The organism is Paenibacillus sp. J22P90, assembly GCF_059692195.1.
Genome location: NZ_JCAUAY010000004.1, coordinates 173,015 through 230,685, shown reverse-complemented (window position 1 = coordinate 230,685; position 57,671 = coordinate 173,015). Strand labels below are relative to the sequence as shown.

Annotated in this window: 55 protein-coding genes and 1 riboswitch (2 of these 56 running past the window's edge); of the genes, 40 read left to right on the top strand and 15 right to left on the bottom strand. The window is 43.2% G+C overall.

Features of this window, described 5'->3' with window-relative positions; all coding sequences use genetic code 11:
• On the top strand, positions 1-758 hold the 3' portion of the coding sequence (locus AC58UX_RS15300) for an HD-GYP domain-containing protein (RefSeq protein WP_497254100.1). 358 nt of this gene lie to the left of the window's left edge; 758 of the gene's 1,116 nt are visible here — the last part of the coding sequence; its start codon lies beyond the left edge, outside the window; the stop codon is at positions 756-758.
• Between the two features lie 73 nt (positions 759-831).
• Here AC58UX_RS15300 and AC58UX_RS15295 read toward each other — a convergent pair whose 3' ends face one another.
• Positions 832-1,236, bottom strand: coding sequence for a CBS domain-containing protein (locus tag AC58UX_RS15295; RefSeq protein ID WP_497254098.1), 405 nt, complete (start codon positions 1,234-1,236; stop codon positions 832-834).
• Positions 1,237-1,404: 168 nt separating this feature from the next.
• Positions 1,405-1,974, bottom strand: a complete 570-nt coding sequence (locus AC58UX_RS15290) for a hypothetical protein (protein ID WP_497254096.1) — start codon at positions 1,972-1,974, stop codon at positions 1,405-1,407.
• 289 nt (positions 1,975-2,263) lie between these two features.
• Here AC58UX_RS15290 and AC58UX_RS15285 point away from each other — a divergent pair, with 289 nt between their 5' ends.
• Both AC58UX_RS15285 and AC58UX_RS15280 read left to right on the top strand, forming a co-directional pair.
• A complete protein-coding gene (locus AC58UX_RS15285; protein ID WP_497254094.1) occupies positions 2,264-3,523 on the top strand; it encodes a DUF4309 domain-containing protein in 1,260 nt (419 codons plus the stop codon).
• A gap of 84 nt (positions 3,524-3,607) precedes the next feature.
• Positions 3,608-4,240, top strand: a complete 633-nt coding sequence (locus AC58UX_RS15280) for a DUF2238 domain-containing protein (RefSeq protein WP_497254092.1) — start codon at positions 3,608-3,610, stop codon at positions 4,238-4,240.
• A 33-nt stretch (positions 4,241-4,273) separates the two neighbouring features.
• On the opposite strand, the gene AC58UX_RS15275 is transcribed toward AC58UX_RS15280, so the two are convergent.
• Complete coding sequence (locus AC58UX_RS15275; protein WP_497254090.1) at positions 4,274-5,086, bottom strand: ABC transporter permease; 813 nt, start codon at positions 5,084-5,086, stop codon at positions 4,274-4,276.
• Positions 5,083-6,099: an ATP-binding cassette domain-containing protein gene (locus tag AC58UX_RS15270; protein ID WP_497254088.1), complete on the bottom strand. Its 1,017-nt coding sequence runs from the start codon at positions 6,097-6,099 to the stop codon at positions 5,083-5,085. Before AC58UX_RS15270 ends, AC58UX_RS15275 begins: the two co-directional genes overlap by 4 nt.
• 178 nt (positions 6,100-6,277) lie before the next feature.
• Here AC58UX_RS15270 and AC58UX_RS15265 point away from each other — a divergent pair, with 178 nt between their 5' ends.
• From AC58UX_RS15265 to AC58UX_RS15250, 4 genes are all read left to right on the top strand, one after another.
• Positions 6,278-7,744 (top strand): Lsa family ABC-F type ribosomal protection protein, encoded by a 1,467-nt coding sequence (locus AC58UX_RS15265; protein WP_497254086.1) that lies wholly within the window; start codon positions 6,278-6,280, stop codon positions 7,742-7,744.
• 182 nt (positions 7,745-7,926) lie between these two features.
• A complete protein-coding gene (locus tag AC58UX_RS15260; protein WP_497254084.1) occupies positions 7,927-8,637 on the top strand; it encodes an AAA family ATPase in 711 nt (236 codons plus the stop codon).
• A 48-nt stretch (positions 8,638-8,685) separates the two neighbouring features.
• Positions 8,686-9,537, top strand: a complete 852-nt coding sequence (locus AC58UX_RS15255; protein WP_497254082.1) for a P-loop NTPase family protein — start codon at positions 8,686-8,688, stop codon at positions 9,535-9,537.
• 150 nt (positions 9,538-9,687) lie between these two features.
• The gene (locus tag AC58UX_RS15250; RefSeq protein ID WP_497254080.1) at positions 9,688-9,918 is read left to right on the top strand and encodes a hypothetical protein; all 231 of its coding nucleotides are present in this window, start codon (positions 9,688-9,690) and stop codon (positions 9,916-9,918) included.
• 165 nt (positions 9,919-10,083) lie between these two features.
• On the opposite strand, the gene AC58UX_RS15245 is transcribed toward AC58UX_RS15250, so the two are convergent.
• Complete coding sequence (locus AC58UX_RS15245; protein ID WP_497254078.1) at positions 10,084-10,245, bottom strand: hypothetical protein; 162 nt, start codon at positions 10,243-10,245, stop codon at positions 10,084-10,086.
• Between the two features lie 167 nt (positions 10,246-10,412).
• Between AC58UX_RS15245 and AC58UX_RS15240 the strand changes: the two genes are divergently transcribed.
• From AC58UX_RS15240 to AC58UX_RS15210, 7 genes are all read left to right on the top strand, one after another.
• Positions 10,413-10,898 carry a DinB family protein gene (locus AC58UX_RS15240; protein WP_497254076.1) on the top strand — a complete coding sequence of 162 codons (486 nt, stop codon included), beginning with the start codon at positions 10,413-10,415 and terminating at the stop codon, positions 10,896-10,898.
• Positions 10,899-10,985: 87 nt separating this feature from the next.
• Entirely contained in the window at positions 10,986-11,549 is a 564-nt protein-coding gene (locus tag AC58UX_RS15235) for a GNAT family N-acetyltransferase (protein WP_497254074.1), read from the top strand.
• 108 nt (positions 11,550-11,657) lie between these two features.
• Positions 11,658-12,833 (top strand): winged helix-turn-helix domain-containing protein, encoded by a 1,176-nt coding sequence (locus tag AC58UX_RS15230; protein ID WP_497254072.1) that lies wholly within the window; start codon positions 11,658-11,660, stop codon positions 12,831-12,833.
• Positions 12,834-13,715: 882 nt separating this feature from the next.
• Complete coding sequence (locus AC58UX_RS15225; protein ID WP_497254070.1) at positions 13,716-14,060, top strand: GntR family transcriptional regulator; 345 nt, start codon at positions 13,716-13,718, stop codon at positions 14,058-14,060.
• A gap of 2 nt (positions 14,061-14,062) precedes the next feature.
• On the top strand, positions 14,063-14,917 hold the full coding sequence (locus AC58UX_RS15220) for an ATP-binding cassette domain-containing protein (protein ID WP_497254068.1): 855 nt from the start codon (positions 14,063-14,065) through the stop codon (positions 14,915-14,917).
• Entirely contained in the window at positions 14,914-15,588 is a 675-nt protein-coding gene (locus AC58UX_RS15215; RefSeq protein ID WP_497254066.1) for an ABC-2 transporter permease, read from the top strand. The genes AC58UX_RS15220 and AC58UX_RS15215 overlap by 4 nt, the downstream gene beginning before the upstream one ends.
• A gap of 276 nt (positions 15,589-15,864) precedes the next feature.
• Positions 15,865-16,140, top strand: coding sequence for a hypothetical protein (locus tag AC58UX_RS15210; protein WP_497254064.1), 276 nt, complete (start codon positions 15,865-15,867; stop codon positions 16,138-16,140).
• On the opposite strand, the gene AC58UX_RS15205 is transcribed toward AC58UX_RS15210, so the two are convergent.
• Positions 16,130-16,495 (bottom strand): hypothetical protein, encoded by a 366-nt coding sequence (locus AC58UX_RS15205; protein WP_497254062.1) that lies wholly within the window; start codon positions 16,493-16,495, stop codon positions 16,130-16,132. The two genes, AC58UX_RS15210 and AC58UX_RS15205, sit on opposite strands and share 11 nt — an antisense overlap.
• Positions 16,496-16,737: 242 nt before the next feature.
• Here AC58UX_RS15205 and AC58UX_RS15200 point away from each other — a divergent pair, with 242 nt between their 5' ends.
• The 3 genes from AC58UX_RS15200 to AC58UX_RS15190 all read left to right on the top strand — a co-directional run bounded on the left by AC58UX_RS15200 (position 16,738) and on the right by AC58UX_RS15190 (position 18,648).
• Complete coding sequence (locus AC58UX_RS15200) at positions 16,738-17,157, top strand: hypothetical protein (RefSeq protein WP_497254060.1); 420 nt, start codon at positions 16,738-16,740, stop codon at positions 17,155-17,157.
• A gap of 76 nt (positions 17,158-17,233) precedes the next feature.
• Complete coding sequence (locus AC58UX_RS15195) at positions 17,234-17,803, top strand: SF0329 family protein (RefSeq protein WP_497254058.1); 570 nt, start codon at positions 17,234-17,236, stop codon at positions 17,801-17,803.
• 470 nt (positions 17,804-18,273) lie between these two features.
• A complete protein-coding gene (locus tag AC58UX_RS15190; RefSeq protein ID WP_497254056.1) occupies positions 18,274-18,648 on the top strand; it encodes a nuclear transport factor 2 family protein in 375 nt (124 codons plus the stop codon).
• A gap of 40 nt (positions 18,649-18,688) precedes the next feature.
• Here AC58UX_RS15190 and AC58UX_RS15185 read toward each other — a convergent pair whose 3' ends face one another.
• Entirely contained in the window at positions 18,689-19,726 is a 1,038-nt protein-coding gene (locus AC58UX_RS15185; RefSeq protein ID WP_497254054.1) for a stalk domain-containing protein, read from the bottom strand.
• A gap of 431 nt (positions 19,727-20,157) precedes the next feature.
• On the opposite strand from AC58UX_RS15185, the gene rpoN reads away from it, so the two are divergent.
• The gene (gene rpoN, locus AC58UX_RS15180) at positions 20,158-21,480 is read left to right on the top strand and encodes an RNA polymerase factor sigma-54 (RefSeq protein ID WP_497254052.1); all 1,323 of its coding nucleotides are present in this window, start codon (positions 20,158-20,160) and stop codon (positions 21,478-21,480) included.
• 15 nt (positions 21,481-21,495) lie between these two features.
• Here the strand turns inward: rpoN and ablB are convergent, their stop codons facing one another.
• Entirely contained in the window at positions 21,496-22,353 is an 858-nt protein-coding gene (ablB, locus tag AC58UX_RS15175) for a putative beta-lysine N-acetyltransferase (protein WP_497254050.1), read from the bottom strand.
• Between the two features lie 186 nt (positions 22,354-22,539).
• On the opposite strand from ablB, the gene AC58UX_RS15170 reads away from it, so the two are divergent.
• Genes AC58UX_RS15170 through AC58UX_RS15140 form a run of 7 tightly spaced genes read left to right on the top strand, consistent with a single transcriptional unit; the run spans position 22,540 to position 29,690 of the window.
• Positions 22,540-22,803 carry a YokU family protein gene (locus tag AC58UX_RS15170; protein ID WP_497254048.1) on the top strand — a complete coding sequence of 88 codons (264 nt, stop codon included), beginning with the start codon at positions 22,540-22,542 and terminating at the stop codon, positions 22,801-22,803.
• A 33-nt stretch (positions 22,804-22,836) separates the two neighbouring features.
• Positions 22,837-24,189, top strand: a complete 1,353-nt coding sequence (locus AC58UX_RS15165; protein WP_497254046.1) for an aspartate aminotransferase family protein — start codon at positions 22,837-22,839, stop codon at positions 24,187-24,189.
• Positions 24,189-24,917, top strand: coding sequence for a CoA transferase subunit A (locus AC58UX_RS15160; protein WP_497254044.1), 729 nt, complete (start codon positions 24,189-24,191; stop codon positions 24,915-24,917). The genes AC58UX_RS15165 and AC58UX_RS15160 overlap by 1 nt, the downstream gene beginning before the upstream one ends.
• Positions 24,884-25,546 carry a 3-oxoacid CoA-transferase subunit B gene (locus tag AC58UX_RS15155; protein WP_497254042.1) on the top strand — a complete coding sequence of 221 codons (663 nt, stop codon included), beginning with the start codon at positions 24,884-24,886 and terminating at the stop codon, positions 25,544-25,546. Before AC58UX_RS15160 ends, AC58UX_RS15155 begins: the two co-directional genes overlap by 34 nt.
• Before the next feature lie 37 nt (positions 25,547-25,583).
• Positions 25,584-26,876, top strand: coding sequence for a peptidase (locus tag AC58UX_RS15150; RefSeq protein ID WP_497254040.1), 1,293 nt, complete (start codon positions 25,584-25,586; stop codon positions 26,874-26,876).
• A 1-nt stretch (position 26,877) separates the two neighbouring features.
• Positions 26,878-28,248 (top strand): 4-aminobutyrate--2-oxoglutarate transaminase, encoded by a 1,371-nt coding sequence (gabT, locus tag AC58UX_RS15145; protein ID WP_497254038.1) that lies wholly within the window; start codon positions 26,878-26,880, stop codon positions 28,246-28,248.
• Positions 28,249-28,271: 23 nt separating this feature from the next.
• Positions 28,272-29,690, top strand: a complete 1,419-nt coding sequence (locus AC58UX_RS15140) for an aldehyde dehydrogenase family protein (RefSeq protein WP_497254036.1) — start codon at positions 28,272-28,274, stop codon at positions 29,688-29,690.
• Between the two features lie 282 nt (positions 29,691-29,972).
• Here AC58UX_RS15140 and kamA read toward each other — a convergent pair whose 3' ends face one another.
• The 3 genes from kamA to AC58UX_RS15125 form a co-directional block, all read right to left on the bottom strand.
• A complete protein-coding gene (gene kamA / locus AC58UX_RS15135; protein WP_497254034.1) occupies positions 29,973-31,373 on the bottom strand; it encodes a lysine 2,3-aminomutase in 1,401 nt (466 codons plus the stop codon).
• A 123-nt stretch (positions 31,374-31,496) separates the two neighbouring features.
• Positions 31,497-31,913, bottom strand: coding sequence for a hypothetical protein (locus AC58UX_RS15130; RefSeq protein WP_497254032.1), 417 nt, complete (start codon positions 31,911-31,913; stop codon positions 31,497-31,499).
• 130 nt (positions 31,914-32,043) lie between these two features.
• Positions 32,044-33,492, bottom strand: coding sequence for a sigma-54 interaction domain-containing protein (locus AC58UX_RS15125; RefSeq protein ID WP_497254030.1), 1,449 nt, complete (start codon positions 33,490-33,492; stop codon positions 32,044-32,046).
• 174 nt (positions 33,493-33,666) lie between these two features.
• On the opposite strand from AC58UX_RS15125, the gene icmF reads away from it, so the two are divergent.
• From icmF to AC58UX_RS15100, 5 genes are all read left to right on the top strand, one after another.
• The gene (gene icmF / locus AC58UX_RS15120) at positions 33,667-36,927 is read left to right on the top strand and encodes a fused isobutyryl-CoA mutase/GTPase IcmF (RefSeq protein WP_497254028.1); all 3,261 of its coding nucleotides are present in this window, start codon (positions 33,667-33,669) and stop codon (positions 36,925-36,927) included.
• 92 nt (positions 36,928-37,019) lie between these two features.
• Entirely contained in the window at positions 37,020-37,787 is a 768-nt protein-coding gene (locus AC58UX_RS15115) for a sugar phosphate isomerase/epimerase family protein (RefSeq protein WP_497254026.1), read from the top strand.
• 132 nt (positions 37,788-37,919) lie between these two features.
• A riboswitch (guanidine-I (ykkC/yxkD leader) is annotated at positions 37,920-38,017 on the top strand.
• A 68-nt stretch (positions 38,018-38,085) separates the two neighbouring features.
• Positions 38,086-39,774, top strand: coding sequence for a methyl-accepting chemotaxis protein (locus tag AC58UX_RS15110; protein ID WP_497254024.1), 1,689 nt, complete (start codon positions 38,086-38,088; stop codon positions 39,772-39,774).
• Positions 39,775-40,080: 306 nt separating this feature from the next.
• Positions 40,081-41,373, top strand: coding sequence for a sensor histidine kinase (locus AC58UX_RS15105; protein ID WP_497254022.1), 1,293 nt, complete (start codon positions 40,081-40,083; stop codon positions 41,371-41,373).
• A gap of 303 nt (positions 41,374-41,676) precedes the next feature.
• A complete protein-coding gene (locus AC58UX_RS15100; protein WP_497254020.1) occupies positions 41,677-45,087 on the top strand; it encodes a fibronectin type III domain-containing protein in 3,411 nt (1,136 codons plus the stop codon).
• Between the two features lie 119 nt (positions 45,088-45,206).
• Here the strand turns inward: AC58UX_RS15100 and AC58UX_RS15095 are convergent, their stop codons facing one another.
• Both AC58UX_RS15095 and AC58UX_RS15090 read right to left on the bottom strand, forming a co-directional pair.
• Positions 45,207-46,256, bottom strand: coding sequence for a rod shape-determining protein (locus AC58UX_RS15095; protein WP_497254018.1), 1,050 nt, complete (start codon positions 46,254-46,256; stop codon positions 45,207-45,209).
• A 230-nt stretch (positions 46,257-46,486) separates the two neighbouring features.
• The gene (locus tag AC58UX_RS15090) at positions 46,487-47,386 is read right to left on the bottom strand and encodes a hypothetical protein (RefSeq protein WP_497254016.1); all 900 of its coding nucleotides are present in this window, start codon (positions 47,384-47,386) and stop codon (positions 46,487-46,489) included.
• A gap of 147 nt (positions 47,387-47,533) precedes the next feature.
• Between AC58UX_RS15090 and AC58UX_RS15085 the strand changes: the two genes are divergently transcribed.
• From AC58UX_RS15085 to AC58UX_RS15070, 4 genes are all read left to right on the top strand, one after another.
• Positions 47,534-48,481 (top strand): alpha/beta fold hydrolase, encoded by a 948-nt coding sequence (locus AC58UX_RS15085; protein ID WP_497254014.1) that lies wholly within the window; start codon positions 47,534-47,536, stop codon positions 48,479-48,481.
• Positions 48,444-49,421: a phosphotransferase enzyme family protein gene (locus AC58UX_RS15080; protein ID WP_497254012.1), complete on the top strand. Its 978-nt coding sequence runs from the start codon at positions 48,444-48,446 to the stop codon at positions 49,419-49,421. Before AC58UX_RS15085 ends, AC58UX_RS15080 begins: the two co-directional genes overlap by 38 nt.
• 380 nt (positions 49,422-49,801) lie before the next feature.
• Positions 49,802-50,407, top strand: a complete 606-nt coding sequence (locus AC58UX_RS15075) for a zinc dependent phospholipase C family protein (RefSeq protein WP_497254010.1) — start codon at positions 49,802-49,804, stop codon at positions 50,405-50,407.
• Positions 50,408-50,432: 25 nt separating this feature from the next.
• A complete protein-coding gene (locus AC58UX_RS15070; protein ID WP_497254008.1) occupies positions 50,433-51,488 on the top strand; it encodes a leucine-rich repeat domain-containing protein in 1,056 nt (351 codons plus the stop codon).
• Here the strand turns inward: AC58UX_RS15070 and AC58UX_RS15065 are convergent, their stop codons facing one another.
• Together AC58UX_RS15065 and AC58UX_RS15060 are read right to left on the bottom strand one after the other, a co-directional pair.
• Positions 51,489-52,379, bottom strand: coding sequence for a phosphotransferase enzyme family protein (locus AC58UX_RS15065; protein ID WP_497254006.1), 891 nt, complete (start codon positions 52,377-52,379; stop codon positions 51,489-51,491).
• Between the two features lie 43 nt (positions 52,380-52,422).
• Complete coding sequence (locus AC58UX_RS15060; RefSeq protein ID WP_497254004.1) at positions 52,423-53,406, bottom strand: phosphotransferase enzyme family protein; 984 nt, start codon at positions 53,404-53,406, stop codon at positions 52,423-52,425.
• Positions 53,407-53,525: 119 nt separating this feature from the next.
• Between AC58UX_RS15060 and AC58UX_RS15055 the strand changes: the two genes are divergently transcribed.
• The 6 genes from AC58UX_RS15055 to AC58UX_RS15030 all read left to right on the top strand — a co-directional run.
• Positions 53,526-53,861: a hypothetical protein gene (locus AC58UX_RS15055; protein ID WP_497254002.1), complete on the top strand. Its 336-nt coding sequence runs from the start codon at positions 53,526-53,528 to the stop codon at positions 53,859-53,861.
• A gap of 92 nt (positions 53,862-53,953) precedes the next feature.
• Positions 53,954-54,748, top strand: coding sequence for a Nif3-like dinuclear metal center hexameric protein (locus AC58UX_RS15050; RefSeq protein WP_497254000.1), 795 nt, complete (start codon positions 53,954-53,956; stop codon positions 54,746-54,748).
• 77 nt (positions 54,749-54,825) lie between these two features.
• Positions 54,826-55,545, top strand: a complete 720-nt coding sequence (locus AC58UX_RS15045; RefSeq protein WP_497253998.1) for a WecB/TagA/CpsF family glycosyltransferase — start codon at positions 54,826-54,828, stop codon at positions 55,543-55,545.
• A 38-nt stretch (positions 55,546-55,583) separates the two neighbouring features.
• Positions 55,584-56,087, top strand: a complete 504-nt coding sequence (locus tag AC58UX_RS15040) for a hypothetical protein (RefSeq protein WP_497253996.1) — start codon at positions 55,584-55,586, stop codon at positions 56,085-56,087.
• A gap of 119 nt (positions 56,088-56,206) precedes the next feature.
• Entirely contained in the window at positions 56,207-56,707 is a 501-nt protein-coding gene (locus AC58UX_RS15035) for a hypothetical protein (protein ID WP_497253994.1), read from the top strand.
• 167 nt (positions 56,708-56,874) lie between these two features.
• Positions 56,875-57,671 carry the 5' portion of a D-2-hydroxyacid dehydrogenase family protein gene (locus AC58UX_RS15030; protein ID WP_497253992.1) on the top strand. The gene runs 160 nt beyond the window's last position, so 797 of the gene's 957 nt are visible here — the first part of the coding sequence; its start codon is at positions 56,875-56,877; its stop codon lies beyond the right edge, outside the window.

Genomic DNA, 57,671 nt, shown 5'->3' with positions numbered 1-57,671 from the left:
AGCATCTGGTCTCCATTACCACGTTAAATATGGCTCCGGCCACTACGCTGGAACAGCATTTTTGCCAAAATGCCATCAATGTTTGTGTGTATGCAACGAAACTAGCCATGCTTCAAGGCTACTCACAGAAAGAGCTAATGGAGCTAGGGCTAGGCGCGCTGCTTCATGATGTCGGGAATATACAGATTCCAGCTAAATTGCTGTTGAGTAGTGCAAAGCTGTCGCCAAGCGAATACATGGAGATTCAGAGGCATACGGAGATCGGCTTTTCTATGCTCAGGGAGGATATGGGGATTCCGTTACTGACAGCCATATGTGCCCTTCAGCATCATGAACGGATCGATGGCAGCGGCTACCCTCATCATCTCAAAGGCTTGGAGATACACGAGTATGCTCGTTGGATCGGTATGCTGGATTCCTATGATGCCATGACGCATCCAAGAGCTTATCGGAATTCCATTGCGCCGCATTACGCGCTCGAAATTCTTTATGCGAATGCAGGGAGCTTATATGATATTAAAAAAGTAACCCAATTCCGAAACAAAGTGGCCATTTTTCCTGTTGGACAAGGCGTGAAACTGAGTACAGGGGAGATGGGTGTGGTCTGCCGACAAAACGGATACGTTCCATCGCGCCCCGTTGTCAGAGTGCTTAAGAACGAGCGAGGAGAGAAGCTAAAGACTCATTATGAAATTGATCTTTCAACTTCGCTTCATGTGATGATCGATAATATTAGTGAAACCGCGATATATTTGTGATGGAACAATGAATGAAAAAGCAGGATAGGAACGGGCCTAAGCGCCTAATTCCTGTCCTGCTTTAGCTTGGGGTCTAATCAGTAATATTTCTTGTATAATATTCAATAATGTCTTTACGACGAATAATACCCAGGAAGACACGATCGCGATCGACTACGGGAACAAAGTTCTGGTCAGCGGCAAGCGCCAGCATATCCTCCATATGCGCATCGATGGCGACGCACTCGTTATATATCCGTTTGCGGATGTTGGTGACAGAAACTTCGTGCATATTCTCGAAATTTAGACCCGGAGTACACTTCAGCTTCCATAGCAAATCTCCTTCGGATAAGGTTCCGACATATTTCCCTTCTTCATCGATAATAGGTATCGCTGTATAATGGCAGGCTTCCAGCCGCTCGATCGCTTCTTTCATTGAAGCTGAAGTCGTTAGGTAGGAGACTTTGTCCTTAGGTAGTAAAAATGATTTAATTTCCACTTGGTATCGCTCCTTTACTTCCAAAATTACTTTCACTATTTAATTAAAACATATATTCGTCATGAAAGTGTAAATTGGAAGGGTGTAATAAATGGAAATTGACATTTTTTTAAGGGTGGAAGTCCTATTTGCATGGAGATGGTTAGGCTGTAAAGTGAGAAACATGTCCTATTTATGCTTGGCCTTTTGCTTCAACCAAAAATCAGGTGGCACGTAGCTGATAAGCGTATAATCGATTTCATGACCTGAATCAGTAGCTAATTGAACAAGCAGCATATCATTTTTATTCGCTGGTTGGAGGTCACCTGTTTTAATCGTAATCACTACAACGCCATCACGTTTTGGATTTCCCACGACTACTACTTGATTACCTTTCGTATAAACTGCTGTAATCTCCGTTTGAAAAACAACGATATACATGTCTAATGCCGTCTCATTTTGGAACATTTCAATGCTAAAGCCCATGTCTTTTTCGAAATTCATCCAATTGGAAAGACCAATATCATAATTGGTAAACAAGCGATGCGAGGCGTAATAAATACGTGAAGGGATATAACTCCAACGGCCACCCCAGTAGGTACTATGCCAATGCGGCTCATAAACCGGCCTTACGTAATCTGGCATATTTTTATTGATTGAGTAAGGAATTTTGGTACCTTGATGGATCACATCGTGAATGGTGACAGTACGTGATGGGTACTGCTTCTTGAGATTTGTTTGAAATGGTAGCTCATCCATATGCGTTGGAAGCGGGGGTTCAAGACGCTTGAGTCGTTTTTCAAGCTCGTCAGTTTGGTTTTTAGGTTCATCCGCAACCTGCACTGCATATGTGTTTATGTGTAAGAGGGAGTAAGCAAACAGCATTGTACATATGAGGAAATAGCATTTTCTTATTTTTGACATGTGGACACCTCGTGGATATTGTGAAGCTTTTCGAATGAAATTATGTAGCCAAGAATCGCAAATTTGACAGAACCTTCCTATTTCTCCAACGTCTAATTGTTATGTATTGAGTGGGAGGGACGAAATGAGAATTTGGCTAATCGGTATCAGCCTTATTGGTGTGTTGTTAGTAGGGGTTGGACTAGGCTTAACATTTCGAAGTCAAACGACGGAGGAGGTGAGCTTAGTCACTGCTACCCCAACGATTGCTGCACAGAGCTCGTCGTTAAAGGACAGGGATACGTTACTGCGCATCATATCAAGAGTTCATGACAGTTATGAAGGGTTCGAATATACGGAAGATCAACTGAAGGAGCTTCAAGCTAATCCCGAGAACAAGACGTATAGCAAGGTCCTTGAGAAGTTTGTACGCTCTAGATTAAAACAGGAGCTCGCTACCTTTCAAACGATCGGCAAGCAAGTCAATCCTCGAACTCTCCTTATAACTACAGAAGATCAACAGGCCTACATGGTCCATATGAAGAAAGATTATACGCATGAGGGAATCTGGCTTGTAAGTACATTTATAGATTATATGCCACAGGGGGATCAAATTCCGGAAATTTATAAATCAATTACGTTAGATCAAGCACCGGGGGAAGTAAAGGAATGGGCGCAAAGACTAATGAAACAACCGGAGTGGATAAAAGAATACCGAAAGTTCGGCGATAAAACATATGCGTTGATCAAGTCGTCCTCGTCATTCTCAGATTCAGTAGAGCTGGAGGAGTTGAGGAATTTTGCAGGAGAAGTAGTTATCTCGTACCAGTCTTATCAATACGCCGCGAATACTCAGAAGGATCTTATAAACGATTATTTACTGTTGGAAATACCCTCGGGATTGATGCTCAGAGAAGTAACCTTTCAGAACTCCTATTCCAATTTCCCGCTAATTGATGGTGAAGAGCCTGTGCCAGGCGACAATAGTACGATAGCTCATTTGAAGAATAAGATCGTATTAGATCCGAAATTTATGGAGTTAGCAGCAATGGGCAAAATAAGAGGCATTGAGTATGGCATCGGAGCTTCACGGGATGAAGTTGTAGCCAAATGGGGGAACCCACATGAAATCGGGACTAGGCAGGTCGAATTTTTACGGTGGCATCATTATCAATTGTATTTTTGGCCGCCTGATAATCGGATCGGTGCCATTCGCGTTCTCGCTGAGTCGGTTGATTATACATTGCCAGAAATTAAGAAGGCTCTTGGAAACCCTAAGAGTGAAATCAATGGCGAAGATGGTGTTTGGAGCTTGTTCTACGTTGCTGGCGAGTATGAATTGTACATCAATGCTACTTCAAAAGATGGCAAGGTTGAGTCTTTGATGTTAAAAAAGAAAGCTTAGGAAACACTAGGAGGGTGTACACATTTGACGATGAAGGTCGGAGTACAACATGATCAGAAATTCAATACCTAGGGTACGAATGAAATGCTAACAAGACTCGACATCCCCTTTTCGCGAAACTGGCTGCTACATGCAATGATAGTTGTGTTCGTGTTGTATTGGGGTTACATGGCCTTTTCACCAACGCATCGGATACAGTGGTTAATGGAGAACCTTTTACTCGTTGTTGTTGTACTGGTTCTAGCGTTTACGTATAAAGTTTTTCACTTCTCTAACCTGTCCTACCTATATATTTTCATCTTTCTAATGTTGCATACGTATGGTGCACATTACACTTACCAAAAGACCCCGTTCGATATATGGTTGAAAGCTTCGTTTCATACGGAGAGAAGTTATTACGATCGGGTTGTTCATTTCTTTTTTGGGCTGTTCTGGGCCTATCCATTTCGTGAAATCCTTATACGGGTTGTCGGTTTACGGAGATTTTGGTCATATGCCATTACCGCGGCAGTCGTTCTTAGTTTCAGTGCCAGCTTCGAAATTATCGAGATGGGTGCTGCATATACGACGGAAAAATATGGAGAGGAATATGTTGGCATGCAAGGGGATGTGTTCGACTCGCATAAGGACATGGCGCTTGGCTTAGCTGGTGCGGTTATATTTCTAGCTATATTGGCATGGGTACGTTGGGGGCAAAAGAAAAAAATGAGGAGCTAAGCGCAAACGCCTTAGCTCCTTTACCTAATTATGTTATGTGCGACGCATATAAGCAATAACTGTGATTGGGGCAAAGATCGCCACAATGACAATCGCTCCGAAAAGCGAGATCGTGAGATCCCAACCTACCGTACCTTGATTCGCCAGTTCTCGAACGGCGGAGACGAGGTGGGAGATCGGGTTGATTTTAACAAACCATTGCAGCCAGTTAGGCATCGTGTCTACCGGAACGAACGCGTTGGATAGAAACGTTAGCGGGAACAGAACAAGCATGGAGATACCTTGAACACTGGACGCCGTACGCGCAATGACGCCGAAGAAAGCAAAGATCCAGCTGATGGCCCATGAGCAGAAAATAACAAGCAGTGCGGCGATGGCAACATTAGCTAAGCCGCCTTCAGGACGATAACCCATGATGAATCCCATGGAGAATGTGAGTACCGTCGCAATGGTATACCGTATGGTATCGGCCAGCAAGGCTCCAGCGAGAGGGGCTATACGTGCGATGGGCAGCGATTTGAAGCGATCGAAAACGCCTTTATCCATATCCTCCCGCAGCTGGACGCCGGTGACGATCGACGTTGTGATGACCGTCTGTACGAGAATCCCGGGAATAATGACAGGTAAGTAGCTTACGACGTCACCGGAAATGGCTCCGCCGAAGATATAAGTAAACATTAAGGTGAAAATGATAGGTTGGAGCGTAACGTCGAACAGTTGCTCAGGTGTACGACGAATTTTTAGCAAGCCGCGATAAGCCATCGTCAAAGAATTTCGTACGGATTGGCGGAAGCTTGTGTGGTTTTTTAGACGCCGCTCATAAGCTGGTTTAATGGATGTACTCATACTCTTGCCTCCTGTTTGTTTCTAGATACTGCTGACGATGTATCTGCATCGTTCTCTTGAACACCGTGGCCAGTTATCGTTAAAAAGACTTCATCAAGCGTAGGCTTCTGCACACTCATCTCCGCCAAGTGAATGCCTGCTTCACGCAGAGAGATCAGCAGATCCGTCACACGATCGGCATTCGCCATTGGCGCTGAGATCTTACCCGCTGCCAAGGTGGATGGAACCTTGAGCACCTGCTCGACGGTTCGACGAGCTTGTTCAATGTCCGAGGGATTATGAACAACTAGCTGCAACGACGAGGTGCCGACCGATGCTTTCAGTTCATCGACTGTACCCTCAGCGACGACTCGACCACGGTCGATCACCGCAATGCGGTCAGCCAGCTGATCAGCCTCTTCGAGGTATTGCGTTGTAAGCAAAATCGTGGAACCCGTGTCGACCAACCGACGAATCGTATCCCACATTTGTGCACGTGTACGCGGGTCTAAGCCGGTTGTCGGTTCATCCAAGAAGATGAGAGGAGGCTGCGCAATCAGGCTCGCGGCGAGATCTAGGCGTCGTCTCATACCGCCTGAGAAATTTTTCAAGGGGCGCTTAGCGGCCTCGGTTAGGCCAAATTCCTCAAGCAGCTCATCTGATTTAAGCTTCGCTTCTTTCCGACTGAGCCCGAGCAGCCGGGAGAAAATAATTAAGTTCTCTGTCGCGCTAAGCGACTCATCGACCGAGGCATATTGACCGGTTACCCCAATCAATTGCCGAACGATCTGCGATTCCTTCACAACATCGTAGCCAAAGATTTTCGCTGAACCTGCATCAGGTCTAAGTAATGTTGCCAACATATTAATGGTTGTAGTTTTTCCCGCGCCATTCGGTCCGAGTACGCCGTATATCGTACCTGCCTTCACATTCAAATTGACGCCATCTACGGCACGATTTTCTCCGAATGTTTTGACAAGTCCACGTGCTTCGACAGCCAAAACGTCTTGGGTGATCTTCTTTAAAGAATCCAATGTAATTCCTCCTAGAAAACAATTGATGAAGCGATTGTAACGTACATTTTTAAACTGAATATAAACACATGGGTTGGATTTTACCTAAGGAGAGTTTCTTTATAGTTATCCTTTACTTCGAATTGGTAAATCCTATTATGATATGATGTGTTCATTGCTAGTACTGGAGGAATTATTCATGTCATTAATTAATGTTTCAAACCTAACGTTTGCCTATGACGGCAGCTACGATAACATATTTGAAAACGTCAATTTTCAAATCGATACTGATTGGAAATTAGGATTTACGGGAAGAAACGGGCGAGGGAAAACCACATTTCTTAACTTATTGCTGGGCAAATACGAGTTCAGTGGTCATATTTCTGCGAAAGTTACCTTCGAATATTTCCCTTTCCAAGTCGAACATAAACAATGGAACACACTTGATATTATTCAAAGCATTATCCCGGATCATCAGCATTGGGAATTAATGAGGGAATTATCTTTGCTTAGAGTAACAGAAGATGTTCTCTATCGCCCCTTTGATTCATTGTCTCATGGGGAGCAGACGAAAGTGTTATTAGCAGCGCTTTTTCTCAAGGAAAATAGCTTTCTGTTAATTGATGAGCCAACGAATCATCTGGATATGAAGGCTCGCGAGCTGGTCAGTCAATATTTGAATACCAAAAGCGGATTCATTCTTGTGTCTCACGACAGATCGTTCCTGGATAACTGTGTGGACCATATTTTGTCCATTAATAAGACCAATATCGAAATCCAGAGGGGTAATTTCTCCACATGGTGGGAAAATAAACAGCGACAGGATCACTTTGAGCTCACCGAAAACGAAAAGCTGAAGAAAGACATTAAACGCTTATCTGAATCTGCGAAACGAACGAGCACCTGGTCACATGAGGTTGAGAAAACGAAAAACGGTTCTGGACCGGTAGATAAAGGCTATATTGGTCATATGGCAGCTAAAATGATGAAGCGCTCTAAATCGATCGAACAGCGACAGCAATCTGCGATCGATGAAAAATCGAAGCTTCTGAAGAATCTTGAAGGCTCAGAAGAATTAAAAATTACCCAATTGGCTTATCATAAAAATCAACTTGCCGAGCTCGATCGGGTGTCGATTTATTATGGCGAAAAGCAAATTTGTCAGGATATCAGCTTTACGATTGAAAAAGGCGACCGAATTGCCCTCTCAGGACAAAATGGTTCTGGCAAATCCAGCATTATTAAGCTGCTATGTGGTCAGGACATCACTTATAGCGGTACATTTAGAATCGGAAGTCAGCTTCAAATCTCGTATGTGTCCCAGGATACCTCACATCTGCAAGGAAATTTAACGGATTTTGCGAGGAAGCAGGGGATTGATGAGAGCCTCTTCAAAGCGATTTTAAGAAAGCTGGACTTCGCCAGAGTTCAATTCGAAAAGGATATCTCCTCTTACAGCGGTGGACAAAAGAAGAAAGTGCTAATCGCCAAAAGCCTGAGCGAAAAAGCACATTTGCACATTTGGGATGAACCGCTCAATTTTATCGATGTTATTTCACGCATGCAGATCGAAGAACTATTGCTTGAATATGCGCCAACTATGGTATTTGTAGAGCATGACAGACAATTTTGCGAAAATGTTGCAACTAAAATCATTGAACTTTGAGGATATGTCTCTGATACAATGCGGGGCTGAATAATGGGGTAAGAGCCTGAGTAATCAGGCTTTTTTTATTGGTTTGTTCCTTAATGACATTAACTATTGTGGAATTTGCGATTCTTTACTTCTAGCAAGAAAACTCTAGAATAGAAGTATGGATTGAAGTTATTATTGGGAGTTGACTAGCCTTGTACTTGAGAAGACTCGAGATTCAAAAGAATGAGCAGATCGATGCGGATAAGTATCCTTTTACAATCCCCTCCATACAATCGTTGACGTCGATTTCCTTTCAGAAAAATGTCACTTTTTTCGTTGGTGAGAATGGTTCTGGCAAATCTACGATCCTTGAGGCTATTGCTTATCAATGCGGCTTTAACACGGCAAGCGGAGGCCGTAACAATGTGTATGACGTCAATGCATCACAGTCCGTGTTAGGGGAGTATTTGCGTCTTTCTTGGATGCCCAAAATTACGAACGGTTTTTTTCTACGAGCCGAAACTTTCTATAACTTTGCCAGCCATATCGATACGATGCCCGAAAGCTTGCGTTATTATGGCGGCCGCTCGTTACATGAGCAATCGCACGGTGAGGCTTTTCTTTCCCTTTTTAAACACCGATTTGGGAAAAAAGCAATATATCTGCTCGATGAACCAGAGGCAGCTTTATCTCCGGCTAGGCAGTTGGCTTTAATGCGCGTGATCAAGGATTTGGAACATGAAGCTCAGTTCATTATCGCGACGCATTCTCCGATACTGCTCGGATATCCAGATGCGCAGATTCTGAATTTTGATGATCAGCCGATTAATGAAATACAATATGAAGAAACACTGCACTATATGATTACGAAACGGTTTCTAGACAATCGCAAAATGATTCTAGATGAGTTGTTTGAGGATTGAGAGCAGAGCGTGTGGAATCCTACAAAAGTTGGGGGATAGCAGTAAGATATGAAATCAAAATTAATACTAGTAGAAGGTTTACCGGGGTCAGGGAAATCAACAACAGCTAATCTTATTTATGAGATTTTAACGGAAATGAAGGTAGATGCTAAGATATTTTTGGAAGGGAATCTAGATCATCCCGCTGATTATGATGGCGTCGCCTTTTACACTTCAAGTGAATTTGAGCAAGTAATGGCTTCGTCTACTCCAGAATTGAAAGCTACATTGCTTGAACGAGTTAGTGAACAAAATGGGTCGTATTTCTTACCCTACCAGAAGCTCTTAACAGAGTATGAGGGGGGAATTCCCGAGGAAATTTCACGCTCATTTTATGCCCATGACATTTATGAATTGCCATTGAACCTTAGTCAACAGTTGATTTCGGAGAAATGGAATCAATTCGCTGCACATGCGCAGAACGAGGATTGTGTCTACGTATTTGAATGCTGTTTTATCCAAAATCCGGTGACGCTCGGCATGATCAAGCATGATGCAGCTACGAATGAGGTCATTCATCAGGTTATGGATTTAGCAGAAATCATCGCCACATTGAATCCTCTCTTGATCTATGTCGAGCAATCAGACCTTGACTTCTCGTTTCGAAAAGCAGTTCAGGAAAGACCATCCGATTGGTCCACTGGATTTATACATTATTACACCAATCAAGGATTTGGGAAGGCGAGAGGTTACACAGGGCTGGAAGGGACTCTACAGGTCCTACAAGCAAGGGCTAATGTGGAAAATGAAATACTTGAACAATTACCGATGAATACGGTTCGGGTCAATAATTCTTCGTACGAGATTCAACGACATAAGGAAGAGTTAATGGACATTCTCCGAACATCCCTGAGCAAGTAACTTTCACTTTTGCCTGACCTGCTTTATTAAGATAATCAGTGGTAGGAAAAGAGTGCCTCGCTAGAATTCTAGGTGAATGAGATTACCGCATATTGTATAATGATTAACGTAATGATGACGAAAGAACTGAACAAATAAAAGGGGATAAAAATGAACCAAGAGGATGTCAAGCAACGAATTAAAGATTATCAGCAGGCAGATGGCGTACAGCCTCTTAATTGTGGACTCAATAGTAAACATGAGAAGTTATACCCTAAGATTCTAGAACAAGGGTTGGTTCTTCTTTGCCCTAATTGCAATTACACGCAGACTTACATTCCTGATCTCTTCTTCGATAATGGTTTTTATGAGTGGCTGCGAGGCATGAAGAGATTGATCTAGGGTGAAAGCGATTTAAGTTGTATGGCGACAAGAACATAGTGCTAAAAAATCCCCGTTAAACGGGGATTTTTTATTTCAATGGGAGATTAAAATAACAAATGTAATAATTTGAAAATCTTAAGACAATAGTGGTATGGTAAAATACGGATAAGCGAAATATCCACGTTAATTAAATAAATAAGCAAAAGCTACAATCGCTACTGAAGCATAGAAAAAGAAATCTAACAATTTCCAAGAGCTCACTGAACTTACGGCTCTATAAGCAGAAATAACAAATATGATGAGCATCGCAATTTGAATCAAGAAATGGGAGATATAGATATGCAAGGTGATCTCCTCCTACTTTCTAATGTCATAAGCCAGTCTATTCAAATTGGATTAAATATGTTTGTACGGGCTACTATTAGTATTAATTTGGGGATGGCCGCAGTCCTGAAAGTCCTGGAGATTAGTCTTGGGTTCATCTTTTATCATTCAGAAGGAGTGTGAAAAGTATGTTTCATGTAAAAGATATTTTATCCAATCAGTTGTTAGCAAATACTAATGACCCTAGTTGGTACCTACCTTTTTCCGAGGCAGTTGATAATTTGTCAGAGGAAGTAGCGTTTTGGAAACCCAGTGAAGATAGTAATAGTATCGCTGAAATTGTGCAGCATTTACTGTATTGGAATGAAACTTGGCAAACCAGGTACCAAAAATCTCATATCAATGCTGTGCCTTCCTTAGGAGATAATAATAGAAGTTTTATTATTCCCGAAGATCAAAAGTTTACTGACTTAAAAGAACAACTATTAGAGGTGCTTTTAAATTGGCAAGAACTTCTTACTGAAGAAAAAGTCGAAAGTGATGTAATAGGATTCCCAGAGGCTGCCAAGTGGTGGGAAATAATCGGAAACGTCACAACTCATAATGCATATCACATTGGTCAAATCTGTTATATTCGTAAGCTACAAAAGAGTTGGAAAGCAAATGCGAACTAAGAAAATTTATCTGGAAGAATAACATAGTAAGGATAAATTAATGTTTTTTCTCAAAATCATGATTTCTTTGAACTAAAGGAGGATATTATGAAACCAATTATGATTGATTTTCCAGATGAGTTTCATACTGAACGATTAGTAATTAGAATGCCAAAACAAGGGGATGGTAAGGTTGTTTTTGAAGCCGTTAATGCTTCGATAGATGAGTTGAAACCTTGGTTAAAGTTTGTTCAAAATGAGCAAACCGAATATGATATTGAACTTGCAGTTAGAGAGGCACAAGTTAGATTTTTAAGTCGTGAAAATCTAAGATTCCTTGTCTTTTTGAAAGAAACGGGGCAATTTGTTGCTACGTCAAGCTTACATAATATAGATTGGGATGTACGGAAATTTGAAATTGGATATTGGATAAATACACTTTTTAGTTGCAATGGGTATATGACTGAAGCAGTTGAAGGTATTTGTAATTTTGCTTTTAGCCAGTTGAATGCTCGAAGATTGGAAATACGTTGCGATACTAAAAATACTAGAAGCAAGTTGATACCTGAACGATTACACTTTGAACTTGAGGGTATTATCAAGAACGAAGATTTATCGGCTGATGGAAGCGAATTGAGGGACACATACATTTTTGCAAAGATAAAACGATGACATGTTATGTTAAACTATTAATGGGAATGTATGTTTGATTTTGTGATTTTCCAAATGACAAGGCGAATAGGGGTAGTTGAGAAATCACTTTAAGGAGCCGATGTGTAGATGATCCAATTGACGATCCGCCAGGCACGGCAATTTCTGCTGTTGAAGCACGGGCTGTTGGGCGATTATCAATATGCTGGAAAGCAGGGAGTATTGGATTTTGTGCGGCAGGTCGGCTGTATTCAATACGATCCTATCGATGTTTGCGGAAAAAACGCCGAACTGGTGTTGCAGTCGCGAATCAAAGGATTTACTAAAAACATGCTCGCCGAGTTGCTATATCAGGATAGAAGCCTTGTCGATTATCCAGACAAGAACTTGGCCATATTCCCTGTCGAGGACTGGCCGTATTTTGAACGATACAGGCAGGCCGCGCGGCAACATGCCAAGCGCTATCCCGAAATGGAATCGTTGATAGAACAGGTACGGGTTAACATTCATAATCGCGGTGCGCTAAGTTCGGATGATCTAAAATTAGATGGAAACTTCGCTTGGCAATCGGCCATCCACTGGAGCAGCGGAAACAATTCATCCCGGTCGGTGCTGGAGCAGATGTACTCGACAGGCGAGTTGATTATTCATCACAAAAATGGAACGCGTAAATATTACGATATGGCCGAGAAGTACATTCAACCAGATCTGTTGAATGCACCGGAGCCATTGGAGGACGAGCTTGAGCATCACAAATGGCGAGTACTGCGTCGAATAGGTGCTGTTGGCCTTTTATGGAATCGCGCATCCGATGCTTGGCTGAACATATGGGGATTGAAATCGGAGCAGCGCAACGAGGTTTTCCGTCGGCTGTTGCATGAAAATAGCGTTGTTGCTGTTGCCGTGGATCAAATGAAGGATATACTGTACTGTTGCATGGAAGACTTACCACTAATTGAAGCCGTCCTGCAGAATCCGACACCGAAATGGCGTTGCGAACTGATTGCCCCACTAGATAGTTTCATATGGGACAGAAAACTGATCAACGAATTGTTTGGATTCGATTACACCTGGGAGATTTACATACCTGCAATCAAACGGAAATTTGGCTATTATGTTTTGCCTCTACTATACGGAGAAAACCTCATTGGACGAGCCGAGGTAATCGCGGAGCGAAAATCAGGGACGCTCGTTGTTAAAAACATCTGGTTCGAGAACGACTTTAAACCAACAAAGCAAATGCAAATAGCCTTGAACGATTGTTTTCATTTGCATTATTCAACGAATGCGAGACGATTTCATTAAAATCTATGAATTGATTTTTCCAGCTGCTCCTTTTGTCATGTCAATAAGGTATTGGGAGAAAAGAACTTAACAATCAATATCACACGGGGGACAATCATGAATGAGTCGTATGAATTGCAATTCTGAATATACCTCCAAGGATTTGAGGCGTAATTGAGATACTTGACTATTTATTATCTCTCGTGATTAGTCCGAAAATAAACAGGACAACCCCTATAAGCGGAATTATTACTTCAAACAGATGTAATCTTATATGCATATTGGTTTGAACATAATACATCAGTACAAAGAGAAATATACCTGATAGCATTAATTTGGTTGATGGCATTAGTTGATCACCTCAGTCCAAGTTTATCATATTGCACGGATGAATGGTAAGCTAACGCAGAAGAGTAGAATGGAACAAAACGGTAGTTTCTAATAATTTTGTTCGAAACTGAAAATGAAATTTCCTTTGTTAATCTAACGGTGAATTATAGTTTCACGACAGCAGGCTGCCATTAAAACTGGGCGGCCTGTTAGGTTTTTGGGCAGTAGAGCGTGGTTGGGTTGATACAGCCTGTCGGTTAGGCAGTTTCGGTTTTCTTGGCATACCTTTCACGTACGTAGGAGCGATATTAAATACAAAAAATGACTCAGCACGAAGAAAGATTGCAGTAATTGGTATTACGCTCAGTTGACCTCTAGATTAGGCCGCAACTTGTATTGAAGAGTGGGAAACCACTCTTCTTGTTGTTTATGTCGAAATTAAATCTAAATGAATTATCATCTTGAAAATAATTTTGACGAATGAGTGAAGCACTTGACACTGTTATATACTGTTGTATACTGTTTATTGTACAGGAGGCGAATAAACTGAATATTATCATTCAACATTCATCAATGGTTCCGATTTATGAACAAATTATTGATCAAATTAGAGGACAAATTATAAAACAAAAATTAAAGGAAAACTATACACTACCTTCAGTACGAAGTTTAGCTAAAGAGCTTAACGTTAGTGCTTTAACAGTAAAGAAAGCCTATGATGTGCTCGAACAATCAGGGTTAATTGTTACTGTACATGGAAAAGGTAGCTTTGTCGCAACTTTAAATCTGGAAATTGAGAAAGAAGCTCAACAAAAGGAAATTCAAGATGAGCTAGAATTAATAATCAAAAAGGCTGATTTTTATGGGATTTCGAAGAATGAATTACTAGAATTATTTAATCTTTTATTGGAGGGATAGCAATGTTAGAAGTGAAAAATGTTAAGAAGAAATATAATAATTTTCAATTAGATTGTTCATTCGCTATTGGAGATGATCAAGTTGTTGGATTGGTCGGTCGGAATGGAGTTGGGAAAACTACAATTTTTCGCTCGATACTAGGTTTACTCCGTCCAGACTCAGGAGAGATCCGATTATTTGGAAAAAGTGTTTCTCTGCTTACCGAAAACGACAAAGAGCGAATGGGTGTTACTTTTCCAAACAGCTTTTTTTCTGAAGAATTTACAATTAATGAGATCAAAAAAATTATGAGTGCTACTTATCCTACTAAATTTAATGCTTCTAACTTTGATCAAAAATGTGGTCAGCTACAATTGCCTATCGATAAAAAAGTGAAGAACTTTTCGACAGGTATGCAAGCTAAGTTGAAAGTACTATTAGCAATGTCTCATGAGGCTGATTTCTTACTTTTAGATGAACCAACATCAGGATTAGATGTGATTGTAAGGAACGAAATTCTAGGTATGCTACAAGAGTATCTAGCTCAGAAAAATAGTCGGAGTATTTTAATTAGCTCACATATCTCTAGTGATTTAGAACAAATATGTGATCATATCATTTTGGTTGACGATGGAAAAGTAATTTTATATGAAGAGACAGATAATGTTCTAAATAGTTATGGTATTTTGAAGGTATCTGCTGAGGATTATCCTAGGTTAGAAAAAGAATATATTCTTGCAACAAAAAAAAGAAGTTATGGTTATGCTTGTTTAACAAATGAAAGACAATTCTATCAAGAAAATTATCCGAAACTTGCAATAGAAAAAGGCTCGATAGACGAAGTATTGCAGCTATTAACGAAGGAGGATGAACAATGAAGGGTTTATGGGTAAAAGATTTATTAGTTTTGAAACGACAGAAGTTAGCTGTCATCCTTACATTAATTTTAGCTATATTTAGTTTGTTGTTTTTTGGTCAAAAGGGTATTATTATCGGCATGGGTATTTTTTCAGTAACACTTTCCTTTGTCATATTAAATTCTCTGACATTTGATCAACAAAATCATGGACTGATGTATCTGTTTACAATGCCCTTTAGGAAGAAACAATATGTTACTCAGAAGTATCTATTTCTTATATTTGCTACAATCTGCTCTGTAGTAATAATGTCGATTATTACTGAAGTATTTTCAGAGATAGCAAATTGGGATTTTAGTTTTGTAGATATATTTATTCGTATTTATGGTGTTGGAGTAGCGGTTTTAATCATTCTAATCCTAACAACACAGTTTCAAATCAAACATGGACCGGAAAAGGTTCAAGTTGCAATGTCAATGATTGGGGCAATTGTTGTTATTGTGGTTGGAGGAATTATAGCGTCAGTGAAATACACGGAATTTGGTAAGAACGTTTTTAATCGAATTTCAAATTATTACATTGACTTTGGAGCTCTTCCATTTATGGTACTTTTTACGATACTAGGAACAGTTGTGATCAGTTTATCTTGTAACAAAAGTATCAAAACCATTGAGACAATGGACATTCAATAATGGCTTAAGAGATTAACCGAAGATGGCGGAAAGTCAAGAACTAGAGTTGAATATTTTCACATGATTAAAACCTCATTTTCATCTTAATGATTGAACTAATGTAAGAATGTTCGTTCAATCAAACCTGGGAGCAGATTGCCGTGGCATCTGCTCCTTTTGACATTGTCATTAAGCTATTGGACAGTAATGTTTAGTTATAATTAAACATGGACATCATCAAGAAACATTTTTTGGTGAAATTATGTAATAAAAATGACATCAGCTGGAGTGGATTTTATGCTTTCTGAAGAAGGTTATGCCAAGGTGGATTTAGATACGCTTATGGCAGATATTTACAGCCATGTTGGAGGAGACTATATTTGTAACCTAATAAGACAAGGTTTTAATAAGTTTTTAGTATACACTGGACATGGTGGCTCATATTGGGAGGGAGCATTTGTCAATCAAAGGTTTGAAACAATTCCTAGAAGAGGGATACCGTCGAAAAACTCAAACATAAAAAAATGCGCCACTTGTGGGCACATAAGTTTGTCAGTCAGTATTATGGTTTAAGTTTAGCAATAACCGTAACAGTTACAGAACGAATGCTGTTAGTTGGGTTCCATGCTGTAAAGGTCCAATGGTCTTCCGCATCTGAGTAGCTGTTGAGCATGTAGCCTTTTTGGTTGTCACTAAACGTCCAAGATCCACTGATGATATTGTAGTCGTTTCCTCTGACACCAATTCTGCGAAAACTGTTTGGTGCTATGTTTGTAGTTGAAATTACGAACCGTCCGAATCCATCACCTAAATCGGTTACTTTGATTGCATTTTTGATGCTGTAGTTAACTGTACGTGCGGCAGTGTATTTTTTGCCTGTTTTGAGTTCTGCTCTTTTAATCACTGCAAGGGCTTTTTTGCTAATCATCTGGCATTCTCCTTTCTTAAACGGGATAGTATAGTAGATGCTAGAATCATATATTCCGTAAGGGACATTTTTGACGGGAAAGTAGTGGAATTCATTTACATTTTGTTATGGTACAGCCATCAATTCACATTACCAGTAGATAAGGCAGAACGATTAAAAGATTTATCAATAGCAGATGGGTGGAACTCAGATCCAATACGTTGACATTCTCAAAAGAGAAAGTGTTAAAAGGGGGGACTTGCATGACGAATGCACTAGGACAAAAGCTGGGAGAAGGCGCATGTGCGGAAGTATTCGAATGGGAAGATGGCAGCAAAATTGTAAAATTGGCAAAGCCTAACACAAGCTCAGCTGCTTTAGAAAGAGAATGGAAGCATTGTCGAAGTGCTTGGGAGTGCGTGCTGCCTGTGCCGGAGCCTTTTGGCCTAGTTACTGTAGAAGGGAGACCGGGCGTTGTTTTTGAACGGATTTATGGCGAGTCCATCTTAAACCGTTTTATAACCAAGACGATAGGGCCGAATAAACGAGAGAACGGACTGGATTTGTTCGAAGATCATTTAGAGGCGCGGATCACGGCTCGGCTTTTGTATCAACGTTTAATCCCTTCGAGACAGATGTTTAAATTCAGAACAAAAAAGAAAAGCTGTACTTGGTATGATTGATATGTTGGTTATAGTATTATGGATAATAGAATTACTACTTAAATAAGCGTTAATAAAATAAACCTAGGAGGATTACATGTCCTGGAGCAAATTGAAGCAACAACTGGAGAGTTTTCTCTGTCCTGCGTTAATTGGGAAAGTCGAATACCGTGCAACCGGTTACCGTTATTTACCCGATAAAGCAGGACTTTGTTATATTGCTGTAGATAAAAAGAACGTTCTTAATATGAGTGATGTAACTACACTAATCAAATGGTATCAGACAGAGCTGGAGATTAAGAATGATTCAGATATCCAAATTCCGATCAACAATGAAGAAATTGAAGCGGTCAGAAAAGATACCAAGGGGTTAGTTCCGGAGGAACGTCTAAAAGTAATTGCAAGAGGTAGAAGAATATCAGAATATGCAAAGGAGATTTTGTCAGCACAGTCATCATTAAGTAAATCAAACTTTAGTGTATCGGCTAATAAGTTTTTATCCCTTTCTATAGAGGAAAGCTTAGAAACCAATGATATCTTATTAAATATTCTAGCATTGGTGGACAGGCGTGTTGGTAAAAGGCGGATTTTAAATATGAGTGAGAAGATAAAGTTAAAGCATCCAATTGTACAGTATTTTTATGAACTACGACTAAGTACGTTTTGAAAATAATAACTTATTCACCACCAATTAAGTTGATGGTACTTGGTCGTATCAAGGTAGGTATTCCGATGAAATGTTTATGTACCTTACAAACCAAAATACCTTCGTTTATTTTGGTTATTTTAATCTTTGGATTTTTATGGATTGGATTAAGAAGTGTTATCCACCAACAACTTATTGAACTAGACGAGATAGAGAAAATTATATATTTTTGGGGATTAATAAGCTTGGGCATAGTCATTCTTATTGCGTTTTTAGTGGCACTGGTTAGTAAAATTATTAGAAAGAAGTTCAATTTAACTTTTCTGAAGTTACTATTTGTTTGTTTATTAGCTTGGGTAATAACTGCATTCCTGTTTATAATTACAGTTATTCAAAATCTCGAAATAGGTTTGTAGATCAGTGGGCTCGATTAGCCGCGCTCCTATGATAATATAATTCCTATCCATTGATAAAAAGAAAGGTTGATTAACATGAAGACTTCTATCAAAGATAAAGCAGTGTCGTTTTTGCAGTTGGTGGCATCGGGTGAGGTTCGTGAAGCATACGAGAGATACATTGGTCCTGGTTTCCGGCACCATAATCCCTTTTTCCCCGGAGATGCTGATTCGCTTATGATCGCGATGGAAGAGAACGCCGCTAAGAATCCTCAGAAAACTCTTGAGATCCAACGTGCCATCGAAGAGGGGGATATTGTTGCGGTTCACTCTCATGTAAAGCAAAAGAAAGATGACCTAGGAGGAGCTGTGGTCCATATCTTCCGATTTCATAACGACCTCATCGTCGAATTCTGGGATGTGGGTCAGCCTATACCAGAGAATTCTCCCAATGAGAATGGCGTGTTCTGAGTTGAAAAAAGGGATCTGCAGCTGCAGATCCCTTTTAATTTTAAAATAACCGCCTAGCTGTCACAAAACGCTTCTGCCATTTCTCATCGAACGCTGTGAAGTGAACACCAAGCTCTGGAGAATAAGTTTGAAGGATGCGACCGTCGCCTGCATAGATACCTACATGACCAATATCCAACCCGCGCGCGGTGAAAAAGAGCAGATCTCCTTTACGGAGTTCATTTATCCCGACTACTTTGCCTTCAAGTGCTTGATCGTACGAGACGCGGGGTAAATCAAGGGACAGCACGTTCTTGAACACGTATTGTACAAACGATGAGCAATCGAATGTTTTCGTTTGCCCGACCGCGGCGCCGAATTCGTAAGGGGTACCAAGGAATTTTGAACCGAACAAAATGAGCTCATCTGCTTGCTTAGCAGCTAAGATCGAACTCGAGTAATCGGTATACATCGGAGCGGCGGAAATGAAACCAATGGATCCGTCATGGGCCTGTACTTCCAACCAGTCTGTGTTCATTTCTCGGATAACATGGATTTTTTCGGTTTTTGGAAGCATGCGGAGGACGCTGGAATCCGATTCCTTGTCCGGGACATCGCGTAAGTTGACACCATATTTAATCGTTGTTTCATAGGTATGAACGGATGAAATCGTGATCGAACGCGAATAGTCATGCCATTTCACGAGATTACCTAGGGTTTCACTAATAAATCGCAAAGGAATCAGGGTAAACCCATCCATAATTTTACCAGGTACGGGCAGATCTAGTTTTTCTTGATTTTTAAAAGCGTACGAGTCTCCGATTCGATATGTAAATACATCGTTATTTTTCTTGGCTGTAACGGTATGTGTGTTATCATCCCATGAAATGGTGGCACCTTCAGCCTCAAATAGTGCACGCATCGGAACGAGGCTATAACCGTTTTCAATAATAGGTTGTGTCTGAAAAGATAATGGATGACCATCGAGATACACAGTGGGAGACACATTCTCATCGGCATGTACTGGCATTGCTTGAAGCAGCAATATGCTCAATATAGAGATTTTGGCCCCTTGAAGAAATAAGCTTCGAATCCTCATGTTGAAGTTCTCCTAACATTCTGTTGATGCCCATATAATTCGTCATGCACAGCTTGCTTTAGTCCGTATTTGGTAAGTGTACACATCTTAGTCACAGTTGAACGCATGAAAAAGAGGACTCCTTGCGGAGTCCTCTTTGACGGTGAGTAGATTGTTGGTACTCTTGCTTTGAACCTTACTTCGCTAGGTCACTACCTCATCACATCAATGCAGTACGGGTACTACAGTAAGTGGTATGCGGCACATCTCCTCGCCTCCATATGGATTCAATAACAACTTCCCTTGTGTAAATTGTCTGCGACACAACACCTCACCACTGCGTCACCGTCATAAAATATTATGTCCGGGCTGCCGAGACAATATACACGGATCTGGTTAAAAAGAAACTTTTCTGAATACACATAGAAGCAACAACGAAAAGGGGTGAGTGTATGCGCCCAGGCTACGGCATGTTCCAGCAGCAGTCAGCCAAAATGCGATTAACGCCTCAGCTGCGTAAAGCGATCATGATGCTCAAGCTTTCAACGCCAGAATTGCTGGAAGTTGTTCAGCAGGAGGTTATCGAGAATCCGGTATTGGAATTGCCCGGCAACGCGTGGGATGTCTATAATATCACGCCACGACTATTTCGTGGGATGAGCAGAAATGATAACGCCTACGACCCCATACGATCTGCCGTTTCCAATGAAGTATCTTTGGAGAGGCATTTAACAGAGCAACTAAGCTTTTTACGAAAAATATCACCATCGATTCGACATGTTGTCTCATTTATGATCGGAAATCTGGATACCAATGGTTTTCTCGTTTCCAGTTTGCCAGAAATCTGTGAGATATGTAAAGTTGAGCATACACAAGCGGAGCATGCGCTTAAAATCTTGCAGGCTTTTGAGCCCCGCGGCATAGGCGCGAGAAATTTGAGGGAATGTCTGCTTCTCCAGGTTCAGACGTTATCTGACAGCTTTCCTTTAGTCGCCATATTAATTCGTGGACATCTAAGGGACGTTGCTGATTACAGAATTCATAAATTAACGACGATTCTGCAAGTGGGCACACAGGAAATTCAGGCTGCGATTGATGTAATCAGAGGGTTGAATCCGAGACCAGGCTCAGCATTTTATATCGAAAATGTACACTATATCATACCCGAGGTCATGATTGAAAAGGGGGATGAACAGCTTGAAGTGTACCTTCACCAAGCAGCGTCATCCCGACCTGTGATTAATAGCTATTATGAGCGAATGGTCGTGGAGAGTGACAATGATGAGATCACGAAGTTCCTCACAGGTAAATTACATGCTGCGAAATTTTTCTTGAAGTGCTTAGAGCAAAGACGAAGGACCATATCCCGCGTGGTGCAAGCTATTGTGGAGGAACAAGCCGATTTTTTCTGGAAGGGAACTGCCCATCTCAAGCCAATGACCTTAAAGATGATCGCAGATAAATTAGGACTCCATGAATCGACTGTCAGCCGTGCCACGGCGGGGAAGTACGCACAAACACCTTGGGGGATGTTTGAATTGAAATATTTTTTCCCCTCTGGCTTGCAAATGGACATGGGGGATTCCGCTTCGTCTGAACGTGTAAAAGCAAGAATAAAAGCGCGGATTAGCGGTGAAAATCATCGAAAGCCCTATTCTGATCAAAAGCTGGCTGAACTTCTGAAACAGGAGGGTATACACATTTCACGTCGAACGGTCACCAAATATAGAGAAGAGCTAGGTATTTCTTCTTCTGTGAAAAGAAAACGCATATAAATGATGAAAGGGGAATTATGTTAAAGATTTGGACCATAAATTCATATCTTCAAATTTGTCGTAGATATCGCAATTTTTCGTCAGTCGACCGTAATAACGATACCCCATCTGATAGAATACGGCATTCATGCCAAAGGAAAGCGCTCTTGATAAGGAATAGGCACAAGTAATATTCCGCGCGAGCAATTCATCTTCGAGAGCATGCAGCAGCAGTCTCATCAGACCTTGATTGCGATAGGCGGGGAGTGTTGCGCAATCGGTCATCTCTGCATTTGCGTAGGTGGCATTGATCTCTGCAGAGGCCGCGCTAATGAGCTTATCCTGCGATTCAACGAGATAGTAGATGGTGCCTTCTCGCATCGTTTTTTCAACATAGCTCGGATCATTCATCGGTGTCGGGTACGTTTGGAAAATGTGACTGTATAAATGGGAGAGCTGTTCTGCATCCTCCAATTGAGCTATTCGCAGCGTGCAACCGCTTGGCACCAAGGGTCGATCTGGCTTAAGCGGGAGAGCAAGCACCTGTTTCAGAATGTGATCTTCCTCCAACCAATAGTCGCTCGTTCGCCGCTCTAGGTCACTATACATTGCCATACAATAAGCGTCATAGCCGTTAAAGTAGCCTTTATATATCCCCTCTAACATACACCCCTTCGATAACAAAGCTTGCCAATCCGCTTCTCGCGATTTGATGAACACCTTGGTCAAAGCATGATCTTTGGCCATTTCTAAGACCTGCGTATATATGGCATCGAGATTCCCCGAATAATCGTCAACCCGCAACCTTTTATTTATAAAATCAAGGCAAAGCACGATCGTATTGTCGGTGCCGGTCACAATTTGATTCGTGTAGGTCGGTAGTTTATTTGACATTTAGCATCCTCCTAACAGCATCAATTTGCTGCAAAAAAATGATCGCTGCCAAAAGTTTGGCGGCTCTTCCCACAATATCTGCCTAGTAGCATACGAACACCCATCGCGAAAAGTTGGCATCGATTTTGCATGAGAATTAGATAGGCGTAAGAATGTTCTATACCATATGAGGGAGGATTGACGCATATGAGTTGCATGTGGTGTGCAGCAGAAGATATTCGTGAAAGTGTAAAAGATTGCTACTGGATTCTGCCGGATGGAAGAATGGCCGTTCAGATCTTGGAAGTGCCTGCAATCGAATGCGCCAATTGCCGTACTTATGTTTTGGAAACGACCGCGCAGCACATCGAGGAGACATTGTATTGGCACGATGTATCTGGGCTAGGAACTACTTTTCGTTATGAAGATCTATTGAAGGCGCCGCGGGTAAAAAATATGTTTCTGAAATAATAGCTTAACGAACGTGATCTGTGGGGGTGCCGTATGAAGCGGGAGTATGTCATTAAGCCGGTTTTGGATCACCATTATCCCACCATTCAATCAGGGAAAGGCGTTTTTCTATACGATGATCAAGGCAAGGCCTATATTGACGGCTCATCTGGCGCTGTGACTGCCGGCCTCGGGCACGGAGTGCAAGAAATTATTGATGCGATGATGGAGCAGGCAAGCAAGGTTTCCTTCGTCTACCGTTCTCAATTTACGAGCGAACCCGCCGAAAAACTCGCCGAGAAATTAAGCAACGTAGCGCCTGGCAACGATTATTGGACATTCTTTGTGAATAGCGGATCCGAAGCGACGGAAACCGCGATGAAAATCGCGGTACAGCATTGGCAAGAGAAAGGACGAATGGGCAAAAATAAAGTGATTTCGAGGCGAATGAGCTATCACGGAATCACCTTAGGTGCGCTTTCGATGTCGGGTCATGTCTTGCGAAGAAGACGTTTTATTCCTTTGTTGGCGGATCTTCCAGTTGTCGCACCACCATATTGCTACCGCTGTCCGCTAGGGAAATCCAATCCAGCCTGCGGCATGGTCTGTGCGGACGATTTGGCAACCGCAATCAAGCGAATCGGTGCTGAACATATCGCTGCCTTCATTGCGGAGCCAATCATTGGAGCGGCAGGCGGTGCGATTGTTCCACCAGAGGGCTACTACAAGAAGATTAAGGCAATCTGCGAACAAAATGACATCTTATTCATCGCCGATGAGGTTATGACAGGTATCGCCCGTACAGGTGCCATGTTCGGAATGGAGCACTATGGGGTTGAACCTGATCTCATGGCACTAGGGAAAGGGATGAGTGCTGGTTATACGCCAATGGCAGCAGCGCTTGCCAAAGATCATGTGATGGAACCGATTTTGAAAGGGTCCAAAAGTATTATGTCGGGTCACACGTACAGTGCCAACCCGCAATCAGCGGCCGTTTCCTTGGCTGTACTTCACTATATCGACAAGCATCAGTTAGTCAAAGCTGCAGAGATCCAGGGCAGCTATTTGAAGGCTCAGCTTCAGCAAATGGCTGATGGCATCGACATCATTGGGGATGTGCGCGGCAAAGGGCTGCTTCTAGCTCTCGAATTTGTGGCTGATCAGAACAGCAAACGTCCGTTTCCAGCTGGATTAGGTGTGACTGCTCGGATCATTGAGAAAGCCTTTCAAAATGGTCTGCTCGTTTATCCCGCGGGAGGCGCGGTTGATGGGGAAGGTGATGCAATCATTGTGGCGCCGCCAATAGTCATCACTGAGGATGAAATCGACCAGCTAGTAAACATTTTAAATACTTCCATAAGAGAAGTGATGGCTGATATTATCCCATCCGCAATGGAGGAGACATGATGATGCCAAATGAACATACCCACGGGGTCGCAGGTGGTAAAATACGGACCTTAGAAGAAGCGCTCGAAACGATAAAGGATGGCTGTACGTTAATGTTTGGTGGATTCGGCGGTATCGGGACGCCTCCAACGTTGATTGAGGGTATTTTAGTTAATGACGTTAAGGATTTAACTCTTATCGGTAATGATACGGGGTTTCCCCATATCGGCATCGGGCGCTTAGTTACAGCAGGTCGAGCTAAGAAGGTTATCGCCTCTCATATCGGTTCGAATCCTAACGCGGGTCAAATGATGGAGCAGGGCACGATGGAGGTTGAATTTTATCCGCAAGGTACGCTATGTGAAAAAATACGAGCAGGCGGCGTTGGGCTTGGCGGGATATTGGTGGATGTCGGCGTCGGAACGATTATGGCGCAAGGAAAAGCGACTGTTTTGATCGATGAGAAAACCTATCTGGTTGAACCTGCACTGACAGCTGACGTCGCCATCGTTCATGCGAAAAAAGCAGATCCCTATGGGAATCTCATCTACGATAAAAGCGGTAGGAACCTCAATCCTTTGGTCGCGATGGCGGGAAAAATAACGATTGCTGAAGTCGATGAAATCGTACCGCTCGGTGAGCTCGATCCCGAAAGTATTGTTACGCCAGGCATTTTCGTCGATATGGTGATCCAGAGCAGAGGGGTGAACTGGGCATGGGTATGGGAAAAGAAACCCGCGACCGAATAGCAAAGCGCGCTGCTCAAGAGCTTAAGGACGGGATGGCCGTTAATCTCGGCATTGGCATCCCAACGAAGGTTGCGGATTATGTGCCAGATGGCATTGGGGTCGTTTTTCATGCGGAAAATGGGATTCTAGGCGCAGGTGGCGGCCCTCTTTCCGGTGAAGAAGATGCGTTTCTATGTAACGCAGGCGGGTATCCCATCACAATTACAGAGGGTGCCTCCTACTGTGATAGCTCGATTGCTTTTGCCATGATTCGCAGAGGCTGTATCGATATTACGATCCTTGGCGCGCTTGAGGTGAGTGAACGTGGGGATTTGGCCAATTGGATCGTGCCGGGTAAGCGAGTGGCGGGTATCGGCGGGGCGATGGAGCTTGCGCAAAAAGCCAAAAAAGTCATCGTTCTGATGAACCATGTGAATCGGCAAGGGGAGTCTAAGGTGAAAAAACAATGCGACTTGCCGCTTACAGCAGCCGCTTGTGTGAAGTTGATCATTACGGAAATGGCTGTCATGGAGGTTACCGAGCAAGGTCTGCTTTTAAAAGAAATCATGCTGCCTTACTCGGTTGAGGACGTTGTAGCCAATACGGAAGCAGCATTACGCATCCCGGAACATATTTCTTTTATCCCATAATTAGCGTGTTTCGTTATGCCCGAAGGGGGGAATTCCCATGTCTACGTATAGGAACGCTGAGCTGCAAAAGCTCATTCATGACTGGATTCATCTTCATCGCGAGGATGGCGTTGCGTTGTTACAGAAGTTGGTTCGGCTTCCTAGTGTGCAGGGCAACGAGCAGGAGGCGCAGCTCCTTATTGCTGATAAATTAAGGGAGTTAGAGCTGGATGTTGATGTGTGGGAGCCAGATGGAGAGGCGCTTGCAGAACATCCGTATTTTTGTTCCCCTAGAGACCGATTTACGGGCAGCCCAAATGTTGTAGGTGTTATGAAAGGAAGTGGAGGAGGGCGCTCACTGCTTCTCAATGGACACATGGATGTTGTGCCGGAAGGACATCGCGAGCAATGGCAGGATGATCCTTACAACGGCAACGTGGTGAACGGAATGCTGTATGGTCGCGGAGCAACGGATATGAAAGGCGGCAACGTCTCACTTCTTTTGGCCATCGAAGCTGTGAAGAGTCTCGGATTAAGGTTGAAAGGCGATGTCATCTTCGAAAGTGTCATTGAAGAAGAAAGCGGTGGAGCAGGGACATTGGCTGCGATTGTAAAAGGGTATAAAGCCGATGCGGCTCTCATTCCTGAGCCAACGAATATGCGCATATTTCCGAAGCAACAGGGCTCTATGTGGTTCCGAATTGAAGTGAAAGGTCGCTCTGCGCATGGGGGCACGAGATATGAAGGCGTTAGCGCTATTGAGAAAAGCATGGCGGTGATTCAGCATATTCGCGAGCTTGAGGAGGAGAGAAACTTGCGCATCTCGGATACGTTGTATGCGAATAACCCGATTCCGATCCCGATAAATATCGGTGTCATTCAAGGAGGAAATTGGCCTTCGTCTGTGGCAGATACAGTGAAGCTAGAAGGACGCATGGGCGTTGCCCCTGAGGAAAAGCTTGCTGACGCGAAGGAAGAAATGAGTCTGTGGATGGCGAGGCTTCACGAGAAAGATCCTTGGTTCGAATCACATCCGCCTAGTGTGCAATGGTTCGGGGCTCAGTGGGTGCCGGGTAGCGTAGATCCTGAGCATCCCTTCATGCAGGTGCTTAAGCAGCAATACCGCGAGGTTAGGCAGGGAGAGCCTACGATTGAGGCATCGCCTTGGGGAACGGACGGCGGGTTGCTATCGCTGCTCGGTGAAACACCTTGTATCGTTTTTGGCCCAGGTATTACACAGGTTGCCCATTATCCGAATGAGCACATTGAGCTAGAACGCATGTTCGAAGCGGCAGAAATCATCGCATTGACCATGATTCACTGGTGTGGCTTGGATGGATTGGAGGTATAGGATGGAACAGAGTCCGAAACAGTTAAAGTTCATCGCTATGAAAACGGCGATTCCTGGCCCGAATGCACAAGAACTGCTGGAACGCCGAATGGCGAGTATTCCTAGAGGTCCTTTCAATACAGTGCCAACTTTTGCGGCAAAAGGGGAGGGCGCTCTGCTCACCGATGTGGACGGGAATACGTTCATAGATTTCGCTGGTGCAATCGGTTCGTTGAATGTAGGTCATAGTCCGCCGAAGGTCGTGGAGGCTTTGAAAGCCCAACTAGATCAGTACCTTCATCCTTGCTTCCATGTCATGATGTATGAGCCTTATGTGGCACTTGCAGAGAAGCTGAATGCGTTGACGCCAGGGTATCATACAAAGAAAACGTTCTTCTTGAACAGCGGTGCGGAGGCAGTCGAGAATGCGGTGAAAATTGCCCGTAAATTTACGGGACGGAAAGCAGTCATTTCCTTCGAGCGCGGCTTTCACGGTAGGACGTACATGGCGATGTCCTTAACGAGTAAGGTGAAGCCTTACAAGCATGGCTTCGGACCCTTTGCGCCTGATACGTACAAAATGCCCTATCCCTATTATTATCGGGCTCTTTCGGGCTTAACAGCGGATGATGTCGATGATCTTATATTGCAGAAATTCGAGGATTTTTTCTTGTCGGAGGTTCCCGGGGAAGAGGTTGCTGCGATCATCATGGAACCCGTTCAAGGAGAAGGGGGCTTTGTGATCCCCTCTGTCAAGTTCGTGCAAGGTGTGAAGGCAATCTGCGAAAAATATGGGATATTGCTAATTGCCGATGAAGTGCAGACGGGGTTCGGACGGACTGGGAAAATGTTCGCTATGGAGCATTTCGGGGTTGTTCCTGATTTGATGACGATGTCCAAATCGATTGCCGCTGGTCTGCCAATTTCAGCTGTGACGGGACGGGCTGAAATTATGGATGCCCCAGGTATCGGGGAAATTGGCGGTACTTATGGCGGCAGCCCGCTTGGCTGTGTCGCTGCTTTACAAGTCATAAACATGCTTGAAGAGGAACGACTTGTTGAGCGAGGGGCAGCAATTGGGAAAGTAATAAGTGAACGATTCCGTCAGCTGCAACAGGAAGTAAGCTGCATTGGGGATGTGCGTGGGTTAGGCGCCATGTGTGCAATTGAAATTGTGAAGGATCCATTGACCAAAACGCCAGATAAAGTTTTAACGACTAGGATTATTCAAGAGGCACATCAACGCGGAGTCATTGTAATGAGTGCAGGTATTTATGGCAATGTGCTTCGATTATTAAGTCCTCTGGTCATTACTGATGAGCAGCTGGAGGAAGGCTTGGAGGTTTTGGTGGAGGTCATCCGGACGTGTCTACGTCAGGAAAAACCTACATGAGCTTATGGGAAGGGGATTGCAGCATGAAAAAGCACTTATTTATCGATGGCGCATGGGTCGAAGCTGAGCAGTATCGTCCCTTGTTCTCTCCCTATAGCGGAGATCAGATTGCTGAAATTGCCTATGCGAATGCAGCCGAAGTCGAGCAAGCGATTGCCGCTGCCGAGCGAGCGCGGCCACTCATGGCGCGAATGCCTGCGCATGCACGGGCAGCGATTCTGGAGAAGCTAGCCACGCTGCTCCGCGAGCAGAAGGAAGAGTGCGCCAGGCTGATTGCGCTGGAGGCCGCTAAACCAATCTCGACGGCAAGAATCGAAGTCGACCGTACGGTCGCGACTTACAAGTTTGCCGCAGAGGAAGCGAAGCGGATTCAAGGTGAAACGATTCCGATGGACGCGGCTCCTGGCGGCGAGGATCGGGTTGCCTATACGATTCATCAGCCTTTAGGTGTCGTGGCGGCGATTACACCGTTCAACTTCCCGATGAATCTGGTTGCTCACAAAGTAGGTCCAGCCCTTGCTGCGGGCAATACCATCGTCTTGAAGCCAGCCGGTCAAACACCGTTAACGGCGTTGTTCTTGGCTGATCTGCTGCAGCAGGCAGGTCTTCCGGCAGGTGCGCTAAACGTAGTAACCGGAAGCGGAAGTATAATTGGTGACATCCTGGTGAGAGATTCACGGATTAAAGCAGTGACCTTCACAGGAAGCCCTGAGGTCGGGATCTCCATCCGTAATAAAGCGGGGTTGAAAAAGGTCATCCTGGAATTAGGCTCCAATTCTGCGCTAATTGTGGATCAAGGCGTTCATGTGGATGCCGTGATTGAAAGAGCCGTCACAGGAGCCTTTTCCTATGCGGGTCAGGTTTGCATATCCATTCAGCGGATTTATGTGCATGATCATGTTTTTGATGAATTTGTGAGAAAATTCGTAGCGAAGACAAAAAAGCTTCAAGTCGGTGATCCGCTGGACGCCGCAACGGATGTGTCGGCTCTAATCGGCCTTCGTGACGCTGAGCGTGCGATGCAATGGATTGCCGAAGCGGAGAAGCTAGGCGCGCTGGTCGCGACAGGCAACAGGCAGGAGGGGAACATCGTGTACCCGACTGTACTGCTGAATGTGGCTTCTACGGCTAACGTCTCTTGCCAAGAAGCATTTGCCCCAATCGTGATGATCAATCAAGTCGCATCCGTGGAGGAAGCCATTCGATTGGTGAATGACTCGAAGTACGGACTTCAAGCAGGCCTATACACGGAAAACATTCGAACTGCGCTGGCCGCCGCCGAAGCCTTAGAGGTGGGGGGTGTCATGATCAATGACATCCCTACCTTCCGTGTCGACCATATGCCGTATGGAGGCGTCAAGGAAAGCGGGACGGGGCGTGAGGGTGTCAAGTATGCGATACATGAATTGACGGAGATGAAATTGGTTTGTTTTAAAAAGTAGGGCGGGAGGGTAGATGATATCGCATCATTAGGTACTCAAAAGGCACCCCAATTGGGGTGCCTTTTAGTGTCTTGCCGTAAAGTCTCCGGCTCCAGAAAAATAACTGGATAACGTACAGCTAATTCCGGCCAATTTAAGCAGATTCAAAGTCTAACTGGAAAACCTCCAGTTATTTTCGCCGCATTTGGCCATTCTCGGTAGATCCCCCAAAATTAGCTGCAGTAAATCCAGTTATTCGCCCGAAACTGGAAATTTGGGCTAAATTATCTACAAGAAATCCATCTATTCCACCGGCACCTCTGCCTCCGGCGCGCTAGATTTTTTCTCCTTCGACTGTGATTTCATCAATTTATCTTTCATTTCATCGCGCATCGGTCGACGATCCTTCAATGACATGTGGTCAGGTGTTTCTTGATATCGTTTTCGTCTGCCGATTCGGCGCAAATTTTCTGGCACTAAGTTGAATTTTTCATCTTTCATAAGGGCAATAATACCCGTGCTTTCTGGCTGCTTCTGGATGCCGTAGATGTCATTAAAATATTCGTCTGCACGGCCGGGTACATAGTTTTTCGGCTCGGGATAACCGACGATGACCCCTTCGTAATTGCGCAGAATGACCTTATCTTGACTTTGCGAGATGAGGTAGTTGGGTTGAAGCGCAATTTTTCCGCCTCCGCCAGGAGCATCGACGACAAAGGTAGGTACAGCATATCCCGAAGTATGTCCGCGAAGCGCTTCAATAATTTCAAGCCCCTTGGAAACGGGAGCGCGGAAATGTCCAATGCCCTCCGATAAATCACATTGATAAATGTAATAGGGGCGTACGCGTATTTTTACAAGCTCATGCATGAGCTTCTTCATAATGTACGTGCTGTCGTTGATTCCAGCGAGAATCACCGATTGATTACCTAGTGGGACGCCGGCATTGGCAAGCATTTCGCATGCTTTTTTCGCTTCTTCCGTGATTTCCAGCGGATGATTAAAATGGGTGTTTAGCCAAACTGGATGATATTTCTTAATAATATTGCACAGATTTTCTGTGATGCGTTGCGGGAAAACAACAGGAGCTCTAGTGCCGATCCGAATGATCTCAACATGGGGAATCGCCCGCAAATTTTTCAATATATACTCCACGATATTGTCGTTAATCAGCAAACCATCCCCGCCAGAAAGGAGCACGTCGCGCACTTCCGGCGTATTGCGGATATAAGCAATAGCTTCATCCAATTGTTTTTTTGGCACACCCATACCTACTTGGCCAGAGAAACGGCGGCGTGTGCAATATCGGCAGTACATCGAGCATTGATTTGTTACCAGGAATAACACCCTGTCAGGGTATCGATGCGTTAGTCCCGGGGTCGGAGAGTCTTCATCCTCAAAAAGAGGGTCCTCAAGATCATACTTGGTTTTCAATAATTCAGCAGAGATCGGAACGGATTGCATGCGAATCGGGCAGCGCGGATCATCAGGATTCATTAAAGATGCGTAGTATGGCGTAATATTTAAAGGAATGGTCTGCGTTGAAATGCGAACGCCTTCTTCTTCCTCAGGTGTAAGATTCACTACCTTTTTCAAATCGTCTAAAGTGCGAATGGTATGGGTTAGCTGCCAAAGCCAATCATTCCATTGCTCATCCGTTACATGTTTCCAAAGTTCAACTTGTTTCCAGTCACGTCGTTCCATCCTTGCACCTCCTGTATGGATGTTTTGTCACTATTGTAAGATGCAAAAAGGATGCCAACTTTTCATTTTTCACACCATTCACGCCGAAAATGAAAAAAACTCCCGTCAGGAGACAGGAGTTAATCAAATCGCTTTGTTTCGACGTTTCACTAGTGCGTAGCCATATCGCCCTCGAAACAGAAATTGAAAAATTGACTTCACGAATAAGAACCACAGTGGGCTCTCTTTGTGAACGGTGTGACGGATGGCGCGCGGCACTAGCATATGCATGGTGTTAGCAACTTCTGATAAAACAAGCTGCGTTTCGGTTGATTTTGCAGGCTCCAATAGTAGTTGCACTTCTGTGGTACTGGCAACCTCTTTGTTCATTTCTAGTAACAAATCAATTTTTTGCTCATATTCTAATAGTCGATTCGTCAGCATGAGATTCTCTTCTTTGAGGTGTTGAATATGTTCATATAGAATTTTCATAGTTAGCTTAGGTTGTACGAGTACGTTATTGGAATCCGTAGTGTGATCACTTTTTACATTGTTTACCACTTAACTTCCTCCTTGTAGGTTTGGATTTCGCAATAAACAAGCCACCTTATTTATATCCTAAAGGATTTAAAGAGTAATGTTGCTCGAAAATCGTTGTCGTTTTCTAAACATTATTGTAGGTGAATGACAATTAGGGCTTTCTAGCAATCCCATAACGGTTTAATTTGTATTGTAAGGCTTGACGCTTGATGCCGAGCGCTTGCGCAGTAAGTGTGATGTTATATTGATGAAAAGCCAGCGCATCCGCAATCGTCTCCTTTTCCAGTTGCTTAACTTTATCTGGTAGTTTACTAGAAGTTTGAACTACGTTATCACTGTTCCAAATCGTAGCAAGCATAGCGATCGACGTTGTTGTTGTCTGTATTCCCGCTAAATAAGCAGGGAGGTGCTGTTCTTCTATCGTTTCACACTCCAACTCCATCATATTATACGTGGATTCGATCGCATGGCTTAATTCCCGAATATTGCCGGGCCAATGGTACTGCATTAAGCAGGCTAAAGCCGAGGCGGAAATTCCGACTATTTTCATACCGAAAATTTGGTTAAATTTTTCGATAAAGTGGGAGGTGAGCAGTGGGATATCTTCTTTTCGTTGGGCTAGAGGTGGCAGAAACAGATTTACGACATTGAGCCTGTAAAAAAGATCGCTGCGCAGCAAGCCTTTAACTAACGCTTCCTTCGGGTCAATATTCATGGCGGTTATGATGCGAACATCGACTTGCTGTTCATGGGTTCCTCCGACACGCCGAACCATACCATCTTGAAGGACTCGCAATAATTTGGCCTGCAAAATTAAATCTAAGCTATTCAACTCATCTAGAAAAAGCGTTCCGCCATTCGCTTGTTCAAACAATCCAGCACGGTCTATCGCTCCGGTAAAGGCCCCCCTTGACGTTCCGAACATAATCCCTTCCATCAGCTCATTAGGAACTGCGGCACAATTTTGGGCAATAAATAAGCGGTTTCGACGAGCTCCCGCATTGTGTATACTTTGTGCGAATAATTCCTTTCCTGTCCCAGTAGGACCTGAGATCAGCACGGGCGAGCTTGTACGTGAGGCCTTCTTAGCAAAAGCAATGGTTTGCTGAAACGCATCGCTTTGACCAATTAGATCACTGAAATGGAAGCGGGCAGAGCTGGCATTTTTCTTATCTTTTGCCGGAGATTCGTAGATTTGATGTCTGAGGTCCAGGATTTGGTCATGGAGATGAACGATGCTAGTAATATCTTTGGCTACTTCCAAGGCACCGATGATTTCACCATTTTCCAAGAGAGGATAGGTACTGTTAATGGTTGTAATTCGTTTTCCCGTGACATTTACATAGGTTTGGATTTTCTCGCGAATTTCGATTCCGGTTTGCAGAACTTTCATGAAGGTGCTGGTTTCGTTTGTTAGGGAAGGGAAGAGGTCGAAGAAATTCTTACCCACCACTTGCTCCCGTTTAAATCCGTCCGTTTCAGCCATTTTTTCATTATAAAAAATAGTAATTCCCTTGTTATCAATCAGGTGAACGCCGACATCGATGATCGTCAACATTTGCTCAAAATATTTAGCGACATGCTCGTTCTGCTCGGACATAAGGTTCACCCGCCTATCGAAGAGTGTACGTTGGTTCAATTACTAATTTATGATTTTTCAACGCTAAAAATGACATGTACATGATTTGCGTCTAATCTGCATACTAATCGGATAAAACGCGATATTGACGCTCGGATGCTTCTACGACATCAAGGATAAGAAGGTGGGGTTCCTGTGAACACACAAGTCTATCAACCGCAGAATCATGTCAGGTTTGTAACGGCGTCCGCTTTATTTGATGGGCATGATGCTTCTATTCAAGTGATTCGAAGGATTTTACAAGCATCGGGCGTTGAAGTGATTCATCTTGGTCATAATCGGTCCGTCGATGAGGTCGTTCATGCAGCGATACAGGAAGATGTGCAAGGCATCGCGATCAGCTCTTATCAAGGCGGGCATATGGAATACTTGATGTATATGTTTGATCTGCTTCAGCAATATGGGGCTGGTCATATACGTATTTTCGCTGGTGGAGGAGGCGTCATCGTTCCGTCTGAGATCCAAGCGCTGCACGCTTATGGGATTGCGAAAGTTTTCTCACCTGACGACGGACGTGAACTGGGTCTGCAAGGCATGATTACGTACATGATTCGGGAGGTTGACAAGCCTGCACCAAAGAGTGTTGCGGATGAGGCTCCTGATTCCATAGAAAAGCTGTGGGGAGTCTTAGCAAGCGCAATAACTACAGCTGAGGAAGCCGTAGAGAGTAGCCCGAATACGCCAGTTATTCCTCAGACACATACCGCTTCAGCACTTGCACCTGTCGTTGGCATTACAGGAACTGGAGGCGCTGGGAAGAGTACGTTAACCGATGAGTTGGTCAGACGCTTTCTCGAACACTATCCGGACAAGAGATTAGCCATTATTTCGATTGATCCTTCTAAAATGAAAACAGGCGGCGCACTCCTCGGTGATCGAATCCGGATGAATGCGGTGAATAGTTCACGGGTCTATATGCGCAGCTTGGCCACTCGGCGTGCAAAGTCGGAATTGAGTCTGGCGACGAAGGAAGCTATCCAACTGGCGCAAGCTGCCGGGTATCATATGGTGTTCGTGGAAACTAGTGGGATTGGACAAGGAGATTCCGCTATCGTCGATCTGTGTGATGTGGCGATGTATGTCATGACGAGTGAATTTGGCGCAGCCTCTCAACTGGAGAAAATCGACATGATCGACTATGCAGACCTCATCGTCATTAATAAATTCGAACGACGCGGTTCGGAGGATGCTTTGCGCGATGTACGTAAACAATTTCAGCGAAGCCACGGTTTGTTTAACACACCGACAGAGGAAATGCCTGTCTATGGCACGATGGCTAGTCAATTTAATGACCCTGGAACCCATGTGCTGTTTGCAGAACTCATGAAGCTCGTTGCACATAAAACTGGCGGAGCATGGCCGACAAATGACCAGCTAAACATGGATGTCGTTGCTACCAAGAATGTCATCATTGCACCTGATCGCACTGGCTACCTCGGCGAAATTGTGAAAACGATCAGACAGTATAAGAAATTCTCAGCTGAGCAGGTTCAGATTGCCCATAAGCTATATCAGCTCCGTGGAACGAAAGAGATCCTGGCAGGAGAAGGACAGTCGGAAACTGCAGAGGAATCGCATGTGGTGGTTGAAAAGTTGAACGAAATGATCGCACATTACACGTCTATGCTGGATCCAGCATGCACGAAGCTGCTGCAAGAATGGCCGCAAATGCGTCAAGCCTATACACAGGAACATTTTATTACCCGCACTCGCGATCGTGAAGTTAAGACAACGATGTTCACAAACTCACTCTCTGGAACCAAAGTGCCCAAGATCAGTTTGCCGAGGTATGACGATGATGGTGAAATTCTTGCTTGGCTGCTAAAGGAGAACTTGCCGGGCTATTTTCCTTACACAGCGGGTGTTTTTCCATTTAAACGGACAAATGAAGATCCGAAGCGCCAATTTGCTGGCGAAGGAACACCAGAGCGCACCAACCGTCGATTCCATTATCTATGCCAAAATGATGAGGCGAAGCGGTTGTCGGTAGCTTTTGACAGTGTGACTCTGTACGGGCACGATCCTGACTATCGGCCTGATATTTACGGCAAAATCGGCAACAGCGGTGTGAATGTATGCACATTAACTGATATGAAAAAGCTGTTTGCCGGCTTTGATTTATGCCATCCAACCACTAGCGTTTCCATGACGATTAATGGCCCAGCGCCAATGATTTTAGCTATGTTCATGAATACGGCCATTGAGCAGCAAGTGGAGCGATACTTGAAGAGCAGTGGCAAACAGCCAAGTGCTGAGGTGCTTGAACACCTGAAGTCTCAGACGCTTCAAACTGTTCGCGGCACGGTTCAAGCGGATATTTTAAAAGAGGATCAAGGTCAAAATACATGCATCTTTTCAACAGAATTTGCTCTGAAAATGATGGGAGACATCCAGCAGTATTTCATTAATCATAAAGTGCGTAATTACTATTCAGTCAGTATTAGCGGCTATCATATTGCCGAGGCGGGAGCGAATCCCATCACGCAGCTTGCTTTTACATTGGCCAATGGATTTACGTATTTGGAATATTATTTGAGTCGTGGCATGCGGATCGATGATTTTGCGCCGAATCTCTCTTATTTTTTCAGCAATGGTCTGGATCCTGAATATACGGTCATGGGCAGAGTAGCACGGCGTACATGGTCAACGGTCATTCGGAATAAATATGGCGGCAATGAGAGAAGTCAGAAGCTGAAGTATCATATCCAAACGTCAGGACGCTCCCTGCATGCACAGGAAATGGATTTTAATGATATTCGAACCAGCTTACAGGCACTGATCGCGATCTACGATAATTGCAATTCCTTACACACGAATGCGTATGATGAAGCGGTTACGACGCCGACAGAGAATTCCGTGCGCAGAGCGATGGCTATTCAATTGATCATTAATAAGGAGTTTGGCTTGACGAAAAACGAGAATCCGCTTCAGGGCGCATTTATCGTGGATGATCTCACCGATCTCGTGGAAGAAGCTGTCCTCTCTGAATTCGAGCGAATTCATGAACGAGGCGGCGTGTTAGGTGCCATGGAAACGCAATATCAACGTGGTAAAATCCAGGAAGAGTCTTTGATTTATGAGCATAAGAAGCATGCTGGAGAGCTGCCGATTGTTGGCGTGAATACGTTTATAAAGGAAAATGCCAATCAGTTGGCGGTGGAAATTGAATTGGCCCGCTCGACGGTAGAGGAGAAAGAAACGCAAATCCTTGGACTACAGGCCTTCAAGGAGCAGCATAAATTGACCTGTTCAGAAGCGTTGGAGCGATTGAAGCAAACTGCTCGCAAGAATGGAAACCTTTTCGAAGAGTTAATGGAAACCGTAAAGGTGGCATCTCTAGGGCAGATCACAACCGCGTTGTATGAAGTCGGCGGCCAATATCGCAGAAATATGTAGAGGTTCAAATAGGTTAATAAATTCATATAGCACTATTTTCCATTCCGTGTTATATATGAAATGACTCAAATTTGTTGAATGGAGTGAGATGAATGAGAATCGCCACGCAATTGTATACGCTTCGCAGCTATTTACAAACCCCACAGGACATTAGCGAGAGCTTGAAGAAAGTGAAGCAAATGGGGTACCAGTCCGTACAAGCATCAGGAGTCGGTCCTATCGGCATTCATGAGTTTAAAGCGCTTGCAGACCAAGAAGGCTTGACCATTTGCGCAACTCACATCGGGTATAACGATTTGTTGAACGATATGGATTCCGTCATTGAGAAGCATTTGGCATGGAATTGCAAATATGTCGGCTTAGGCGGTCTCCCGGGTGAATTTCGTGAGAGTAGTCAAGGCTACGCAACATTTGCTAAACAAGCCTCTGAATTTGGAAGACAACTCAAGAGCGCTGGATTACAGTTCATCTATCATAACCACGACTTTGAGTTTGCTAAATATGACGGAAAGACGGGGATGGACATCCTTTTTGAAGAGTCGGACCCTAATGCCGTAGATTTTGAATTAGATGTGTATTGGGTGCAAGCTGGTGGCGCAGATCCAATCGAATGGATTCGCAAGGTCGACGGCCGCATGAAAGTTGTCCACTTCAAAGATATGAGGATTACACCGGATCGGAAACAGCGTTTCGCGGAGATCGGTGAAGGGAACATGAATTTCAAAGGCATTATTCAAGCGTGCGAGGAAATCGGGGTAGAGTGGGCCGCTGTGGAGCAGGATGATTGTTATGACCGCAATCCATTTGAGAGTCTGGAAATCAGCTTCGCTAATCTTGCAAAATTAGGTATGAAAGCTTAGATATCATTCGAAGAAAGTCCGCCTTCCGAGGCGGGCTTTATTTTATTGTTCATGTTAGAGATGATAACATATTTTTGCGTTTTCAAAATATTGTTTGAAATTGTCGAATTATGTGTTATATTATCTAACATATTAAAAGTTTTCTAGGGTTCCGCGACATATTCGTCGGCTAGGTCCGAGAGAAAACTCACAGCGCGCTGTGTTCACGGAGGGATAAAAGCCCGGGAGGTTATCATTTCTGATACCTCTCGGGCTTTTGTGTTATTCGTAGATGAGGCGAATCATAGGAGGGGTACTAATGACGATTAGAGGTAAACTTTTGTTAGGATTTGGTATTATTGTTGGGCTTTTTTTAATTTCGCTTACGATTCTTTATGCCTCACTTCGGCAGACGTCATCCTCATTTGAACGCTTTGCGCAGGATGATGTTCATTTGCTTAATCTAGCGAATCAAATTCGCTATGAAGATCTCCGTTTAACCGATTCTGTCAGGGGGATTATTATTGATCCGGCAAATAAAGGAGAAAGTGATACCTATAATGCGTATGCCGAACAAATAGATAAGCACATCAAGGAAACGGTAAGTCTGCTGCAAACGGAAGCGGAGAAACAAATCTTTCGTGATTTGGATGCTGGCAATATAAAATTAGTAGAGCTAGAGACGAAAATGATGGAGCTAGCTGCAAGCGATAAAGCGCAGACGCTGCGTATTTTCGCAGGTGATTATGCAGAGCTTCGCAATCATTTTGCTGAGCTGCTCAACCGATTTCAACATTTGCAGGAGCAGCACATTGAGGATCGATCGACTCAGATGGTGAAATTCGTGAAGTTGCGAACTTTCATTGCGTTGGCCGTGGCTGCATGCTCTATTTTAATAGCTGTCGCTATCTCGTTGTGGGTTACGAAGCATATTCTTTCAAGGATGAACCTGGTCAAAAGAAAGCTGGAAGAGCTCTCCGGAAGTACAGGCGACTTACGCGAGAGAATCGAACTGCAAGGCAAAGATGAAATTGCCCAGTTAGCACGATCTTTTAATAAAATGATGGATATGATTCAGGGTTTGATTCATCAAGTTCGGGAATCTGCCAATCGTGTTAATCTTGCAACGAAGCACTTGGTTGCATCTTCGGAACAAACGTCCAAAATTACGCATGATATTGATCATAAAGCGATAGATATGGCTGAAGGGGCAAATTCCCAAGCCAAAGGAATTGAAGAGAGCTCTATGGCGATGGGAGAAATCGCTTCGGACATCCAACGAGTGGCTGATCATATGTCGACGATGGCGATGCAATCGGAACAATCGGTATCACTAGCGACGAGTGGCAGTAAGTCCATTGAAACTGCTGTAGCACGTATGTACGCACTAAAGGAATCTGTCCTCCATGCCAATCAAGCGGTGAAAAAAGTAAATGCCAAGTCACAGGCGATTCATCAAGTGATTGAATGGATGCGGGAAGTAGCTAATCAGACGAATCTGTTAGCGCTGAATGCTGCGATAGAAGCTGCCCATGCTGGAGAGCAGGGGAGAGGCTTCGCTGTAGTAGCTGGTGAGGTAAGGAAGCTTGCGCAACAAAGCAGTCAATCAGCTGAGCATATCACGGAGTTGCTTGGACAAATTCAAGTTGATCTGACTGGGGCCGATCTCGCGATGGATCAAGGCGGGGTAGAGGTTATGACGGGGCTGGCGAGTATAGAGCATGCTGGGGAAATGTTCGAGAAAATCCGTGACGATATTCAGATGATTTTTCAAAATACACTGGAAGTATCTGGCGTTTCGCAGCAGATGGCTGCGGGCTCAGAGCAGATCTATGCCTCATTTAGCGAAGCGGCTGAGATTAGCAAACATACTGGAAGTAACACCAAGAGCGTGTCTGACATGGTACAGAAGCAGCTGGAAACGGTCGAAAAAGCATCGGAGCATGCGGCAGCGCTTACTCAAGTAGCGAATGAATTGCATATGCAGATTCAACGTTTTCATATTTAGAAACTCCTATTCCGTGAAAATGGTAGATGTGTTATAATTCACAAAGTCACGGCTGACTTTCATAATGAAACCTGACTTACAACCTAACCCGTTGTAGGTCTTTTTGTTAGGGATATGATAGATATCGCAATAACCTCTTAAGAATACAGCGGAAATTATCAAACAATTGTGATATCGAAAGTAGGTTAATTTATGAGTTTTATTCTTATGGCTGGTATGTCTTTGGTACCGCTGTTTTTGGGCATGTCTTGTAAACTGTTATTCAAAACAAAATTAACGAATGCCATGTTAGTTTTCATGCTTTTTATGAGTATTTGGCAGCTGGATGTCAGTGTTTTATATAGCAACGATGTCTTGAGAAACGATTGGATATTTTTTCTGTTTAAGTTGTTGCGGATCGGTTCCATCATGCTTCCTCCAGCTTTTTTGTATGTTGGATATGTCACCTTAAAACATCTAACCAAAGAAGAAGCGAAATGGATGAACAGGATTATTAATAAATACACACTAGGCATCTATGGGCTTTGGTCGATCTTTATCTACCTCATTAATTGGACAGATCTCGGTGTAGTAGGCTTAAAGAAAATTGAAGGTTTCGGGGATCAAACTACCGTTCTTTATCCCATCTATGGTGAATGGGGCGGCTTATTTGTAAACCATATTAAATTATTGATTGTCAGCATACTTCTAACCCTCATTGCAAGCAGAAAAGTAACCGATACATATGTGAGAAACTTCCTAACCTTATTCAGTCTTACGTTCTTATTAACCTATATGATTGGCGTATTAAATTTACAGGCAGGCACTTTCATCTATTCGAGTCAAATTGCAGTCATGATTTTTTCGATCATTATTTTCTTTATTTTTGTACATATGAGTACAAGGATGATTCGAGACACCGCTCAAATTTTAAAAAGAAAAGATAAAGCTGAGCAAATTGAGATCTCAACGTCAGGATTAATCCATGAAATCAATAACCCACTAACCGTTGTCAAGGGTTATTCCAATCTATTATCTCGAAATGATCAGTTGGATACGAGTGCCAAAGGAATGATTAGCCAAATTGAGATGGCTGGCGAACATATGAATAGCATCATTTCAAATTATAATCATTTTATAAAAAGTGGAAAATTACAGACAGAAGAAGCCAACATCTTGGATGTCATTCATGAATCTATCGCTTTAACTTCTTTGCGAATCAAAGAGAAAAACGTAACCATTGAACTGAAACAAGAAAAAAATATCATGGTGAATCTTGATTGTGATAAAGTAAGGCAAGTTTTTATTAATCTAATCAATAACAGTATTGAAGCCATGGAGGATAAAGATCTTAAAATCCTCGAAATTGACTACTTTACGAAAAACAATGAAATCCACATCCTCTTTACGGATACAGGATCCGGTATTCATTACGAAGAATGGGATCGGATTTTTACACCATTCCATACAACCAAAAAAACAGGGATGGGTCTCGGAATGTCCATTTCCCAACGGATTATCAATTCTCATGGCGGATATATTGAGATCGTGAACAGCAGCTCACAAGGAACAGAACTCAAAGTCATTATGCCGATTTGGGCTGGATCATTATTTGATTGATGCCCGAGTTCAGATCCATCATTTTCATATTTAACAAGCTAAGACGAACGAGCGCTAAACAATTGGCCTCGTTCGTCTTTTCTGTACGCCGATCAAGACCTAAAATAACTGGAATAAGGAATGAAATTAGGAAAATATGTATGAAATGTACATGTATTCCGATTTACTACAACCCACGAGTATGCATTTTCGCATTTGTTACAATTTACGAGAAGCACTTGCGCATGGCAAACTGAAGTCGAGAGGAGGGAATGGAAATTAAGTCGTAGCGAGAATAAAAAATGAAATGAGGGATTTTTGAAGATGACAAATAGAATCATCAAAGGTGGTAAGTTAAAAAAAAGAGTATTCGGCCTCTTGTGCGCATTATCGGTTTTGCTCCCTGTTATACCGGCTACAACGGCCTTTGCAGCGACGATTAATGTCACCACGTTTGGTGCAAATGGAAGTGATGCGTCTGACGACTTAACGGCCATTCAGAATGCAGTAAATTCTGCAGCGAGTGGTGATACGGTACTGCTGCCTGCAGGTACTTATTATTTATCAGCGAATGTGAACGGCAAATCCGGTGTTAAGATTGCTGGTGCGGGACGTGACTTAACCACTGTGAAAATGACATCCGGTTCGGCATCTACAAAGTTCTTCTATATGTATAACGTTAGCAATTCGGAAGTCTCCGATATGACGCTCGATGGGAACAACAGTACGGTATTGTTATCTGCCGTTACATCTGAATTTGGTAATGCAAACAAAATGCGTAACCTGCGAGTTAAGGATCTGGCAGCATCTGCAGGCTTCGGCCCCTTCGCTCTATATGCGATCGGATCAACTAATCTCGAGATTTCTAACAACATCGTGACGAACACAGGTGTGAACTCCGATTGGGGTGGAGGCGTCCGTGCGGGTTGGGGTTCGAGCCATGTACTGATCGAAAACAACACGATTGCAGACACCGGTCGTGGGGGTATTTTTGTCAATGATGACAGTCCTTATGCTATCGTACGCGGTAATACGGTTACAGGTACCGGCAAGAAGATGGAAGGGCTTGGTATCGAGCTGCACACGAATGCAGACTATTCCATTATAGAGAATAATAATGTCGATCATTGGATTAGTGCAGTGCGTTCCAAATACATCGCTGTACGTAATAATATCGTCAAAGCAAATGATGGCTCGGTTGGTCACATGGGCCTCGAAGTCATGGTTGATCATGGGATTACTTCAGGAAATTTAGTCGATGGTGGTCAGCAGGTAGGGATGCAGCAATCCCCTGGTACAGGTTATCAACTGTGGAACTACAACACGATCCAAAATATCATCATGTGGGGCATGCAGCTTCAAGGCGCCGGGACAGGATTCACAGAGCAGTATCAATACTTTTATAAAAACACTTGGAAAAACGGACCAACCGGCAATCCGGCTGCAGCTTATCCTGGTTATGACGGCAATGCGGTCAGGATCCACGGGGATACGAAAAATATCGTTTTTGACAGCAATCAGATCCTAAATAACGGCCGTAAAGCCATTGAGATTACGACAGCAAGCGGAACAGACCGTATTAGCTTCATAAATAACACGATCACTGGCAACGGGGGACCTTCGATTGACCAATACCCGTCCTCCGCAGCAGATTTGGAATGGAGCAATAATACAGTTAGCGGCAATGGAACGAATACACAGCTGACGAGTCGTGGATTTAGCGATGCCAAACCGGTAGCGAATTTCACGGCACCGCTGACGGTACAGCTGGGTTCGCAAGTGACGTTCACCAACACGTCGACTGATAATGGCACCATTGTCGAGAATCTATGGGATTTAGGTGAAGGCCTCCCAGTTACAACTGCAAGCCCGACTTATACGTATCAAAAGGCAGGAACATACAAAGTTATACTTGGCGTTTGGGATAACGGAGGAAGAGCGAGTGTGAAAGAACAGTCGATTACCGTGTTCTCAGGTCCGCCAGATACAACAGCACCTTCTGCTCCGGGAAGCTTGACTGCACCATCCAAGTCAAATGTGACAGTTGATCTGTCTTGGTCGGCATCAACAGATAACGTCGCTGTCATCGGTTACGATGTCTATAGGAACGGTACGTTGATCGGTTCAACGTCGAGCGCAACGACTTTTGCTGTAACAGGCCTGACTCCGAGCACGGCGTATAGCTTTACAGTCAAAGCCAAAGATGCTTCGGGCAACGTATCTGCAGCTAGTAACACACTGAGCGTGACGACAGATGCTGGTGATACACAAGCACCGACGGCACCTGGAAGCCTGACTTCACCTGCTAAGACCGATACAAGTGTCAGCTTGTCCTGGTCAGCATCATCGGACAATGTTGGCGTAACTGGCTATAACATCTATAATGGTTCTACGTTGTTAGGCAGCACAACGGGAGTGAACGCGACATCCTATACCGCTACCGGCTTATCAACGAACACGACGTTTACATTCACCGTCAAAGCGAAGGATGCTTCCAATAACCTATCGTCAGCAAGCAACGCAGTGACAGTCACGACCGATCCAGCAGCCAATTGGGTGAACTGTGCTGGAGAAAACAATCCATGTAATTTCACGGGTACGAAACAAGTTCGTTATGGTGTTACAGGCAGCTATATTTATGGGACCTTTACGAACACAGTGATGTGCTCCAATAACGGGTTCGGATCTGATCCTGCTGTAGGTCAATACAAACATTGCGATGTTAACCTAGCTGGAGGCGGTGGAGGAGATACAACAGCACCTACAGCTCCATCTGGCTTATCATCTCCTTCGAAAACCTCATCCAGCGTCAACTTGTCATGGACGGCGTCCACAGACAATGTGGGTGTAACCGCCTATGATATTTACAACGGAAGCACATTAGCTGGTTCCACAACAGGAGCAACAACCTTTACGGTAAACGGTCTCTCCGCTAGTACCGCCTATACATTCACGGTTAAGGCGAAAGATGCGGCTGGCAATGTATCGGCAGCGAGTAGCGGATTAAGCGTAACGACGAACGCTTCTACGGATACAATCGCCCCATCGGCACCGACGGCGCTTAACTCGCCATCCAAAACAGATACGAGCGTCAGTCTTTCTTGGACGGCTTCAACTGACAATGTTGGCGTGACCGGTTACAATATCTACAATGGAACCAACCTAGCAGGATCAACAACAGGTGCAACTACGTTTACGGTAACAGGTTTGACGGCAAGTACCGCTTACAGTTTCACTGTAAAGGCGAAGGACGCGGCGAACAATCTGTCTGCGGCTAGCTCCGCACTCAATGTAACAACAGATGCTGGAACAACGCCTACAAGCGGCGTGAACGGTCAATATTTCGTTGGTGATTTTGGAACCCTTGCACTAAGCCGAGTAGATTCGACCATTGACTTCGACTGGGGCGGAGGAAGACCTACTGGGGATGTGCCAGGCGAATGGTTCTCCGCACGGTGGACCGGCAAAGTACAACCGCAATACTCCGAGACATATACCTTCTATACTCACACGGACGATGGTGTACGTTTATGGGTAAATGGTCAGCAATTGATTAATAATTGGGTTGCCATGAACGGGGAGTTAAGCGCGACAATCACGCTCACTGCTGGTGTGAAATATGACCTCAAGATGGAGTTTATTGAGAACGGTGGAAATGCACACGCGCAACTATCCTGGTCAAGTACTTCGCAAGCGAAACAAATCATTCCTGCGGGCCGTTTATTTACAAACTAAAACTTGCGTATTAAGGCAGAGTGACATTTGGTAACTGCAAAGCACATCAAACGAAAAGGACTTTCCCTCCATTTTAGTGGGGGAAAGTCTTTGTTTTTGTCGATAAAGTCGAGTAAGCTTTAATGACTGACAGCCATTTGTTCTTCTGTCTTTTCCTCTTGCGTGATGGGTCTGTTCTTGGGTTTATAAACGCCTAACATCATGCCTGTACCCAGCGCTGTGCATTCAAGTGGTTGATCTGCGATATGAACAGCAACGCCAGTTTCTGCGCGAATTCGCTCATCGATCCCTTCCAGTAACGCGCCGCCTCCGCAAAGTAAAATCCCTTGCTCCATGACATCACCAGCAAGCTCTGGCGGACAAAGCTCCAACGTTGCCTTGATCGCATCAGTCAATGCATCTAAGAACTCATTAACCACGCCGAAAATTTCAATAGAGCTCAAGCGGATCGTTCGCGGCAAGCCATGAACCAAATCGCGTCCTCGAATGTCAAGCGTACGTTCATTCGTTGATGCAACGGCTGTCCCAATTTGCTTCTTAATGAATTCCGCGGTTGGTTCACCGATTTCCATGTTATATTGTCGTTTCACATAATCCATAATGTCACGATCAATCGATAAGCCTCCTCGGTTAATCGTGTGACTTGCCACAATACCTCCGAGCGATAATACGGCTACTTGGCTCGTTCCGCCACCGATATCAAGGACTAAGTGACCTATCGGCTCATCTAGCATAATACCTGCCCCGAGTGCTGCCGCTATAGGTTCCTCCACGGCAATTGCTTTTTTAGCGCCTTTGTGGACGATCGTTTCCTCAATTGCACGCTTCTGCACATTCGTAATGCCACATGGCACTGTAATGTAAATCTGCGAGCTTCGTAGAAAAGAGGGGCGGCCTTGAATCTTTTTAATAAAATATTTCAACATGATGCTTGTCTTGTCAAAATTAGCGATGACACCGTTTTGTAAAGGATACGAGATATCCACGTGGGCAGGAGCGCGACCAATCATCGCTTGTGCTTCAGCACCTGCAGCCAGCAGCTCACCTGTCTGTTGATTAAAAGCGACAACCGAAGGTTCGTTAAGTACGATCCCTTTTCCTTTTTCAAAAATTACCGTGTTGGATGTACCTAAATCGATTCCAAATAACTTATCAAACTGTTTGAACATTACTTTGTTCCTCCTTCAATTGTTGTTAGGCATGGCTTGGAGGTGGCATTCACGTCTGTATAGTATTCTTGCCTCGGTGTCGATTTAAGGGGGCTGGAAGAGGAATTACCAGAAAAATGTAATTTATAAGGGGTTGGGGCAAGTTGAAGAAGGCCTAAATTCAATCAAAAATAGCACCCACCTTAACTTCAAGATGAGTGCTAACGCTTACCGACATTTTACTGAGTATTTTAGGAGAATATCATAGGGAATTCATTTTTTAGCTGATAGGGATCCGTTTCTTTAAAAGATTGCATACGTCCAACTTTCACAGTATCAGTAGTCGATTTTTCTGGATTCGCGGAATGTTCTTGGAGGAATTTCCTTGTCCATTTCCTTGGAGAATCATAGTAAAGTTCGATCTCATCGTATGCAAACTCATTAATCAAACCAAGATCATGAGCCTCCCTAAATAATGGTAGATCAACAGTTAGAGGAGAGATGACAGAGATTTGATTTTCTCTCAGCTTATCAATACCTTCTTGATTGCGAACAGCGACAGAAAGCGTCTCGGTGAACTCAACATCTGTATTTTTTAATATAGGAATCCATCTATTAGTATAACTGCTGGCTTGATTAATGATATCAGCAACGTGCAGGACCTTCTGGCCATGTAATTCGAGTTCAAGGGGCTTTCCTTCATGATCAGTTACAAAATAATCGCCATTTTTATATAAAAAGATATGAGGGATTTTGAGCTTTTTTGCCATAGGTATGGAAAAAAACCAATCCCGTCTTTCGCCACCAGATATCATCGATGGTTTAGTGTTGGTTTGTGATAAATAATACTCTAAAAGTGCGTTAATAGCAGCATCATAGGCCTCATCGGCATTGACTACCTGACTGACTGTTTCTATAATGGCGTTTGCTTTTTGTTCCTTTGAAAAATCAGCTTGTAAGAGAGTATTAAATTTGTTCAAAACTTCACTAGCTGCATCTTTCCCAGCGATGTTTTCGGTATTTATGTAAAATGGACCCGGCTTTCCTGATGTATACCAAAATGCATCATCGTTCTTACTTTTTCTAACTGCTAGACCATTCGTTGCGATTAATCTTTCAAGCAATAATTGTGAAACACTGGAATTTGACAAGGAAAGACCTCCCTAAATTTACTAGATTTATTATACATGAATTTCAGTAGAAGAATCCTTTGCTATTTTATCATAATTCGTGATAAAGTTTTGGGAATATATGGTGATAGAAGTCAAATGAATGAAAACAACTAGTGGGAGATTAATATGGTTAATCATCTAATTAACATTCGAGGAAAAGACCTTTATGTAGAAGTTTTAGGTAAGGAAGGAATGCCTGCCATATTACATATTCATGGTGGTCCTGGTGGAGTTGGTTCAACCGATTTTGTGATGTATCAAGGCAAAAGATTAAGTGAACATTTTAAAATAGTGGCAGTAGATCAACGGGGTGTTTGGAGATCTGAAGCTATAAATGACGACGAGGACATCACATTTGAGGATCTAATTTATGATTACGAAGAGTTACGAAACGTTCTTGGCATAACAAGTTGGTCGGTAATTGCTCATTCATTTGGAGGATATATCGCATCTCTTTATGTGGACATGTTTCCAGATTCGATTGATCTTCTCATATTTGAAGGACCATCTTTTACATTCTCATTATCCGAACGCTCGTTGATCCGAGCCGTAGCTAATGAGCTTAATAATAGAGGGAAAGAGGACCTTTCCGAATATTATTTAAAGTCACTTAGAGAAGCATCTGACTATAAAGCTGTTAACGATATTATGCGAAAAGCATTTAACGACTTAGGTGATGATGGTCCTATTTTTTGGCATGGGGAAGATAAGCAACTAATCAATCGGATCGTTGGTGCTAGTCCAGAGACTTTGGATCTATGGAAAAAATCAAATCATACAAGAAGTAAACTGATGAAGGATTGGAGAATGTATGATTCTATCCTTTCAAGAATTTCTACGGTAGATAAACCTTCATTACTAATTAAAGGGTTACATGATCCAATAACGTGTGAACAACAAATAAAGGAGTTTAAAGAAAAATTTATTAATAATTGTTCTGAGGTGTTTTATGAAAGCGGGCACTATGTAAGAGTTGAGGAGCCTGATAAATATGCAGAAGTTGTTTCAAAATTTATAGAAGAATCGAGGAAGCAACTTGGACGAAAACATCTTAAAGCTTCTGCTCCAATATGACATCGCCAGTCCTGAAGTCACGCTGATCAGGCATAATGAAAATAGAACCTATAAAGTGAATGATACCTCAAATGGCAACGTTTATCTTCTTCGCGTGCATGATCCTTTGACTGTAAATCTTGCGGGCATTCAGCACACGAGACGTGGAGTGGAATCCGAGTTACGGCTGTTGGAGGCGATAACTATTGGGACGGACCTTATGGTCCAGGTGCCTGTAGCGAATAGATACGGTCAACTTGTAACCGAGTTTGAATTCGAGGGGCGCACACTATGCTGCTCAATACTTAACTGGATCGATGGTTGCAATATGACAAAAGAGGACTTGTCTAGCACAGATGCAGCTTACAACTTGGGGGCTCAGATAGCGAGTCTGCATACGTTTTTCGGTGAATATGACAGGGTTAACCCTATAGAACGGCCTGATTACGGTATTCGTAGAACTGAGTTGATGCTTACTCAAATTCGGCGCGGGGTCGAACTCAAATTGTTCTCGGAAGAGAATTTCAAAGTAGTTGAGAAAACACTCACACTCATCGTTGAACGTCTGAAGGCCGGACAACCTAAAACATTGAAGCAGGGAATTATCCATGCGGATTTAAACATGAGTAACATACTTGTCACACCCGAAGGAAAGTATGTTTTTATCGATTACTGCCTATTTGGCTTTGGATATCTCCTTTTTGACGTAGCAATGGCAGCTTTAAATGCCTCTAGGGAGAGCCGAGAACAAGTCGTAAATGGGTATTTTGGCGAAGTGCCATCGAGTGAGGAGATTTATCCAGTAATTGAAGGTTTCATGCTTTCAGCGGTGTTAGGGTACTATGCTTTTGCGATGGAGAACGAAGCTGTCCATCCGTGGATTCGGGAAAGAATGCCGCAGTTTTGCGATAATCGGTGTGAGCCGTTTCTGAATGGTGAGAGTATTTTTCTTAGCTTTTAATTAGTTTATGAGCCTGTTCAGTGTCAACGAATGAGACAATCCATCAAATTCATACCTTGTTAAAAAAGGATGAAGGTGATGGTAAAATTGAAGATATACAAGAAACCAATAATCTTTATTTATACGATAAAAGGATCCACGATAAAAAGAATTATTCTTTACGATATCATTCTGGGGACAGCGCTCTATTATATTGTTAAAATGATTTCTGCGAATGCGATAATCGCAACTTTAGGCTCACTTATCGGGACTGAAGGAGTTAAAAGATTTCGATGGCCCAATAATGGCAGAATTATTACAGTCTCTTAAACTGATTCATGGAAACAAGAATGAGGCGATGGAATCGATCCATCGCTATTTGGTTATGGGAGGACGATGTTGTGGGTTCTAGAATCATGCACGTTATAATTGCTAATCGAATTGCAGAGTGTCTCTCACTTGAAAATAGAACAGAATTCTTACTTGGCAGCATTGCTCCAGATGCGGTTTCACCGAAAGATGCATCGCATTTCTTTACTGGAGATGTACGTGATTTTTCAAGAAGCATTGATTACAAAGGATTTTTATATAAATATAGATCGCAAGAAGATTGTCAATATATATTGGGGTATTTTACACATTTAATCGCTGATCATATTTGGCTGAAAGGTTTTTATTTACCTTGGTTGAGAAATAGAATGGAAGCTAACGAGGAAGTGTTGAATGTATATCATAATGATTTTAGACTACTAAATGGGAAATTATTGGATTACTATGGATTTGAAAATGAATTGAGAAAAACGCTTTTCTATATGCCGACAATCTTTGATTTACAAGAGGTTAAGTCCAAAGATGTTGAAGAATTCATCCCTATTGTTTTAGGGGATATGGAGTACAGTAAGGACGTCATCCATGAAAAATTACATGTATTTACAATGGATCAGATCATTGGTTATATCGAGACGTCAGTTGATTTGGGGTTATTACATATAAAAAACCTAAGATGACTACCACAGAATGGAGATTACATAGATGAGAATGTATACAGATCCTAAGGGTGAAGCTTACGAGCAAGTCATAGATTTGGCAATACGGAAATCGGAATGTTTTGTAATTAAAGAAAGATTGTCTGAGGATATGCAACGGGGTCAATACACAAACGTTTTGGAAAAGCTGGAACCATATTTGATGAAGACCATAGTCATCCCAACAAGTTATAGTATCGATGAATTTTTACAATTCAAAAAAAATAATCCCAGTCATGCCTTTTACACCGCGGGAACCTACTATTTGTATAGATGCTGTGATGAAAGTGGGGGACTACTTAAACAATTGGCTAACAGCCTTTCGGATTGGATCTATCCTAACCTGCCAGAAGACTTGTGTTTCTTGAAAGAAGATGGAAAGGACTTTCTATACTCCATTGTACATGAACATGAGTATGGGATGGATGTAACGGAGGAAGAAGCTATCGAACTGATGGAACAAATTACAGGGCTTTTTTTGAAAATAGCAGCTCACCATGACTTAGATCGTTTGTTAGATGACGCCATTAAGCATAAAACGGACTGGCTGTATATAAGTAGACATGGGCTTACAGAGCTTTCTGAGCGAATCCGGGAGCTAACAGAACTGAGGGTTTTAGAAATTTTTGAACAGGATCTTTATCGTCTACCTGAGGCGCTGTTTGAATTAAGCAAGCTTGAACGCTTGGTCATCATGACAGCTGATTTAGAGAGTATACCCGCATCCATTGCCAAATTGAAAAATTTGAGAGTGCTTAGCATCCAGTGTGCGAGCTCGGATAGACCGACTCCCGACTGGCGTGCTAAGCCAAAGGAGCAGATCAGCCTAAACCGTATTCCACCGGAAATTGGAGATCTTGAGCAGTTGGATCAGCTTATGATTCAATACACCTCGATTCAAGAGCTGCCGCTTGAGCTGCAAAAGATGAAGAACTTGCGAATATTGAACATTGGTATGTGTATGATTGATGAGAAACCTGATTTTCTTAAAAGGATGGAGCAATTGAAACTCATTAATGTGGCAAGGGATTCGTTTTGGAAAACGACTGAGTCAGAAGAATAGCTATATAAACTTGACAGAATCACGTCCCATTAACGGTGAACGCCGCAGAATATGTTTGATTGTCCATTCGTGCACTAGCCTGCCTTTCATTAGATCTTGGCAGGCACCATCAATGAGCCATGCCCACCACGCAGGTGTGAGCAGTTCCCATTCCTCGAGCTCAAGTGGTGATACTTCATCGTACGCTTGGACGACTTGATCATGAATGCCACGCCACGAAAGTGTGAAATCAGCGACCCGATGGTTCCTGTGTGAAAGTTCGAAGTCTAGGATACCCGAGAGATGTCCGTCTACAAAGTGAAGGTTCCACGGCGTAAAGTCCCCGTGAATAACGATTCCTAGCCTATTCTGTAGTTTAAGCCCAGTAACCCGTTCGCGCGCTCGTTCAAGGTGCCAGCGGAGGATGCGAATTTCCTCTGGCTGCTTACGCTCGTTTTCAGTAAGTACAGAGTCCAATTTCGGATCATCAAGGATTTCTTCACATCGACGCCAACCTTCACGCTGCTCGAACCCAGATAGCTTAGTCAGATCATTGTGGAAATGCGCCAAAAGTTGTCCGCGAACACGTTGTTCAGCATACTTGTCATCGCTATTCGGCGGATCACCAGGAAGATGTGGAAACAAGCACCAATATTGACCGTCCAACTCAATCGGTGCTTCAACCGCTTGCGCGACGGGCCACCCCAGTGCAGCGATGCTCGTGAGCAGGCGCACTTCATAGTCGATATACTCATATGAAGTGGACCACCAACGTCGCAGAACAAACCGTTTTCCTTGAAGATCTACAAGCCAGTGTTTATTTTGATTTCCGCCAAGCGGAGCGAGCACGCTGACTCTAAACTTATCTAATACCTCGTCGCGTGGAGACATCAATCCGTGTGTGTTATCCATTATTTATCCCTTTCATAACAACCTTGGTCCCGTATCAAACTGCTTACCAAGGTTTTCGAAAGATTTGCCTTTTTGCTTCACATATATGTTCAAGTTTTGCCTTTAATCCCTCATACCATGATGGGGCATCATCTAGATCACTATTCTCTAAAGATAACAAAAGTCTTGAAAAGGTATATAATCCATCAAATTTTAGAAATATGGTGAACTGATCTGACACATCCTCCGTCAAAGGTAAAATGGTGCTGTATCCTTTTAAGAAGGCTTCTATATGACTCTTTGATTCCTTCTCATCTTTCTCAAACAAATCTTTGAGTGTTGTCACAATATCCATCGTAAACCAATGATACATCGAGTCATCAAAATCAAACACGTTAAACTGATGTTCTTGTTCATCCCAAAAAACATTATCCAGTTGGAAGTCATAATGTATGAGACCAAAATTATCTTCGGAAGTGGTTAGTGAGTCGAGCCATGACCTTGTTCGGTCTAATTCAATCTTCGCATCACTCTCCATTGGATACCTTTGTAATATGTTATCTATAGAATCCAAAACTTCATGCCATTGCTTACGTTTGGAATCCTTTGGTGAATAAGTTTTTGATAATAAATGTAGTGAAGCAAGTGATTTTCCCCAATCGATAAATTGTTGATGAGACATTGTAGTAGGGTCAAGAGGAGAGCCAATCGCAGCAGTAAAAACAACGCCAAAGTAGGATCCATCTTTTGTGTTAATCGTTTCAATTGTATTACCGTTATCAGAAGGGATAGCTCTTACACATGGATATCCATGTTCTTCCAAATACTGCATAAAATCTAATTCAGCTCGGATTTGTTCTATGGAATGATCTCGTTCAAGTGAGAACCTTAGAAAGTATCTCTTTTCACCTCTATTAAAGCAGTAAACAAAATTGGAACTAGCACGCCAAAACTTCAAAGTTCCTTCATCATGTTCCCATAATTGCAAAAAGCTTTGAGCGACAACATTGTCAGATAAACCATTAACCATATTTCTTAAATTCATCATCTGGATTCTTTCCTCCCACTTAATTACAATTATATGTTACCAGATATTGTTTTTTGAAGTGAGGACAAGAATCAATTTAATCAAAAAATACCAAGTTTTATTTTCGAAGGAGGTCACTAATGAAATATTTTTACCTCATTTTGTTCTCGATCGTCATTATAACAGGCTGCTCCCAAAATAATGGGAAGTCATCCAGCAGCTATCCAAGCGCCGTTATTTGGAACAACAACCTTTATGGGCTTTCCGCAGAGGAAATTCCCGTAGCAGACATCGGTAAAGAGATTGGCAAAATTGAAAGAAGAGTAACCCCGATGCCAAAGAAGAACGGAGAAGCTAATGATAAACCAGTTGGAAGCCAGTTATTTGAAATCAAGGGGATCGATTCGAAAGAAGCAATAGCCGTTAAAGTCAATGAAAAGTATCATAGAGCTTCATTACTGGAACCGGTTAAATAAGGTGTACATTTGCTTGCATACATGCCCCTGATAGGTATAATCTGGTTTTAAGTATCAAATGAAAAATCAAATGAAAATACGAGGGACTAACAATGCGTTTAAGCATACAATCGGTAATTGATGCACTAATAGCTCCTGTGGGAAAGCTTGATCAAACTGTCGATACGCTGAAATTCGGCAATCCTGACGCAGAAGTGACGGGGATTTTGGTCACTTTTATGCCGACACAATATGTGATCGAACAAGCTATTGAGCGTGGAGCGAATTTAATTATTTCGCATGAAGGGCCATTCTTTTCACATCATGATAATAGCTTGAAACTCGAGGGAGACCCGGTATATGAGGAAAAAAGACGATTACTCAAAACATCGGGCATCGCATTATTCCGATTTCACGACTATTTGCATCGCTACAAGCCAGACGGTGTTATGGAGGGACTAATTCAGGAACTCGGATGGGCGCCTTTTGTTCAAACGCATTATGCTGCGTCCTGTATTGTACAAATTCCCAACGATACGGTCGTGGAAATTGCTGAACATGTCAAGGAAAGCCTTGGAATAGCATATGTAAGAGCACATGGTGATCTTAGTATGACGTGTACGAGGATCGGTTTACTCGCGGGATATCGAGGCGGAGCGCAGAATGTGCTTCCACTTTTTGAACAGGAGCAGTTAGATCTTGTTATTTATGGGGAAGGTCCGGAATGGGAAACGCCTGAGTACGTACGGGATGCTGTTTATCAAGATAAGCACAAAGCGTTGATTGTTCTTGGGCATGCGGAGAGTGAGGAGCCGGGTATGAAGCTGCTAGCGAATAGGCTTGCAAACAGCTACCCGGAAGTTGCTGTTCATTTCATTAAGGAGCGACCGATATTCCAGGTAATTTAATGATAGACTTCATTTTAGAAGAAGACGCACGGAAATAATAAGTAAAGGTGATCTCAATGGATAACTGTTCACTAATCATGGGAATTCCTGTCCCTAAAATAACTATGCAAGAAACAGTAAAATTAATTGATCAAGTAATAACGACAAATAAAGATGAACTTTTTCACGTCGTAACACTCAACCCTGAAATCACGATGTCCTGTCAGCACGATTCACTGCTTCGTTCAATTGTTTCAGAGGCAGGTCATCTCACAGCAGATGGGGCTGGTATAGTCATGGTTTCACGATTAAAAGGAAATTCCCTTCCTGAACGTGTAACAGGATGTGATCTTCTCCTCCAATTATTGGAGCACGGAAATAGTAAAAGTTGGTCTGTTTATTTGCTTGGAGCGAGTGAAACGACGAGTAAAAAAGCATCTGAAGCAATTAATTTGGAATACCCCAACATTAAGGTTGTGGGTAGGCAGCATGGCTTTTTTGATCAAAGGGATGAGGAGCAAATTGCGAATGAAATCGCTACTTTAAGACCTGATATTTTAGTGGTAGCACTGGGCGCTCCAAAAGCTGAATATTGGATACATAAGTTCAAGGATAAATTAAATGCTAGGGTTGCGATCGGTGTTGGAGGAAGTCTCGACATCATTGCTGGAACTGTAAAAAGAGCACCTGTGATATGGCAGCGGCTAAATATGGAATGGTTGTATCGTTTAATAAATCAACCTTCTAGATGGCGGAGACAATTAATTTTACCTCGTTTTGCAATGAAAGCATTGATATTTAATGAAAATAACAAGTAAATTGTATGTTATATAGTTAAATAGTGAGGTGAAGGCATATGGAATACATTCGAGATTACGCGATGTACGCATCGGTATTTGGCATGTTTAGTTTTGTCTGGTTCGGTTGGGCTCAAGAAAATCCCCGAGCTAGCTGGCGAGTATATCTTGGGATTGCATCTGGTATTGCGCTGATGGTTTGCTTGCTGGGTGTCTTTTTAAGCGTGAAAAACTGGGATGCACCTTCCGCATTGACAGAGACGACTGCTTTTCGTAATTATTTGATTTCATTCTACTCTGAATTTGTAGTGGCTGGTGCGGGTGCATTCGTACTCATCAGGAAAAAGCGGAAGGGTTATATTGCTCCTTGGGTCGCTTTTATCGTTGGCCTTCATTTCATTAGCTTAAAAAGTGTATTCGATGATCCCAGCTTATGGATTCTTGCGGCTCTTCTGGTTATTGTCTCTGTTATTGCTGTTTTAGTTCACCTAAGCTTAAAGTCTCGTACAGCGCGATTACCGGTATTGGTGCCGGGACCGCTTTATTCGGGTTCGCCGTGCTAGGTTTGCTACGATTTATGGCCGTACAATAATCAGCCAAGCACCTCCATTGCTCGTTTGCACATACACTGTAAAAACTTAGAATACATTATTTTAAGCAGCGGTGATGAGGAGGGGTACATGTGAGATACACAGTGCAATATATACCTCTAAACAAGATTAAGCAGGAAGGCAGCATCACGAAGAGCTCTCCACGAAAAAAAGAACTAAAAAAAGTTGCCCAAGATCTTATGCACCTATTGATTGTAAATAAAAGCAGAAAAGATGGCGGTTATATTATCCAAGAGGGCCACCAGCATTTCAATTTTATAAAAAAACATACCAATAAAAATCGAGCAATCTGTCTCGTTGAGGAAAGCAAACTTTCTACTAATTTTGGAAATTTGGTGAATCGGTTCCGAAAACGACAACTGCCATATGAAGTGCCTTACCTCAAACCAGATCGAATTGAAGTGAACAGTTGGAAAATCATTCGTCAATTTTTGAAACGAGAACCTCGTTTTCAGAAGCTTTCCCGTAGACAACAATTGAAGGTTCTTCGGCTGGGTATGCAATATAGGAAAACAACCGTTCAATCTATGCAAGCAAAAGTGGAAGATTTATTAAAGAAGATTGTTATTTAATGTTTGTTGAGGAGCTACTTCGTGTAGCTCTTTTCTCATGTAAATTCGACTAAAGAACCAGTCGTTGTCCTCCGAAACCTTGCAAGTTTTCACTTTGAAAACAGGCATGGTAAAATAGGTTAATACTACGGTGTTATTATGTTAATTACAAAGGAGGCACACATAAAATGAAACTTCGCTGTGCGATTTTAGACGACTACCAGCAAGTAGCGTTGCATACAGGGGATTGGTCCCGGATTTTGGACAAGGTGGAGGTCAAAAGCATCGATCGGCATATCGCTGATCCAGAGGAGCTGCTTGAACATATCGCAGACTGCGAAATTGTCGTGATTATGCGGGAGCGGACGCCATTCCGCGCGTCGCTTCTAGCCAAGCTTCCACGCTTGAAGCTGCTAATTACCACGGGCATGCGCAACGCTTCAATCGACATGCAAGCTGCTGCGTCGCAAGGCATTATCGTTAGCGGGACTGGTGGAGCGGGCAACTCAACCGCTGAGCTCACATGGGCTTTGATTTTGGGTCTAGCGCGCAATATTGTTCAGGAGCACAACGCGATTCGCAATGGTCAATGGCAAAGCACGATTGGAACGGATTTGTATGGTAAGACGCTAGGCGTGCTAGGTCTTGGCAAACTGGGCAGCAAGATCGCCAAATTTGGCCAAGCGTTCGGGATGGATGTCATGGCGTGGAGCCAAAATTTAACGCAAGAACGAGCTGACGAGGTTGGCGTGAGATTAGCTTCTTCCAAAGAGGAGCTGCTTGAGAACAGCGATTTTGTATCCATTCATCTTGTGTTAGGTGAACGGACTCGAGGATTAATTCAAGCAGAAGATCTCAAGCGCATGCGTTCTTCGGCCTATCTTATCAATACATCACGTGCCCCAATTGTGGATCAAGCTGCACTAGCCGAGGCTTTACAGAACGGCTGGATCGCAGGCGCCGCGGTAGATGTATTCGAGGTGGA

Excerpts from the sequence above, each read along its gene's own strand:
- AC58UX_RS15215 (WP_497254066.1), top strand. The coding sequence starts at position 14,914 with ATGAAGGGTTTATGGGTAAAAGATTTATTAGTTTTGAAACGACAGAAG.
- AC58UX_RS15115 (WP_497254026.1), top strand. The coding sequence starts at position 37,020 with ATGAGAATCGCCACGCAATTGTATACGCTTCGCAGCTATTTACAAACC.
- AC58UX_RS15210 (WP_497254064.1), top strand. The coding sequence starts at position 15,865 with ATGCTTTCTGAAGAAGGTTATGCCAAGGTGGATTTAGATACGCTTATG.
- kamA (WP_497254034.1), bottom strand. The coding sequence starts at position 31,373 with ATGGAACGACGTGACTGGAAACAAGTTGAACTTTGGAAACATGTAACG.
- AC58UX_RS15105 (WP_497254022.1), top strand. The coding sequence starts at position 40,081 with ATGAGTATTTGGCAGCTGGATGTCAGTGTTTTATATAGCAACGATGTC.
- AC58UX_RS15150 (WP_497254040.1), top strand. The coding sequence starts at position 25,584 with ATGTCTACGTATAGGAACGCTGAGCTGCAAAAGCTCATTCATGACTGG.
- AC58UX_RS15110 (WP_497254024.1), top strand. The coding sequence starts at position 38,086 with ATGACGATTAGAGGTAAACTTTTGTTAGGATTTGGTATTATTGTTGGG.
- AC58UX_RS15220 (WP_497254068.1), top strand. The coding sequence starts at position 14,063 with ATGTTAGAAGTGAAAAATGTTAAGAAGAAATATAATAATTTTCAATTA.
- AC58UX_RS15100 (WP_497254020.1), top strand. The coding sequence starts at position 41,677 with ATGACAAATAGAATCATCAAAGGTGGTAAGTTAAAAAAAAGAGTATTC.
- AC58UX_RS15165 (WP_497254046.1), top strand. The coding sequence starts at position 22,837 with ATGAAGCGGGAGTATGTCATTAAGCCGGTTTTGGATCACCATTATCCC.
- AC58UX_RS15230 (WP_497254072.1), top strand. The coding sequence starts at position 11,658 with ATGATCCAATTGACGATCCGCCAGGCACGGCAATTTCTGCTGTTGAAG.
- AC58UX_RS15190 (WP_497254056.1), top strand. The coding sequence starts at position 18,274 with ATGAAGACTTCTATCAAAGATAAAGCAGTGTCGTTTTTGCAGTTGGTG.
- AC58UX_RS15285 (WP_497254094.1), top strand. The coding sequence starts at position 2,264 with ATGAGAATTTGGCTAATCGGTATCAGCCTTATTGGTGTGTTGTTAGTA.
- AC58UX_RS15280 (WP_497254092.1), top strand. The coding sequence starts at position 3,608 with ATGCTAACAAGACTCGACATCCCCTTTTCGCGAAACTGGCTGCTACAT.
- AC58UX_RS15225 (WP_497254070.1), top strand. The coding sequence starts at position 13,716 with ATGGTTCCGATTTATGAACAAATTATTGATCAAATTAGAGGACAAATT.
- AC58UX_RS15255 (WP_497254082.1), top strand. The coding sequence starts at position 8,686 with ATGAAATCAAAATTAATACTAGTAGAAGGTTTACCGGGGTCAGGGAAA.
- AC58UX_RS15240 (WP_497254076.1), top strand. The coding sequence starts at position 10,413 with ATGTTTCATGTAAAAGATATTTTATCCAATCAGTTGTTAGCAAATACT.
- ablB (WP_497254050.1), bottom strand. The coding sequence starts at position 22,353 with ATGTCAAATAAACTACCGACCTACACGAATCAAATTGTGACCGGCACC.
- AC58UX_RS15170 (WP_497254048.1), top strand. The coding sequence starts at position 22,540 with ATGAGTTGCATGTGGTGTGCAGCAGAAGATATTCGTGAAAGTGTAAAA.
- AC58UX_RS15265 (WP_497254086.1), top strand. The coding sequence starts at position 6,278 with ATGTCATTAATTAATGTTTCAAACCTAACGTTTGCCTATGACGGCAGC.
- AC58UX_RS15050 (WP_497254000.1), top strand. The coding sequence starts at position 53,954 with ATGCGTTTAAGCATACAATCGGTAATTGATGCACTAATAGCTCCTGTG.
- AC58UX_RS15140 (WP_497254036.1), top strand. The coding sequence starts at position 28,272 with ATGAAAAAGCACTTATTTATCGATGGCGCATGGGTCGAAGCTGAGCAG.
- AC58UX_RS15060 (WP_497254004.1), bottom strand. The coding sequence starts at position 53,406 with ATGATGAATTTAAGAAATATGGTTAATGGTTTATCTGACAATGTTGTC.
- gabT (WP_497254038.1), top strand. The coding sequence starts at position 26,878 with ATGGAACAGAGTCCGAAACAGTTAAAGTTCATCGCTATGAAAACGGCG.
- AC58UX_RS15085 (WP_497254014.1), top strand. The coding sequence starts at position 47,534 with ATGGTTAATCATCTAATTAACATTCGAGGAAAAGACCTTTATGTAGAA.
- AC58UX_RS15275 (WP_497254090.1), bottom strand. The coding sequence starts at position 5,086 with ATGAGTACATCCATTAAACCAGCTTATGAGCGGCGTCTAAAAAACCAC.
- AC58UX_RS15250 (WP_497254080.1), top strand. The coding sequence starts at position 9,688 with ATGAACCAAGAGGATGTCAAGCAACGAATTAAAGATTATCAGCAGGCA.
- AC58UX_RS15200 (WP_497254060.1), top strand. The coding sequence starts at position 16,738 with ATGACGAATGCACTAGGACAAAAGCTGGGAGAAGGCGCATGTGCGGAA.
- AC58UX_RS15290 (WP_497254096.1), bottom strand. The coding sequence starts at position 1,974 with ATGGATGAGCTACCATTTCAAACAAATCTCAAGAAGCAGTACCCATCA.
- AC58UX_RS15045 (WP_497253998.1), top strand. The coding sequence starts at position 54,826 with ATGGGAATTCCTGTCCCTAAAATAACTATGCAAGAAACAGTAAAATTA.
- AC58UX_RS15055 (WP_497254002.1), top strand. The coding sequence starts at position 53,526 with ATGAAATATTTTTACCTCATTTTGTTCTCGATCGTCATTATAACAGGC.
- AC58UX_RS15195 (WP_497254058.1), top strand. The coding sequence starts at position 17,234 with ATGTCCTGGAGCAAATTGAAGCAACAACTGGAGAGTTTTCTCTGTCCT.
- AC58UX_RS15065 (WP_497254006.1), bottom strand. The coding sequence starts at position 52,379 with ATGGATAACACACACGGATTGATGTCTCCACGCGACGAGGTATTAGAT.
- AC58UX_RS15160 (WP_497254044.1), top strand. The coding sequence starts at position 24,189 with ATGATGCCAAATGAACATACCCACGGGGTCGCAGGTGGTAAAATACGG.
- AC58UX_RS15235 (WP_497254074.1), top strand. The coding sequence starts at position 10,986 with ATGAAACCAATTATGATTGATTTTCCAGATGAGTTTCATACTGAACGA.
- rpoN (WP_497254052.1), top strand. The coding sequence starts at position 20,158 with ATGCGCCCAGGCTACGGCATGTTCCAGCAGCAGTCAGCCAAAATGCGA.
- AC58UX_RS15040 (WP_497253996.1), top strand. The coding sequence starts at position 55,584 with ATGGAATACATTCGAGATTACGCGATGTACGCATCGGTATTTGGCATG.
- AC58UX_RS15095 (WP_497254018.1), bottom strand. The coding sequence starts at position 46,256 with ATGTTCAAACAGTTTGATAAGTTATTTGGAATCGATTTAGGTACATCC.
- AC58UX_RS15185 (WP_497254054.1), bottom strand. The coding sequence starts at position 19,726 with ATGAGGATTCGAAGCTTATTTCTTCAAGGGGCCAAAATCTCTATATTG.
- AC58UX_RS15205 (WP_497254062.1), bottom strand. The coding sequence starts at position 16,495 with ATGATTAGCAAAAAAGCCCTTGCAGTGATTAAAAGAGCAGAACTCAAA.
- AC58UX_RS15125 (WP_497254030.1), bottom strand. The coding sequence starts at position 33,492 with ATGTCCGAGCAGAACGAGCATGTCGCTAAATATTTTGAGCAAATGTTG.
- AC58UX_RS15070 (WP_497254008.1), top strand. The coding sequence starts at position 50,433 with ATGAGAATGTATACAGATCCTAAGGGTGAAGCTTACGAGCAAGTCATA.
- AC58UX_RS15155 (WP_497254042.1), top strand. The coding sequence starts at position 24,884 with ATGGGTATGGGAAAAGAAACCCGCGACCGAATAGCAAAGCGCGCTGCT.